Below are 57,498 nucleotides of genomic sequence, written 5' to 3'. Positions count from 1 at the left end.
CAAGCGTGAGGGCATCCACACCGTGGGTGAGCTCGTCGCCCGCTCCGAGGCCGACCTGCTCGACATCCGCAACTTCGGTGCGAAGTCGATCGACGAGGTCAAGGCGAAGCTGGCCGGCATGGGCCTGGCCCTCAAGGACAGCCCGCCCGGGTTCGACCCGACCGCTGCCGCCGACGCCTTCGGCGCCGACGACCTGGACGACCAGGGTTACGCGGAGACCGAGCAGTACTAAGAGTTTGTCGTGGGGGCGGCTCCCCGTGAGTCGCCCCTGCTCCATGCAAGTCGTACGGGCACCGTGCCCGTACGCCCGCTGCGGTACCTGGTACGGCCGCAGTCGGAGATTCGAGGAGAAATTCCATGCCGCGTCCCACCAAGGGTGCCCGCCTCGGCGGCGGCCCGCACCACGAGCCGCTGCTGCTCGCCGGTCTGGCCCGTGAGCTGTTCCAGTACGGCCGCATCACCACCACCGAGGCCAAGGCCCGTCGCCTGCGCCCGCTGGCGGAGAAGCTGATCACCAAGGCCAAGAAGGGTGACCTGCACAACCGTCGTCTGGTCCGCAAGACCATCACCGACGTCGCCGTGCTGCACACCCTCTTCACCGAGATCGCGCCGCGCTACGAGAACCGCCCGGGTGGCTACACCCGCATCACCAAGATCGGTCCCCGTCGTGGCGACAACGCCCCGATGGCCGTGATCGAGCTGGTCGAGGCGCTGACCGTCGCGCAGACCGCTGTCGGCGAGGCCGAGGCCGCCACCAAGCGTGCCGTCAAGGAGGCCGACGAGGCTGTGGCCGAGACCACCGAGGTTGCCGAGGGCGAGAACGCCTGACACCTCCCGGTGTTGTGACGGGCCCGCTTTCCCAGGAATGGGGGAGCGGGCCCGTTCCTTTTCTGATGTGGAGAGAGCAGCAGTGCTGAAGGATTGCGAGCAGACGGCGCCGCAGCAGGACGGTCCGGCCGAGGGGCACGTGCGGATCAGGCTCGATCTGGCGTACCAGGGGGCGGAGTTCTCCGGCTGGGCACGGCAGCGGGGGCGCCGTACCGTGCAGGAGGAGATCGAGAGCGCGCTGCAGGTCGTCACCCGGAGCCAGCAGCTGTACCCGCTGACGGTGGCCGGGCGGACCGACGCCGGGGTGCACGCCCGCGGGCAGGTGGCGCACGTCGACCTGCCGGTGGAGCTGTGGGCCGAACACGGGGAGAAGCTGCTCCGCAGGCTGGCCGGGCGGCTGCCCGGGGACATCCGGATCTACCGGGTGAGCGAGGCGCCGCACGGTTTCGACGCCCGGTTCGCCGCGATCTGGCGGCGGTACGCCTACCGGGTCGCCGACCACCCGGGCGGGGTGGATCCGCTGCTGCGCGGCCATGTGCTCTGGCACGACCGGCCGCTCGACATCGAGAAGATGAACGAGGCGGCGCGGCTGCTCCTCGGCGAGCACGACTTCGCGGCGTACTGCAAGAAGCGCGAGGGCGCGACCACGATCCGCACGCTGCTCGAACTGCACTGGGACCGGGTGCCGGTGGACACCTACGCGGCGCAGGAGGGGTCGCTGGCGGTGGCCACGGTGCGGGCGGACGCGTTCTGCCACAACATGGTGCGGTCGCTGGTCGGCGCGATGCTGCTGGTCGGCGACGGGCACCGGCCGGTGGAGTTCCCCGGCGAGGTGCTGGCGGGCCGGGTGCGCAACAGCGCCGTGAACGTGGTCCGGCCGTACGGGCTGACCCTGGAGGAGGTCGGCTATCCCGCCGACGACCAGCTGGCCGAACGCAACCGGGCCGCCCGCCGGATGCGGACCCTGCCGGGGATGCCGTCCGGCGCCTGACCGGCGGCGCACCGGCCCCGGGGTGAGGAGAGCTCCGCCCCCGCGGGCCCCCCACCCCTCGGGGCGCTGCTGTCTCAGCCGGTCGGCGAGGCCGTCGGCGACGGGGAGCCGGCCGCGGGAGCCTGGCCGCCGCCGGCGGCGGCCATCGCGGCCTTGCCGCGGGCGATGAGGACCTTGGACCCGTAGTTGGCCAGGTCACGGGCGGCCACCGGGACGAGCTTGTCGGCGGCGGTGGCCGACTTGCCGTCCGCCCGGCCGGCCACCGTGCTGACGTAGTAGCGGCCGACGGACGTCCGGCTGCTGCGGCAGGCGGTGTCACCCTGGCAGAACTTCGGGGCGTTCCCGCCGTCCACCAGCGCGTTGACCGTCATCGAGGCGGCGGCCTTGGCGGTCTTGTCGGCGCTGTCGCTGTCCGGGAAGTCGGCGATGGCCAGCGTCACGGCGGTCGCGCCGTTGAGGTAGGTGGCCCGGAAGACGTGCAGGCAGCCGAAGACCTTGGCGATCTTGGCGAGGTCGGGGTCGAGTCCGGCGGAGCAGTCGTTGGCCGTGGTGGTGACGTCGGTCGCGACCAGGTTGTACTGGCGGTTGCCCTCGCTGACCTTGGTGTCGGCGAACAGGGTCTGCGGGGTCAGCGGCGCCTTGTCGGTCTTGAGCCGGTTCAGGAAGCCCTCGGGCGAGGTCGGCGCGGGGCCCGGCGCGTCGTCGCCGGGGGCGGCGGTCGCGCTCGTGCTGGCGGTCGGGTTGGCGACCGGCTTGTCGTTCTTGTCCTTGCCGGAGAGCAGCAGGGTGGTGGTCACGATGCCGGCCACCGCGGCGACCGCCAGCACGCCACCACTGATCATCAGCAGCCGCTTGCGGCGGCGGGTGGCCGTCTCGTTCTGCTCGGCCAGCTCCGCCCAGTCCGGCTCGCCCGGTTGCGCGAGCGGCGGGTAGCCGTAGCCGCCCTGCGGGGGGTAGCCGTAACCGCCGCCCTGGGGCGGGTAGCCGTAGCTGGGCTGCCCCGAGGGGTAGCCGTGGCCGGGCGGCTGCTGGGTGGCCTGCGGCGGGAAGCCGCCGGGCTGCTGCGGAGGCATCGGCTGCTGCCCGGCCGGCGGTTGCTGGGGTTGCACATGGGCGGGGAACGGCGAGGCCGGCGGCGTCGCCTGCCCGGGCACGGCAGGGTTCTGCGGCTGCTGTTCGCCCGACTGCCCGCCCGGTCCTGCTGTGATTCCCGCCCCATCGCTCATAAGGGCGAATTTTAGGGCATGGCACCGTCGCTGCTCGGAGGGCGTGCCGAATCGGTACCGAAATCCGTTTGGGTGGGGGCGGGGTGCCATAGCAAAATCCGACCTATGGGACACGTCGAGATTTCGCACCTTGAGTACTACCTGCCGGACGGGCGGGTGCTGTTCGACGACGCGTCCTTCCGGGTGGGGGAGGGCGCCAACGTCGCGCTGGTGGGCGCGAACGGCGCCGGCAAGACCACCCTGCTGCGCATGATCGCCGGGGACATCCAGCCGCACGGTGGTTCGGTCACGGTCAGCGGCGGCCTCGGTGTGATGCGCCAGTTCATCGGGACCACCGGCCGCGAGGACCAGCGGGCGACGCCCGGTGCGCTTCCCCCGGACGCCTCCGTGCGCGACCTGCTGGTCTCCGTCGCCCCCGGGCGGATCGCCACCGCCGCCCGCGCCGTGGACGCCGCCGAGCTGGCGATGATGGCCCAGGACGACGAGAAGACCCAGATGGCCTACGCCCAGGCGCTCTCCGACTGGGCGGACGTCGGCGGTTACGACTACGAGACCGACTGGGACGTCTGCACCATGGCGGCCCTCGGCATGCCCTTCGACAAGGTCCAGTGGCGCGGTCTGAACACCCTCTCGGGCGGCGAGCAGAAGCGGCTGGTCCTGGAGGCACTGCTGCGCGGCCCCGAGGAGGTGCTGCTGCTGGACGAGCCGGACAACTACCTGGACGTGCCCGGCAAGCGCTGGCTGGAGGAGGCGCTCAAGGCCACCCCGAAGACCGTCCTGTTCATCTCGCACGACCGCGAGCTGCTCTCGCGCAGCGCCGACAAGATCGTCAGCGTCGAGGCAGGTGCGGCGGGCAGCAGCGTCTGGGTTCACGGGTCCGGTTTCGACTCCTTCCACGAGGCCCGCAAGGAGCGCTTCGAGCGGATCGAGGAGCTCGGCCGGCGCTGGGACGAGGAGCACGCCAAGCTGAAGAAGCTGGTGGTCACCCTGCGCCAGGCGGCCGCGGTCAGCCATGACATGGCCTCCCGGTACGCCGCCGCGCAGACCAGGCTGAAGAAGTTCGAGGAGGCGGGCCGCCCGGAGGCGCCGCCGCGCGAGCAGAAGATCAGCATGCGGCTCAAGGGCGGTCGGACGGGCGTGCGCGCGGTCACCCTGGAGAAGCTCGAACTCACCGGCCTCATGCGGCCGTTCGACCTGGAGGTCTACTACGGCGAGCGGGTCGCGGTGCTGGGCTCCAACGGCTCCGGCAAGTCGCACTTCCTGCGCCTGCTGGCCGGCGACGAGTCGGTGGCGCACACCGGTAGCTGGAAGCTCGGCGCCCGCGTGGTGCCCGGTCACTTCCGGCAGACCCACGCCCACCCGGAGCTGTTCGGCCGCACCGTCCGCTCGATCATCGAGGAGGAGCACGCGCTGGACCGCAAGGCGGCGATGAGCGCGCTGCGCCGCTACGAACTGGACCGCCAGGAGGAGCAGAAGTTCGAGTCGCTCTCCGGCGGCCAGCAGGCCAGGCTGATGATCCTCAAGCTGGAGCTGTCCGGTGTGACGGCCCTGCTGCTGGACGAGCCGACCGACAACCTCGACCTGGAGAGCGCCGAGGCGCTGCAGGAGGGCCTGGAGGCCTTCGACGGCACGGTGCTCTGCGTCACCCACGACCGCTGGTTCGCCCGCACCTTCGACCGTTTCCTGGTCTTCGGGTCGGACGGCCGGGTGTACGAGTCGCCGGAGCCGGTCTGGGACGAGACCAGGGTGGCGCGCGAGCGCTGATTTTGGCTCGCGGGCCGATAGCGGTATTGTGGGTTCTTGTTGTGCGTATTGGCTCGCTCCATCTCACGTGAGAGGTCGGTACGCCGGAGACAACCAGGCCGACGACCAGCGGCTCCCCTTGATTGCGTCCAAGTGGGACCAGGCTGATCTCTTCGTCCGGGTGCTCCTGTCAGGACCCACTCACTGAAAAGCGAAGGCTACGACCGTGCGTACGTACAGCCCCAAGCCCGGCGACGTCCAGCGTCAGTGGCACGTCATCGACGCGACCGACGTCGTGCTCGGCCGCCTGGCCTCCCAGGCCGCCAACCTCCTCCGGGGCAAGCACAAGGCGATCTACGCGCCGCACGTTGACACTGGTGACTTCGTCATCATCATCAACGCGGACAAGGTGCACCTGTCGGGTAACAAGAAGACCCAGAAGCTGGCCTACCGCCACAGCGGCTTCCCGGGCGGTCTCCGCTCGGTCCGCTACGACGACCTCCTGGACAAGAACCCGGAGAAGGCCGTCGAGAAGGCCATCAAGGGCATGATCCCCAAGAACAGCCTCGGCCGCCAGATGCTCTCGAAGCTCAAGGTCTACTCGGGCCCGATGCACCCGCACGCTGCCCAGCAGCCGGTGCCGTTCGAGATCACCCAGGTCGCGCAGTAATTCCGGCCACCCAACCCCATCACACTGAATAGCAGGAGCTGAGGAACACCGTGGCCGAGACTGCCATCGAGAACACCCTCGAGGTCGACTTCGACGAGAACGTCGAAGAGTACACCTCGGAGACCGAGTACACCTCTGAGTCGCTGGCCGGCCGTTTCGGCGAGGCCACCCCGGGCGCCGGCCTCGGCCGCCGCAAGGAGGCGATCGCCCGCGTGCGCATCGTCCCGGGCACCGGCCAGTGGAAGATCAACGGTCGCACCCTGGAGAACTACTTCCCCAACAAGGTGCACCAGCAGACCGTCAACGAGCCCTTCAAGCTGCTTGAGCTGGATGGCCGTTACGACGTCGTCGCCCGCATCTCGGGTGGTGGCGTCTCCGGTCAGGCCTACGCGCTGCGCCTCGGCGTCGCCCGTGCCCTGAACGAGGCCGACGTGGACAACAACCGTGGTCCGCTGAAGAAGGCCGGCTTCCTGACCCGCGACGCCCGCGCCGTCGAGCGCAAGAAGGCCGGTCTGAAGAAGGCCCGCAAGGCGCCGCAGTACAGCAAGCGCTAAGCACCTCCGCCGGGGGGCGTACCATCTGCGATGGTTCGCACCCTTGGGTGCAGTCGTACGCCCCGGAGCACCCCGTGTGCTCCGGGGCGTCGTGCTTTTCTCCCCTTCACGCCTGTGCGGAGGCTGGGGAGCCGCGAGAAATTGGCCAGTAACTTTGGCGACGGAGGACCAGGAACGTGGGACGACTCTTCGGTACGGATGGTGTGCGCGGTGTGGCCAACGAGGGCCTGACCGCCGAACTGGCGCTCGGCCTGTCGGTGGCCGCGGCGCACGTGCTCGGCGACGCGGGGGCTTTTGAGGGGCATCGGCCGGTCGCGGTGGTGGGCCGCGACCCGCGCGCGTCCGGTGAGTTCCTGGAGGCCGCGGTGATCGCCGGCCTGGCCAGCGCCGGTGTGGACGTGCTGCGGGTCGGCGTGCTGCCGACGCCCGCCGTGGCCTACCTGACCGGTGCGCTCGGCGCCGACTTCGGCGTGATGCTCTCCGCCAGCCACAACGCGATGCCCGACAACGGCATCAAGTTCCTCGCCCGCGGCGGCCACAAGCTGGACGACGCCATCGAGGACGCCATCGAGGCGCACTACGCGCGTTACGGTGTCGGCGACGAGAACTGGACCCGCCCCACCGGCGAGGCCGTCGGCCGGGTCCGCTCGTACAACGAGGGCTTCGACCGGTACGTCGCCCACCTGATCGGCGTGCTGCCCAACCGGCTGGACGGCATCAGGGTCGTCATCGACGGTGCCCATGGCGCGGCTGCCCGGGTCGCCCCCGAGGCCTTCGCCCGTGCGGGCGCCGAGGTCGTGCACACCCTGGGCACCGAGCCGACCGGCCTCAACATCAACGACGGCGTCGGCTCCACCCACCTGGACAAGCTGCGCGCCGCGATGAAGGAGCACCGGGCCGATCTCGGTATCGCCCTGGACGGCGACGCCGACCGTTGCCTGGCCGCCGACTCCGACGGCAACGAGGTGGACGGCGACCAGATCATCGCCATCCTCGCGGTGGCCATGAAGGAGGCCGGCACGCTGCGCCGCAACACCGCCGTCGCCACCGTGATGTCCAACCTGGGCTTCAAACAGGCGATGCAGCGCGAGGGCATCGACCTGGCCGAGACGGCGGTCGGCGACCGGTACGTGCTGGAGGCGATGAAGGCCGAGGGCTACGCGCTGGGCGGAGAGCAGTCCGGCCACGTCATCCTGCTGGACCACGCCACCACCGGTGACGGCACCCTGACCGGCCTGATGCTGGGCGCCCGCCTGGCCGCCACCAAGAAGTCGCTGGCCGACCTGGCCGCCGTGATGACCCGGCTGCCGCAGGTCCTGATCAACGTCAAGGGCGTGGACCGGACCCGGGTGAAGACCTCGGAGGACCTCGCCCAGGCGGTCAAGGAGGCGGAGGCCGAACTCGGCGACAGCGGCCGGGTGCTGCTGCGCCCCTCGGGCACCGAGCCGCTGGTCCGGGTGATGGTCGAGGCGGCCGACCCGGCGCAGGCCAAGGCGGTCGCCGAGCGGCTGGCCGAGGCCGTCCGCACCCACCTCGGCTGATCCGGCGTCAGAACGCACTGATCGGATGTCAGCAGCCCCCCGCCCGCTGGGCGGGGGGCTGCTGGGCGTGCGTCAGAGCTTGCGCAGCAGCGCGCGGCGGACCTTGTGGTCCGGGCCCTTCTGCAACACCAGGGTGGCCCGGCCGCGGGTGGGCAGGACGTTCTCCAGCAGGTTCGGCTTGTTGATGGTGCGCCAGACCTGCCGGCCGTACTCCATCGCCTCCTCCTCCGGCACTTCGGTGAAGCGCCGGAAGTAGGAGTTGGGGTCCTGGAAGGCGGTGTCGCGCAGCTTCTTGAAGCGGTCCAGGTACCAGGTCTCGATGTCGTCGGTGCGGGCGTCCACGTAGATCGAGAAGTCGAAGTAGTCGGCCACCGCCAGGCGGGTGCGGCCGTCGGTGCCCGGCAGGGCGGGCTGGAGCACGTTCAGGCCCTCGACGATCAGGATGTCCGGGCGCTCCACGGTGAGCTTCTCGTCCGGCACGATGTCGTACACCAGGTGCGAGTACACCGGTGCGGAGACCCGTTCCTTGCCCGCCTTCACGTCGGCCACGAAACGCATCAGCGCCCGGCGGTCGTACGACTCGGGGAAGCCCTTGCGGGCCATCAGACCGCGGCGGCGCAGCTCCGCGTTGGGGAGCAGGAAGCCGTCGGTGGTGACCAGTTCGACCCGGGGGTGTTCCGGCCAGCGGGCCAGCAGTGCCTGCAGCAGACGGGCGGTGGTGGACTTGCCGACCGCGACCGAGCCGGCCACCCCGATCACGAAGGGGGTGCGGGTGCGCTCGGTGTCCGGGGTGTCCAGGAAGGTGCCCAGGGTGCCGCGCAGTTCGTGGGTGGCGTGGATGTAGAGGTTGAGCAACCGGGAGAGCGGCAGGTAGACGTCCCTGACCTCGTCCAGGTCGAGTGCTGTGCCGAGCCCCCGGAGCTGTTCGACCTCGTCGGCGGTCAGTGGCAGCGGCGTGCGCTCGCGCAGGGCACTCCACTCGGCCCGGTCCAGATCCACGTACGGGGAAGGGGAGGGCGTGGAGGCGCCCCGGGTACAGAGTTCGGTCAGCACATGCTCCATTGTGGGCCGTCGTGGACCACCTGGGTGGTGTGGTGTCGGTCACGGGCTGTGGCCGGTTGGCTGGAACAAGGCGGGTCCTGGCACGCTTATGCTGGCTCACATGTGCGGAATTGTTGGATATGTGGGCTCTCAGACGGCCCTCGACGTAGTGATCGCAGGCCTGCAGCGGCTGGAGTACCGAGGGTACGACTCCGCCGGTGTGGCCGTGCAGACCCGGGGCGCCGACGGGCAGTGGAGCCTCGCCACCGACAAGCGGGCCGGGAAGCTCGCCAACCTGGAGAAGTCTCTCGCCGAGACGCCGCTGCCCACAGGCACGACCGGTATCGGCCACACCCGCTGGGCCACCCACGGCGGTCCGACCGATGCCAACGCCCACCCTCACCTGGACGACGACCGCAAGGTCGCCGTCGTCCACAACGGCATCATCGAGAACTTCGCCCAGCTGCGTGCGGAGATCGCCGAGCGCGGCCACACCCTGCGCTCGGAGACCGACACCGAGGTGGTCGCCCACCTGCTGGCCGAGGCGTACGACGGTGACCTGGCCGAGGCCATGCGGGCGGTCTGCCGCCAGCTGGACGGCGCGTTCACCCTGGTCGCGGTGCACGCGGACGCCCCGGACGTGGTGGTCGGCGCCCGCCGCAACTCGCCGCTGGTGGTCGGCCGCGGCGAGGGCGAGAACTTCCTCGCCTCCGACGTCGCCGCCTTCATCGCGCACACCCGCGAGGCGATCGAGCTGGGCCAGGACCAGGTCGTCGAGCTGCGCCGCGAGGGTGTCACGATCACCAACTTCGACGGCACCCCGGCCGAGGTGCGCGAGTACCACGTCGACTGGGACGCCTCCGCCGCCGAGAAGGGCGGCTACGACTACTTCATGCTCAAGGAGATCGCCGAGCAGCCGAAGGCCGTCGCCGACACCCTGCTCGGTCGGATCGGCGCCGACGGCCGGCTGACCCTGGACGAGCTGCGCATCTCCGACTCGGTGCTGCGCGAGGTCGACAAGGTCGTGATCGTCGCCTGCGGCACCGCGTACCACGCGGGCATGATCGCCAAGTACGCGATCGAGCACTGGACCCGCATCCCCTGCGAGGTCGAGGTCGCCTCGGAGTTCCGCTACCGCGACCCGATCATGGACGACCGCACCCTGGTGATCGCCATCTCGCAGTCCGGCGAGACCATGGACACCCTGATGGCGCTGCGGCACGCGCGCGAGCAGGGCGCCAAGGTGCTGGCGATCTGCAACACCAACGGCTCGACCATCCCGCGCGAGTCGGACGCGGTGCTGTACACCCACGCCGGCCCGGAGGTCGCGGTCGCGTCCACCAAGGCGTTCCTGACCCAGCTGGTGGCCTGCTACCTGGTCGCGCTGTACCTCGGCCAGGTCCGCGGCACCAAGTGGGGCGACGAGATCTTCGACATCATCCGCGAGCTCGGCGACGCGCCGAAGCAGGTGGAGCAGGTGCTGGAGACCATGGAGCCGGTGCGCGAGCTGGCCCGCTCGCTGGCCGACGCCCGCTCGGTGCTGTTCCTGGGCCGCCACGTCGGCTTCCCGGTGGCCCTGGAGGGTGCGCTCAAGCTCAAGGAGCTGGCGTACATGCACGCCGAGGGCTTCGCCGCGGGCGAGCTCAAGCACGGCCCGATCGCGCTGATCGAGGAGGGCCTGCCGGTCGTCGTGGTCGTGCCGTCCCCGCGCGGCCGCTCGATCCTGCACGACAAGATCGTCTCCAACATCCAGGAGATCCGGGCCCGTGGTGCCCGCACGATCGTGATCGCCGAGGAGGGCGACGAGGCCGTCGTCCCGTACGCCGACCACCTGATCCGCATCCCGGCCACCCCGACCCTGCTGCAGCCGCTGGTGTCGACCGTCCCGCTGCAGGTCTTCGCCTGCGAGCTGGCGACGGCCAAGGGCCACGAGGTGGACCAGCCGCGCAACCTGGCGAAGTCGGTCACGGTCGAGTAACCGGTCCTCGCGCCATGGGCCCGCTCCTCCCGGTTGCTCCGGGAGGGGCGGGCCCGCGCGTTCCAGGGCGCGACCACGTCGACGGTCGACGGGCCCCTGGCGTCGGTGGGGTGACGGAGCCGGACCGTCGTCGAACCACGTGACCGGCCCTGGTCTTCGCCATCGCCGTGTCCCTCCTGGTACGGATGTGACTGCAGTCCTTTCCAGTGGCCCGCGTTCCAGGTGGCAGATCGCACCGGGAGGTGCACAGATGATCATCGGAGTCGGGATCGACGTCGCGGAGATCGAGCGCTTCGAGGCCTCGCTGGCCCGGACACCGGGCCTGGCCGAACGGCTGTTCACTGCAGCTGAGCTGTGGCTGCCGTCCGGGCAGCGGCGCGGGACGGCCTCGCTGGCGGCGCGGTTCGCCGCCAAGGAGGCGCTGGCCAAGGCACTCGGCGCACCGCCGGGACTGCGCTGGACCGACGCCGAGGTGCACACCGAGGACTCCGGCCGGCCGGTGCTGCGGGTGACCGGTACGGTCGCGGCCCGGGCGGCGCAACTGGGCGTGGCGTCGTGGCACGTGTCGCTCAGCCATGACGCGGGCGTAGCGTCGGCGGTAGTGATCGCCGAAGGCTGAGTACGGGGAGGGCGCCGTGCGCCACGCACACACGGTCGGACAAGTACGTGCCGCGGAGGCCGAGCTGATGGCCCGGCTGCCCGGAGGCACCCTGATGCAGCGGGCCGCCGCCGGACTGGCCGCGACCTGCGCCCGGCTGCTCGGGCGGGTGTACGGCAGCCGGGTGCTGGTGCTCGCGGGCAGCGGGGACAACGGCGGTGACGCCCTGTACGCGGCCGCCCGGCTGGCCGGCCGCGGCGCGGCGGTCAGCGCGATCCTGCTCGCGCCCGAGAAGGCGCATGCGGGCGGCCTGGCCGCGCTGCGGGCGGCGGGCGGCCGCCTGACGTCCGACCTGAGCGCCTTCGAGCGGGCGGACCTGGTCCTCGACGGGATCGTCGGCATCGGCGCCCGGGGCGGGCTGCGGCCCGAGGCCCAGCGGTTCGCCCGGGCCGAGCGGCGCGGCGTGGTCGTCGCGGTGGACGTACCGAGCGGGGTCGACCCGGACAGCGGCGAGGTCGCCGGCGTCGCGCTGCGGGCGGACGTGACGGTCTGCTTCGGCACGTACAAGCCCGGGCTGCTGATCGACCCCGGCGCCTCGTACGCCGGCGCGCTCCAGCTGGTGGACATCGGCCTGGAGCCGCCCCGGCCCGCGGTGACGGTGCTGCAGCACCCGGATCTGGCAGCACTGCTCCCGGTGCCGTCGGCGGAGAGCGACAAGTACCGGCGGGGCGTGGTCGGGGTCGCGGCGGGGTCGGCGCGGTACCCGGGGGCGGCTCTGCTGGCGGTGGCGGGCGCGCTGCGGGGCGGGGCCGGGGCGGTGCGGTACGTGGGCACGGCGGCCGAGGAGGTGGTCCGGCGCTTCCCCGAGACCCTGGTCACCGAGGGTTCCCCGGCCGGGGCCGGCCGGGTGCAGGCCTGGGTGGTGGGGCCCGGCTCCGGGGACGGTGCCGCCCGCGCCCTGCAGGAGGCCCTGGCGGGCCAGGTCCCGGTGCTGGTCGACGCCGACGGCCTCACCGAACTGGCCCGCCTCGGCCCGACCGCGCTGGCCGGACGCACCGCGCCCACCGTGCTCACCCCGCACACCGGTGAGGCCGCCCGCCTCCTGGCCGGGCTGGGAGCCGGCGACGGCACCGGCGAGCCGGCCGGGACCGGTGCGGGGCAGCGGGACGGCGGCGGCTCGAGGGAGCCGGCCGAGGCCCGGCTGGCCACCGCGCGGCGGCTGGCCGAGGCGTACGGGGCGACGGTGCTGCTCAAGGGCTCCACGACGGTGATCGCCACGCCCGGGGGAGACGTCCGGGTGAACCCGACCGGCACCTCGTGGCTGGCCACGGCGGGCAGCGGCGACGTCCTCTCCGGTCTGGCCGGCTCGCTCCTCGCCGCCGGGCTCGGCCCGCTCGACGCCGCCTCGGCCGCCGCCTACCTGCACGGCCTGGCCGGTCGTGAGGCTGCCCGGGGCGGCGCCCCGGTCACCGCGCTGGACGTCGCCGCGGCGCTGCCGGCCGCCTGGCGGACCGTACGGTCCGTCCACTGACCGTTCCGGCGGCGCGGGGAGGCGCGAGGCGAGGGGGCGGCGGTGCCGTGCCGGAGGGGACCGCGTAAGGTGCGCCGTCCGGGGGCGCTGCCCCGAAGGACGCCCGTACGGTCCCTGGGAGGGAACCTCCAAGCGTCCCCGAGGCGTCTTGAGTGGTTCCTGCCGCCGCGTCGATCCAGGGGATGGCCGGGGGCGCCGAGCGGGTCTGGGAGACTGTTGCGCGATGACAACTGCGAACACGACCGGTCCGGCCCTTCTCACCGACGGGTTCCGGGCCGAGGCGACCATCGATCTGGCCGCCCTGCGCGGGAACCTGGCCTCGCTGCGGGAGCGCACCGGTGGGCCTGCGCTGATGGCGGTGGTCAAGGCGGATGCCTACGGCCACGGCGCGGTTCAGTGCGCCCGCGAGGCGGTCGCCGCAGGAGTGACCTGGCTGGGCACCGCCACGCCCGAGGAGGCGCTGGCGCTGCGCGCGGCCGGGATCGGCCCGGACCAGGCCCGGGTGCTGTGCTGGCTGTGGACGCCGGGCGGCCCCTGGGAGCAGGCGCTCCGCGCCGAGCTGGACGTCTCGGTGAGCGGCCAGTGGGCGATGGACGAGCTGCTGGCGGCGGTCCGGGCGACCGGCATCAGCGCCAGGGTGCACCTGAAGGCCGACACCGGCCTGGGCCGCAACGGCTGCCAGCCGCACGACTGGCCGGAGCTGGTCGCCCGGGCGCGGCGCGCCGAGACCGAGGGCCTGCTGAAGGTGGTCGGCATCTGGTCGCACTTCGCGGCGGCGGACGAGCCGGGCCACCCGTCCGTCCAGGCACAGCTGGACAGCTTCGCCGCCGCCCTGGCACAGGCGGAGGGCGGCGGGCTGCGCCCGGAGGTACGGCACATCGCCAACTCCCCGGCGACCCTGCTGCTCCCGCAGTCGCACTACGACCTGGTCCGTACGGGCCTGGCCATGTACGGCGTCTCGCCGGTCCCCGAGGTCGGCTCGCCCGCCGATTTCGGGCTGCGTCCGGTGATGGCGCTGACCACCCGGCTGGCGCTGGTGAAGTCGGTGCCCGGCGGCCACGGGGTCAGTTACGGGCACCACTACACGACCCCCGGTGAGACCACCCTGGGCCTGGTCCCGGTCGGGTACGCGGACGGGATCCCGCGCCACGCGAGCAGCGCCGGACCGGTGCTGGTGGGCGGCAAGTGGCGGACCGTCGCCGGCCGGGTCGCGATGGACCAGTTCGTCGTCGACCTGGGCGGTGACACGCCCGAGGCCGGCGAGGAGGTGCTGCTGTTCGGGAACGGCGAGCGCGGCGAGCCGACCGCCGAGGACTGGGCGCTGGCCGCCGGCACCATCGCGTACGAGATCGTCACCCGGATCGGTTCCCGGGTACCCCGCCGCTACCTGGGCGCCTCGTGGGGGCAGCGGCCGTGAGCGAGCCGACCGGCAGCAGCCCGGTGGCCGCCGTGGCGAAGGTCGCGAAGGCTGCCGAGTCGGCCTCGGCCGGGGTGAGCCGGGCCGGGCTGATCGGCATCTCGGTAGGTGTGGTCGCCGCCGGTGCCGCCGCCGGAGTGGCGATAGAGCGGCTGACGGTCGGCCGCACCATGCGCCGCCGGGCGCGCCAGGAGCTGGACGCCGCCGCGCCGTACGGTTCGCTGCGCGGCCGCCCGCGCACGGTGCCCGCCCCGGACGGCACCGAGCTGTACGTGGAGCTGGACGGCACCGGCTGGCCGGCCCCCGTCCAGGTGCACCCCGAGGACGGCCGGACCGGGCGCGGCTGGTTCACCCGCAGGCGCGGCGACGGCCAGGTCGACCGGACGGGCCTGCCCGGCGTGCTGGCGGGGTCGGGCACGCTGGCCGGGGCGGCGGGCCGCCGCAGCTTCGGGGCCACCCATGAGCCCCGGCCGCCGCTGACCGTGGTCTTCTGCCACGGCTACTGCCTCGCCCAGGACAGCTGGCACTTCCAGCGCGCCGCGCTGCGCGAGGGCATGCGGCTGGTCTTCTGGGACCAGCGCAGCCACGGCCGCTCCGAGCGCTCCCGGTCCTACCTGGCCGGGGAGAACGCCTCGATCGACCAGCTGGGCGGCGACCTCAAGGCCGTCATCGACGCGGTCGCCCCGGAGGGCCCGATCGTCCTGGTCGGCCACTCGATGGGCGGCATGACCGTGATGGCCCTCGCCGACCAGCACCCCGAACTGTTCCGCGAGCGGGTGGCCGCGGTCGCCCTGATCGGTACCCTGGCCGGCGACTGGGACTCCGTCACGCTCGGTCTGCCCGCGGCCGGGGCCAAGCTGCTGCGCCGCCTGGCCCCCGGAGTGGTGCGCCTGCTCGGCCGACAGGTCGAACTGGTGGAGGCCACCCGCCGCCTCGGCGCGGACCTGACCAGCGTGGTGTACCGCAGGTTCTCCTTCGGGACCAAGGATGTGGACCCGGCCGTGGTCCGGTTCTCCGAGCAGCTGCTGGACGCCACCCCGATCGACGTGGTCGCCGAGTTCTACCCGGCCTTCAGCGCCCACGAGAAGATTGCCGCGCTGGCCACCCTGCGCGGCATCCCGACCCTGGTGCTGGCCGGCACCAAGGACCTGCTCACGCCGCCCGAGCACAGCGAGGCGATCGCCCGCGAGCTGCCCGAGGCGGAGTTGGTGCTGGTCCAGGACGCCGGTCACCTGGTGATGCTGGAACGGCCCGAGCTGGTCTGCCGGCGGCTCGCCGCGCTGCTCGGGCAGGCCGTCGAGCACGTCGGCGCGGCGGCACTGCCGCAGTCCGTCCACGACCTCGCCGCGCCGGACGGCAGCCCCGAAGCCTGACCGCGGCCGGAGCCGACGGAGCCGGCCGGCCCCTACCCGGCTCGATCCCGTCCGGCCGGCCCCTACCCGGCCGGCCGAACGCGGCCGGCTTGACGCCCCACTCCCCGGAAGGAAACCGTGACCTTGATGGGCCCGCAGACCGCCATCACCGTTGCCTCGCCCGAGCGGATGAACCGGCTCGGCCGGGACCTCGCCGCCCTGCTGAGGGCGGGTGACCTGGTGCTGCTCTCCGGCGAGTTGGGTGCCGGGAAGACCACCCTGACCCGAGGGCTCGGCGAGGGCCTGGGGGTGCGGGGGGCGGTCACCTCGCCGACCTTCGTGATCGCCCGGGTGCACCCCTCGCTGACCGGTGGCCCCGCGCTGGTGCACGTGGACGCCTACCGGCTGGGCGGTGGTCTGGAGGAGATGGAGGACCTCGACCTGGACGTCTCGCTGCCCGCGTCGGTGGTCGTGGTCGAGTGGGGCGAGGGCAAGGTCGAGCAGCTGACGGAGGACCGGCTCGAAGTCCGGATCGAACGGGCGATCGGCGGCGCGGCCGCGGCCGAGGACGACACGGACCCGCGCCAGGTGACGCTCACCGGCATCGGTGCGCGCTGGGCCGAGGTCGACCTCTCGGCGCTGGTGGCCTGAGGGCGCTCGCGGTCCGACCTGCCGGCCGCTGCTCCGGCGGCGGCCGGGCGGTCCGCGTCGAATCGGCCTGGGCCGTTCGGCGTAATCCGCCCGGGTCAACCACCGGAACGAGTGAAGCCCGTCGCACGTCCGGGGGAGCTTTCCGACAAGGTGTCGGCAAACTGTTGCGGCCGGGTGGCCCGGCATGGTGGGATGGTCTCGCGGTTAGGTCTGCCTAACTAGGGAGGCGCCATGCAGAGCACCACCCCCGCCGCCAAGCCCGCCCCGCGCCCGCGGGACGAGGCGCCCCGACCCGCCGAGGGAGAGCGGGCGGTTCCGATGCGTGCCCTGCTCGCCGCCTGCGCGGCCGCCGCCGCCGTGTCGACCCCGCCGGAGCCCGGCGCCCGGCCGCCCGCCGCGCCACCGCGGGCCGCCTGACCTGCGGCTTCTTCACCTGCTTCGCCATGCCGGGGGTGGTGTCACTCCCGGCCCACTGCTGCCGTTGCCCGGAAGACGACCGCGGCCCGGAAGTCCGGGTCCCGCTAACCCGGGGGTTACGGGACGACGACGACCCGGGTGCCGCTCGGGGCGAAGTCCCACAGGGTCTGCCCGTCGGCCCGGGTGGAGCGGATGCCGCCGGTCCTGGGCCTGGCCGGGTCGGCCTCGGAGGGCGTCGGGACCGGGGACGCGCTCGGGGTGTCGACGAGGGCGCTGAAGCCGAAGACCGTCCCGTTCTGCTGGGCGAACCGGACCACGTGCTCGACGCGGCGCCCGTCGGTGCCGGTGGTGGCTACCGTGCGGCTGTAGACGATGTAGTTGCCGATGGTCGGGGCGGCGCTGCCCGGGGTGACGTTGAAGGCGGCCTGTACCGGCGGGGTCTTCTTCGGGTCCACCAGCCAGACCGCGCGGCTGCCGAGCGAGTAGACCACCCGCCGGCCGGTTCCGGAGGCGACGGGCAGCAGGGGCGGGGCCTGGCTCTCGCCGGGGGAGGGGGCGGCCGTGGTGGCGGTGGGGGTGCCGGCGCTCGTCGAGGGCTTCGCCGCGAGCGCCCGGCTCTGGGCGCCGTCCGCCTGGAAGGCCAGCAGTCCGACCACCGCCAGGGCACCGACGGTCAGGCCGGTGACCACCACTCCAGGACGCGTGCTCGCCACGTGCGCTCCGATCGCCGCCTTGTGCTGTCCGGGCCCATCGTGCCAGGTCCGCCGGGCGGGGCAGGCTTGATCCGGACGTGTGTTCCGAACCAGTACGAAATGTCGACCCTGGCGACCCTCTAACCTTGACTCGTGCTGCTGCTCGCGTTCGACACCGCAACCCCCGCCGTCACCGCCGCCGTCCACGACGGCACGGCCGTCCTCGCCGAGACCTTCCAGGTCGATGCCAGACGGCACGGTGAGCTGCTGCTTCCCGCCGTGGACGAGGTGCTGGGCGCCGCAGGCGTCGACAAGCACCAGCTGACCGCCATCGCGGTGGGCGTCGGCCCGGGCCCGTACACCGGCCTGCGGGTCGGCCTGGTCACCGCCGCCGCGCTGGGCCACGCGCTCGGTCTGCCCGTGTACGGCGTCTGCACCCTGGACGCCGTCGCCCACCAGGCCCGTACCGAGGGGCTGACCGGGCCGTTCACGGTCGCCACGGACGCGCGGCGCAAGGAGGTCTACTGGGCCTCCTACGACACCTCCGGCGCCCGGACCCGGGGCCCGGCCGTTGACCGCCCGGCCGAGCTGACCCCCGAGGCCCGTTCGGTCGGCGCCGGTGCGCTGCTCTACCCCGAGGCATTCCCCGGCGCGCACGGACCCGAGCACGTTTCGGCCGGTGCGCTCGCCGACTTCGCCGTCACCGAGCTGGCCGCCGGACGCGAGCTGCTGCCGAACGCCCCGCTCTACCTGCGTCGCCCGGACGCCCAGGTGCCCGCGGGCTACAAGGCGGTGCTCCCCGCGTGACGAGCGAGCGCACCGAGCTCGCGGCGGGACATCGCGGAGCGGTGGCCCTGAGGCCGATGCGCTGGTGGGACATCGGGCCGGTGATGGAGCTCGAACTCCGGCTCTTCCCCGACGACGCCTGGTCGCACGGCATGTTCTGGTCCGAGCTGGCCGAGGCCCGCCCCGGCGGCAGCCGCCACTACACCGTCGCCACCACCCCGGACGGCGCGGTGGTCGGCTACGCGGGGCTGATGACGGTGGCCGGCGAGGGCGACGTCCAGACCATCGCGGTCGAGCCGGGTCACCAGGGCGCGGGCCTCGGCGCCGCTCTGCTGACCGACCTGGTCGCCGAGGCCGCCCGGCGCGGCTGCGCCGAGCTGCTCCTGGAGGTGCGGGTGGACAACCTGCGCGCCCAGCACCTCTACGAGCGCTTCGGTTTCGAACCGGTCGGCGTCCGGCGCGGCTACTACCAGCCCGCCAACGTGGACGCGCTGGTCATGCGGCTCGACCACCCGAGGGAGGACGCCCCGCAGCGGGACGTCCCCCGGTACGACATGAAGCCCAGTACGACGTGAAGCAGTACGACGTGAAGGAACCCGATCATGGCTGACGAACCGCTCGTCCTCGGTATCGAGACCTCCTGCGACGAGACCGGCGTCGGCATCGTCCGGGGCACCACCCTGCTGGCCGACGCGGTCGCCTCCAGCGTCAACGACCACGCCCGGTTCGGCGGTGTGGTGCCCGAGATCGCCAGCCGCGCGCACCTGGAGGCGATGATCCCGACCATCCAGCGCGCCCTGGACACCGCCGGGATCAAGGCGTCCGACCTGGACGGCATCGCCGTCACCGCGGGTCCCGGCCTGGCCGGCGCGCTGCTGGTCGGGGTGAGCGCCGCGAAGGCGTACGCCTGGGCGCTGGACAAGCCGCTGTACGGGGTCAACCACCTCGCCTCGCACATCTGCGTGGACCAGCTGGAGCACGGGCGGCTGCCGCAGCCCACGATGGCGCTGCTGGTCTCCGGCGGGCACTCCTCGCTGCTGCTCAGCGAGGACATCACCACCGATGTCCGCCCGCTCGGCGCGACCATCGACGACGCGGCGGGCGAGGCCTTCGACAAGGTCGCACGGGTGCTGGGCCTGGGCTTCCCCGGCGGCCCGGTGGTGGACCGCAGGGCCCGCGAGGGTGACCCGAAGGCGATCGCCTTCCCGCGCGGCCTCAGCGGCGCCAAGGACCCGGAGTACGACTTCTCCTTCTCCGGCCTGAAGACCGCCGTGGCCCGCTGGGTGGAGGCCAAGCGCCGGGCGGGGGAGGAGGTGCCGGTCGCCGACGTCGCCGCGTCCTTCCAGGAGGCCGTCACGGATGTGCTCACCCGCAAGGCGGTCAAGGCGTGCAAGGCCAACGGCGTCGACCACCTGATGATCGGCGGCGGCGTGGCGGCCAACTCCCGGCTGCGCGAGATGGCCCAGCAGCGCTGCGACAAGGCGGGCATCGTGCTGCGGGTGCCGCGCCCGGGCCTGTGCACCGACAACGGCGCGATGGTCGCCGCGCTCGGCGCCGAGATGGTCTGGCGGAACCGGACGCCGTCCGCCTTCGACCTGTCGGCGGACTCCTCGCTGCCGGTCACCGAGGTCTCCGTACCGGCGGCGGTCGGGCACGGCGACCTGCACTCCGCCGCGCACGAGGCGCTGAAGGGATGACCCTCGCGCAGATGTGGGAGGCCCGTGCGGCCGAGGGCCGGGGCGGCGAACTGCACCGCTGGGTGCACGAGGCCGCCCTGCCCGCGCTGCGCGGCAGCGCCGGGCTCGCCCGTACCGAGGTGTTCACCGCCGCCGGGGACCGGGTGCTGCTGATCACCTGGTGGACGGCCGAACCCGTCCCGGTCCCCGACCCGCCGGCCGAGCTGTTGGCCCGTCCGGCCCACCGCTGGAGTTTCACCAGCAACCACGTGGAATAGCGTGGCGTCCCGTCAAGTGTTCGAAGAACGACGACGGGAAGCGCGGCGCGGTGAAGAACTACAGGATGTACGCGGCCGGGACGGCGGTGCTCATATCGACGCTGACCGCCTGCAGCAGCAGCGGGGGCGGCACGAGCGCCGCGTCCCAGGCCCCGGCGGCCCCCTCGGCGCAGGCCTCCGCCTCCCCGCAGGCCGCGGCCTCCTCGGCGGCGCCGCAGGCGGATGCCGCGGCCTGGGCGAAGTGGAAGCTCAAGCCGCTGCCCGAGGCGCCCGCCGCCCCGGCCGACAAGCCGATCAAGCTGACCGCCAAGGGTCAGGTCCCGGTCTTCAGCGAGGTCCCGACCAAGGACAAGATCGTCTTCGTCACCATCGACGACGGCGCCGAGAAGGACCCCAAGTTCGTCGAGATGCTGACCGACCTCAAGGTCCCGGTCACGATGTTCCTGACCAAGGACATCATCAAGAGCGACTACGGCTACTTCAAGCCGCTGCAGGCCCTCGGCAACCACATCCAGAACCACACCGTGGACCATCCGCAGATGAGCAAGATCTCGCCGGCCAAGCAGAAGTCCGAGGTCTGCGAGGACCAGGCGACGCTCACCGAGCAGTACGGCAAAGCACCGCTGCTCTTCCGCCCGCCGTTCGGGGACGGCGCGCACACCGCGGCGCTGAACACAGCGGTCCAGGAGTGCGGCCCGCGCGCGGTGGTGCTCTGGCAGGAGTCGATGCAGGTCCACGACATGCAGTACCAGACCGGCGACAAGAAGCTGAAGCCCGGCGACATCATCCTGGCGCACTTCCGCGGCCCCTCCGAGCTGCACGGCGAGACCATGACCGAGATGTTCGGCGAGCTGCTCAGTCGGATCCAGGAGCAGGGCTTCGCCGTCGCCCGGCTGGAGGACTACATCCAGGCGCCCGCCGGCTGAGTTCAGGCACCCACCGGCTGGGCCGCCGTCACCGGCCTGGCCAGCATCATCAGCGGACCGTGGTCGGTGCGGCTGAGGATCACCGTCAGCTCGTTCGGGCCACTGGGCTTGAGCTGGCGGCGCAACTCCTCCGGGGTGATGCCGATGCCGCGCTTCTTGATCACCACGGTGCCGACCCCACGCTCGCGCAGCAGTGCCTTGAGCTTCTTCACGTTGAACGGCAACACGTCGCTGATCTCGTAGGCGTGCGCGTAGGGGGTCGGAGCCAGCCGGTCCGAGGTCACGTACGCGATCATCGGGTCGATCAGCCGCCCGTCCACCTGCCCGGCCACCTCGGCGACCAGGTGGGCCCGGATCACCGCGCCGTCCGGCTCGTACAGGTAGCGGCCCACCGGACCCGCCTCGGGGTCGGGCAGGCGGCCGCCGGTCAGGGTGTGGGGGCCGGGCAGCAGGGTCGCGCGGTGCGGCTGGGCGGCCCGGGTGCCGAACCAGAGCGCGGCCTCCTTCACCTCGCCGTGGTCGGAGACCCACTCGGCCTCGGCGTCCTCGGGGACCAGCTCGTGCGGGATGCCCGGCGCGACCTTGAGCGCTCCGAACGGCGTACGGCGGGCGGCCCCGATCGCCCAGGAGAGCGGCGGTGAGTACGCCTCGGGGTCGAACACCCGGCCGCGCGAGGTGCGCCGCGCCGGATCGGTGAAGAGCGCGTCGTACCCGGTCACGTCCACCTCGGTGACGTCCGCGCAGCGCACCTCGATCAGCTCGGCCAGGCCCAGTGCGGCGGCGTTCGCCCCGGCGACCGCGCAGGTCAGCGGGTCGCGGTCGACCGCCAGTACGGAGATCCCCAGCCGGGCCAGTGCGATGGCGTCGCCGCCGATCCCGCAGCACAGGTCGGCCAGCCGGCGCACCCCCAGCTCGGCGAAGCGCCGCGCGCGCCACTCGGCCACGCTGCGGCGGGTCGCCTGCTCGACCCCGTTGGGTGTGAAGTACAGCCGGTCCGCCAGATCGCCGAACTTCGCCCTGGCCCGCTGCCGCAGCTGCGCCTGGGCGAGCGCGGCCGACACCAGCTCGGCCGGGTGCCCGCGGCGCAGCCGGGTGGCCACCGCGAGTTCCTCGCCGGCCTTGAAGTCACGCAGCTCGGCCAGCAGCGTCTGGCCCTCGTCGGTCAGCAGGGCCCGGAACGATTCGATCTCCACGGGGCCATTCTCCCCGTTCGGCACGGACCGGCCGGTCGTCCCGCCGACCCGGGGTGGGGCTGCGCCGCTCCCCGGCGGGGCGGATCGCGTCTGGCGCCGGCGCGCTCACGGTGCTCCGGCGGCCGGTGATTCGAGCACGAGTGCGGTTGATTGGCCGCTTCGAGCGGGTTCCGCGGAACACCGAGCCACGCCGTTGGCACTCTGGTTGACTGAGTGCTAACGGCCCCCTATGGTCGTTCCTGGCACTCTCCACCGGGAGAGTGCTAACGCGATCGAGCGTGTCTGACCCCCGCGACGGCAGGCCCGCAGGCATCGCCACCAACCTGTAGGACTACCCCGTAATCTCCGAAGGGGAGCTCGGACGTGACCACCGTCAGCAGCAAGGTTGCCATCAAGCCGCTCGAGGACCGCATCGTGGTCCAGCCGCTCGAGGCCGAGACCACCACGGCCTCCGGCCTGGTTATCCCGGACACTGCCAAGGAGAAGCCCCAGGAGGGCGTCGTCCTGGCCGTCGGCCCGGGCCGCTTCGAGGACGGCCAGCGTCTCCCGCTCGACGTGAAGGTCGGTGACGTCGTCCTGTACTCGAAGTACGGCGGCACCGAGGTCAAGTACAACAACGAGGAGTACCTCGTCCTGTCGGCCCGCGACGTCCTCGCGATCGTCGAGAAGTAAGTCGTAGCGACCCGCCCCGGATCCGTGTCGGACCAGACACAGGAGCCCGGGGCGCGGTTGTTGGCTCACGTACGCAGAAACCCCGAGGGAACGGAACCATGGCGAAGATCCTGCAGTTCGACGAGGACGCCCGCCGCTCGCTGGAGCGCGGTGTCAACAAGCTGGCCGACACCGTCAAGGTGACCATCGGCCCCAAGGGCCGCAACGTCGTCATCGACAAGAAGTTCGGCGCTCCGACCATCACCAACGACGGTGTGACCATCGCCCGCGAGGTCGAGCTGGACGACCCGTACGAGAACCTCGGCGCCCAGCTGGTCAAGGAGGTCGCCACCAAGACCAACGACGTCGCCGGTGACGGCACCACCACTGCCACCGTGCTGGCCCAGGCCCTGGTCAACGAGGGTCTGCGCAACGTCGCCGCCGGTGCCGGCCCGGCCGCCCTGAAGAAGGGCATCGACAAGGCCGTCGCCGCCGTTTCCGAGCACCTGCTCTCCGTCGCCCGCGAGATCGAGGGCAAGGACGACGTCGCCGCCGTCGCCTCGCTCTCCGCGCAGGACACCCAGGTCGGCGAGCTGATCGCCGAGGCGATCGACAAGGTCGGCAAGGACGGTGTCATCACCGTCGAGGAGTCGAACACCTTCGGCGTGGAGCTGGACTTCACCGAGGGCATGCAGTTCGACAAGGGTTACCTCTCGCCGTACTTCGTCACCGACGCCGAGCGTCAGGAGGCGGTCCTGGAGGACCCGTACATCCTGATCAACCAGAGCAAGATCTCCTCCATCCAGGAGCTGCTCCCGCTGCTCGAGAAGATCCTGCAGAGCGGCGCCTCCAAGCCGCTGCTGATCATCGCCGAGGACGTGGACGGCGAGGCGCTCTCCACCCTCGTGGTGAACAAGATCCGTGGCACCTTCAACGCCGTGGCCGTCAAGGCCCCGGGCTTCGGTGACCGCCGCAAGGCCATCCTCGGCGACCTGGCCGTCCTGACCGGCGCCACCGTCATCTCCGAGGAGGTCGGCCTCAAGCTCGAGCAGGCCGGTCTGGACGTGCTGGGCACCGCCCGCCGCGTGACCATCACCAAGGACGAGACCACCGTCGTCGACGGTGCCGGCGACGCCGAGGCCGTCGCGGGCCGGGTCGCCCAGATCAAGGCCGAGATCGCCGTCACCGACTCGGACTGGGACCGCGAGAAGCTGCAGGAGCGCCTGGCCAAGCTGGCCGGCGGCGTCTGCGTCATCAAGGTCGGTGCCGCCACCGAGGTGGAGCTCAAGGAGCGCAAGCACCGTCTGGAGGACGCCATCTCGGCGACCCGCGCCGCGGTCGAGGAGGGCATCGTCGCCGGTGGTGGCGCCTCCCTGGTCCACGCCGCCAAGGTGCTCGAGGACGGCCTGGGCCTGACCGGCGACGAGGCGACCGGTGTCGCCGTCGTCCGCCGCGCGCTGGTCGAGCCGCTGCGCTGGATCGCCCAGAACGCCGGCCTGGAGGGCTACGTCATCACCTCCAAGGTCTCCGAGCTGGAGGCCGGCCAGGGCTACAACGCCGCCACCGGTGAGTACGGCGACCTGGTCAAGGCCGGCGTCATCGACCCGGTCAAGGTCACCCGCTCCGCCCTGGAGAACGCCGCCTCCATCGCTTCCCTGCTGCTCACCACCGAGACCCTCGTGGTGGAGAAGAAGGTCGAGGAGGAGGCCGCCGGTCACTCGCACGGCGGCCACGGCCACGCCCACTGACACTCGCTGCCGGTGACCGGAGGTCCGGCCCGTACCCTGTGGGGTGCGAGCCGGGCCTCCGGCGTTTTCCCGGCTGTTGGGGGGCGGCCTTCCGGCCTGCGCGAGCGGCGCTTCGCCGGCCGGGCCCGTCGTACCGCGGATGCCGGTGCACTACGCCGGCCGGGGTGCGCCGCGCATGCCCGCACGCTGAGGGCCTGAGCGCGCCGAAACCCGCTGGATATCAGCAAAATTTTGAAATAGCCAAAGTCTGCCTTATAACTGAGGCATGATCGAGGCCCGCCATCTGCGTGTCCTGCGCGCTGTCGCCAAGACCGGCTCCTTCTCCGCAGCCGCCCGTGAGCTCGGCTGCACCCAGCCCGCCGTGAGCCAGCAGATGAAGGCGCTGGAGAAGTCCGTCGCCACCCCGCTGGTGGTCCGCTCGGGCCGGGGCATGCAGCTGAGCGAGGCGGGTCAGGTGCTGCTCAAGCACGCCGCCGGCATCCTGGCCGGCCTCTGCGCGGCCGAGGAGGAAGTGGCGGCGATCGCCGGCCTGCGGGCCGGCCGGGTGCGGCTGGTCTCCTTCCCGACGGCCTCCTCCGCCCTGGTCCCGCCGGCGGTGGCCCGGCTGCGGGGCGCGCACCCGGGGGTGCGGGTGTCCCTGGTCGAGGCCGAGCCGCCGGAGTCGCTGGCGATGCTTCGCGGCGGCGAGTGCGAGATCGCGCTGGCCTTCCGCTACCCGGAGTCCCAGGGCGGGATCTTCCCGGCCGGTGCGCACGCCACGCCGCGCGAGGCCCGCGCCGAGGCGACCCTGGAGGCGGCCGCCGCGCTGGCCGCCAACGACTGGTCCGACCTGGTGGTCCGGCAACTGCTGGACGATCCGCTGGTCGGGCTGCTTCCGGCGGGGCACCCACTGGCCGGACGGGACGAGGACAACCCGGTGGACCTGGTCGAACTGGCGGCCGAGCAGTGGATCGCGGGCTGCCCGCAGTGCCGGGGGCATCTGGTGGAGCTCTGCGCCGCCGCAGGTTTTGAGCCCCGGATCGACTTCGCCACCGACGACTACCCGGCGGTGGTCGGCCTGGTCGCGGCCGGTCTCGGGGTGGCGGTACTGCCGGGCCTCGCGCTGCGCTCGGTGCGGCAGGCGGGCGTCGCGGCGGTGCCGGTACGGGCGGCGGGCGGCGAGGCGGCGGCCCGTCAGGTGGTGGCGCTGACCCTGCCGGACCTCGCCGAGGTGCCGGCCGTCGCGCTGATGCTGGACCAGCTCTCGGCCTCCCTGGACCAGCTCTCGGGTGCCGGGCTCGCCGGCTGACCATTACTCCGTACGGGTGAGTAGGGCGGGCCCGTGGCACACGGAAGCCTCGTGAAGAAACGTTTCTTCACGAGGTATCGGAATGTCAGTGACCTGCCGCCGTGGGCATGCTGAGCGGCACCTGGACCTCGGTCAACCGGTTGCGGGAGCGGCCCATCAGCTCCTCGCGCTCGTCTTCGGTCAGGCCGCCCCAGACGCCGTAGGGCTCGCGCACGGCCAGTGCGTGTGCCGCGCACTCTGCCCTCACCGGGCACCGCATGCAGACCTCCTTGGCGCTGGCCTCGCGTGAGCTTCGCGCGGCCCCGCGCTCACCCTCCGGGTGGAAGAAGAGCGAACTGTCCACGCCGCGGCAGGCGGCGGAGAGTTGCCAGTCCCAGAGGTCTGCGTTGGGGCCGGGGAGGCGGGAGAAATCTGCCATGGCTCATTCCCTTCGAGGGTTCGACGCCGGGAGACTCGTCGGCTCGGCGAGGTCGCGACAGGACCGGTATGGACACCTGGAAATATGACTTACGGCAGCTACTGGGACAAGTCACCCACAGAGTTACGCAACAGTCAATGACCGTACGGAAGCTATAAAAACGGACAAATTCGGGCATGGTGTTTGGCGGTGCCGCTGTGGCAACCGGGTGGCACCTGGGGGCGTGGGCGGGCCGCACGGTGCGCGCATGGCGCACGGACCGCGCGCGAGCAGCACAAAAGTGCGGCGTGTGCACCGCGAGGTGGCCGATCCGTAATGGGTTGGCCACGTACAGTGGTGGAGAAGGCTCCGAAGGCCGTAACTCATTCGAGTGACGGTCGTTGGTTGTGCGGAGGCGGTTAGCGGGCGCCGGGCGTCGGGAACGGTCGCGGGACATCCACGATCCAGACGAAGTCCGTCGCCGATCGGCCGTGTCGGAGAGAGTTCGAACCAGCCAGGAGGCTCAACGTGACGCGGATCAGCTGCGGAGGACGGTCATGACATCCGTACTCGTCTGCGACGATTCCCCCCTCGCCCGGGAGGCGCTTCGCCGCGCGGTGGCGACGGTGCCCGGCGTCGACCGGGTGACCACTGCGACCAACGGTGAGGAGGTACTCCGCCGCTGGGTGGCCGATCGCTCCGATCTCGTTCTGATGGACGTCCGGATGCCGGGCCTGGGCGGTGTGGAGACCGTCCGGCGGCTGCTGTCGGCGGACCCGGGCGCCCGCATCATCATGCTCACCGTCGCCGAGGACCTGGACGGGGTCGCCCTCGCGGTGGCTGCCGGCGCCCGGGGCTATCTGCACAAGGACGCCTCGCGCGCCGAACTGCGGGCCACCGTCACCCAGGCGCTGGCCGACCCGACCTGGCGGCTCGCCCCGCGCCGGCTGCGCAGTCCCGACATGGGTGCGGCGCCCACGCTGACGGCGCGTGAGATCCAGGTGCTCGAAGGCATGAGCCACGGGCGCAGCAACGCGGAGATCGGCCGGGAGCTGTTCCTGTCCGAGGACACCGTCAAAACCCATGCCAGGCGCCTGTTCAAGAAACTGGGCGCGTCGGACCGCGCGCACGCGGTGGCCCTCGGTTTCCGCTGGGGTCTGGTCCGCTGAGAGAGGCCGCCCGGCCGTTTCGATCGCTCAGACGTATGACGTTGTGGTCCCGAGGCTGCACCATGGAGTTGTGGAGCACCTCGGGGACCGGCGGACAGAAACTGCGGCGAAGAGTGCGGCCGCAGGAGGCTCGGCGATCGGAACGGAACAAGGCATCTCCGGGCCGGCAGTGGCTTCGGAGGGCGGGGCGGGAGGCGGCGCGGTGCGCACGGCGGCGACGCACGGTGGTGCGGTGCATAACGTTCCGATGCACAACTCCGGACGCGGTGCCGCGTTTTCCGGTTCGACCAGGCACCATGGACCGATGTACGACGACGAGGCTCGGTCCGACGAGCACCCGCCCGGTGCTCCCATCGCGGATCAGGCGGATCGGTCGTACCCGGAGGAGGACGAGGTGCGTCCCCCGGTGCTCGGTGCCGGCGGCTCGGCACAGCTCGCCGGGCTGGTCGCGGCCGCCGTGCGCGGCGAGGGTCCCGCGATCGACGCGCTGCTCGCCTACGTCCATCCGCTCGCCCTGCGTTACTGCCGGGGCCGGCTGGTCCGGCTGCCCGGCGGTGCCCGGCACCACGTGGACGACGTGGCCCAGGAGGTCTGCGTCGCGGTGCTCTGCGCGCTGCCGCGCTACAAGGACGAGGGCCGTCCCTTCGAGGCGTTCGTGTACGGGATCGCCGCGCACAAGATCGCGGACCTGCAGCGGGCCGCGATGCGCGGCCCCGGCTCCACCGTGATCCCGCCCGACGACCTGCCCGAGCTGCCGGACGAGGCGCTCGGCCCGGAGGAACGGGCGCTGCTCAGCAGCGACGCCGCCTGGGCCAAGGAACTGCTCTCCAACCTGCCCGCCAGGCAGCGCGAACTCGTGCTGCTGCGGGTGGCCGCCGGGTTGTCGGCGGAGGAGACCGGCGAGGTGCTCGGGATGTCCCCGGGGGCCGTCCGGGTCGCTCAGCACCGGGCGTTGAGCCGGCTGCGGGCGCTGGCGGAAGAGTCCTCGTAGTTCGGGTGTTGTCAAGGAGCGCGTTCCATTACCCCGGACACCAGTACCATGGGGTATCGGCGCCTGGTCGGGTTGCCCAAAGTTTCGTGGGTGTGCGCGGGGTCCTCCCGGAGGATCCTCCAAACGCCGAAGCGTTCTGGTGGCCTGGGCCCTGCGCTGGTGCGCGCGCGGGTGGATGGGGCCGGTTGTCCCGGCCGCTCCTCCGCCCTGCTGAGAGCGACGCGCCCGGAACCCCTCACCGGACGTGATTCAGATCGACGGCCCCGCCACGGAAGGTCCCCCTCACATGTCTTACAACGCCGCAGGCGTACCCGAGAAGTTCGCCATGCTCGGGCTCACGTACGACGACGTCCTGCTGCTGCCCGGGGCCTCCGAGGTGCTGCCGAACCAGGTCGACACCTCCTCGCGGGTCTCCCGCAACGTCAGGCTGAACATCCCGCTGCTCTCGGCGGCCATGGACAAGGTCACCGAGTCCCGGATGGCCATCGCGATGGCCCGCCAGGGTGGCGTCGGTGTGCTGCACCGCAACCTGTCCATCGAGGACCAGGTCAACCAGGTCGACCTGGTGAAGCGTTCCGAGTCCGGCATGGTCGCCGACCCGATCACGGTCGGCCCGGAGGCCACCCTGGCCGAGGCGGACGCGCTCTGCGCCAAGTTCCGGATCAGCGGTGTGCCGGTCGCCGACCCCGAGGGCAAGCTGCTCGGCATCGTCACCAACCGCGACATGGCCTTCGAGACGGACCGCAGCCGGCAGGTCCGCGAGATCATGACCCCGATGCCGCTGATCACCGGCAAGGTCGGCATCTCCGGCGAGGAGGCCATCGGCCTGCTCCGCCGCCACAAGATCGAGAAGCTGCCGCTGGTCGACGACGAGGGCCGGATCAAGGGCCTGATCACCGTCAAGGACTTCGTCAAGGCCGAGCAGTACCCCAACGCCGCCAAGGACGCCGAGGGCCGGCTGCTGGTCGGTGCCGCCGTCGGCGCCTCCGCAGAGGCGTTCGACCGCGCCCAGGCCCTGGTCGGCGCCGGTGTCGACTTCCTGGTCGTGGACACCTCGCACGGCCACAGCCACAACGCGCTGGCCTGGATCGCCAAGATCAAGGCGGCCGTGAACGTGGACGTCATCGGCGGCAACGTCGCCACCCGGGACGGCGCCCAGGCGCTGATCGACGCCGGCGTGGACGGTGTGAAGGTCGGTGTGGGCCCGGGCTCGATCTGCACCACCCGGGTGGTGGCCGGCGTCGGCGTGCCGCAGGTGACCGCGATCTACGAGGCCGCGCTGGCCTGCCATGACGCCGGCGTGCCGATCATCGGCGACGGTGGCCTGCAGTACTCCGGTGACATCGGCAAGGCGCTCTGCGCCGGTGCCGACACCGTGATGCTCGGCTCCCTGCTGGCCGGCTGCGAGGAGTCGCCGGGTGAGCTGATGTTCATCAACGGCAAGCAGTTCAAGTCGTACCGAGGCATGGGCTCGCTGGGCGCGATGCAGACCCGCGGCCAGGCGAAGTCCTTCTCCAAGGACCGCTACTTCCAGGCCGAGGTCAGCTCCGACGAGAAGCTGATCGCCGAGGGCATCGAGGGCCAGGTGCCCTACCGCGGTCCGCTCGCCGCGGTGCTGTTCCAGCTGGTCGGCGGTCTGCGCCAGACCATGGGCTACGTGGGTGCGGCCACCATCCAGGAGATGCAGACCAAGGGACGCTTCGTCCGGATCACCTCGGCGGGCCTCAAGGAGAGCCACCCGCACGACATCCAGATGACCGTCGAGGCGCCGAACTACACCAGCCGCTGAGCGGTCGCCGAGCGCTGAGCTGACGCCGAGGCCCGCTGCCGTCCATCGGGGACGGTGGCGGGCCTTCGGTTTGGGTGCGGGCGGTCGGGAAGTCGGGTCGGGAGACGGGCCCCTGCCCGGCCGTGCGTGAGAAGGCGGAAGGCCGTGGTCGGCCGGTCGCACCCCGAGTGCCCCGGAGCGGCGGTGCGCCTCCCGCCTGCGGGTCCCCGCAGGCCCGGCCTTCCGCCGCGCACAGTTGATCAAGCGGAGCCTCGCACCCCTGACCGGCGGCCCCCGTCCGCGGGCCGGCGCCGAGCGCTCAGGGGCGCCGGTGCGGGATACTGGGGTGCGGTCGGGGTGACCCGGCGCGAGTTAAGCAAGCAGCAGAAGGGCTCGAAGTGACTGAGATCGAGATCGGGCGAGGCAAGCGCGGCCGCCGGGCGTACTCCTTCGACGACATCGCCGTCGTCCCCAGCCGTCGCACCCGGGACCCGAAGGAGGTCTCGATCGCCTGGCAGATCGACGCCTACCGCTTCGAGCTGCCGTTCCTGGCGGCCCCGATGGACAGCGTGGTCTCGCCCGCGCAGGCCATCGCGATCGGCCAGCTCGGCGGCCTCGGGGTGCTGAACCTCGAGGGCCTGTGGACCCGGTACGAGGACCCGCAGCCGCTGCTGGACGAGATCGCCGCTATCGAGGACGAGGCCGCCGCGACCCGGCGCCTGCAGGAGGTCTACGCGGCCCCGATCCAGGCCGACCTGATCGGCAAGCGGATCAAGGAGGTGCGCGAGTCCGGTGTGGTCACCGCCGCCGCGCTCTCGCCGCAGCGCACCGCCGAGTTCTCCAAGGCCGTCGTGGACGCCGGTGTGGACGTCTTCGTGATCCGCGGCACCACGGTCTCCGCCGAGCACGTCTCGGGTGCCGCCGAGCCGCTGAACCTGAAGCAGTTCATCTACGAGCTGGACGTCCCGGTGATCGTCGGCGGCTGCGCCACCTACACCGCCGCGCTGCACCTGATGCGGACCGGCGCGGCCGGTGTGCTGGTCGGCTTCGGCGGCGGTGCCGCGCACACCACCCGGGGCGTCCTGGGCATCCAGGTCCCGATGGCGACCGCCGTGGCCGACGTGGCCGCCGCCCGCCGCGACTACATGGACGAGTCCGGCGGCCGCTACGTGCACGTCATCGCGGACGGCGGCGTCGGCTACAGCGGCGACATCGCCAAGGCCGTCGCCTGCGGCGCGGACGCGGTGATGATCGGTGCCGCGCTGGCCCGCGCCACCGACGCCCCGGGCAAGGGATTCCACTGGGGCATGGAGGCCGTCCACGCCGAGCTGCCGCGCGGCAAGCGGGTGGACCTGGGCACGGTCGGCACCACCCAGGAGATCCTCACCGGCCCGTCGCACACCTCCGACGGCACCATGAACCTCTTCGGCGCGCTGCGCCGTGCGATGGCCACCACCGGCTACTCGGAGCTCAAGGAGTTCCAGCGGGTCGAGGTCACCGTCAACCCGGCGCTCAACCACCGGTAGGCGCCGGCGCCGCGGCGCTGACGGACCGTAGGAACGCGGCAGGGCCCCCGCTTCGGCGGGGGCCCTGCCGCGTTCCGGTGTGGTGATCTCGGTGTACTCGCCGGGAGATTCGGTGAACGGCTGCGGCCGGCGGCGAAAGCAATGGGCGGGTCCGCGGCCATTTCTGATGGCCGGTCGGGCACGTAGCATCGTCCTACCGGCCGGAACCCGACGATCAGACCCGGGGCGGGTGGTGGGGCGCGCCCGGGACAGGGGATGATGGAGGCTTGGCGTTCGGAGCCCCACCGCCGGGCGCAGTCCACGGCCCCGGCCGGTCTGCTCACGGCTCCTGCCGACGCGCCGTCATCCCGAACGCCGCCGCACAAGGGGGAAGAGGCACCAATGACCCAGCCGCAGGGTTCCACCGGGCGTCTCCTCGCCGGCCGCTACCGGCTGAACGAGGTGCTCGGCCGGGGCGGGATGGGCACCGTGTGGCGGGCCGAGGACGAACTGCTCGGCCGGATCGTCGCCGTCAAGGAACTGCGCATGCAGGGCGGTACGGACGAGGAGGAGAAGCACCGTCTGATCGTCCGTACGCTGCGCGAGGCCAAGGCGACCGCGCGGATCAGGCACACCGCCGCAGTCACCGTCTTCGACGTGGTCGAGGAGGACGAGCGGCCGTGGATCGTGATGGAACTGGTCGAGTCGCGCTCGCTGGCCGAGGTCATCAAGGAGGACGGCACGCTGAGCCCGGCCCGCGCAGCCGAGATCGCGCTCGAGGTGCTGGGCGTGCTCGGTGCGGCGCACAGCCAGGGCATCCTGCACCGTGACGTCAAGCCGTCGAACGTCCTGATCGGCGAGGACGGCCGGGTCGTGCTCACCGACTTCGGCATAGCCAGCGTCGAGGGCGACGCCTCGATCACCTCCACCGGCATGCTGGTGGGTGCGCCCTCGTACATCTCGCCCGAGCGGGCGCGCGGGCAGAAGCCCGGACCGCCCGCCGACCTCTGGTCGCTCGGCGGCACGCTGTACGCGATGATCGAGGGCAAGCCGCCGTACGACCGGGGGGCGGCACTGGCCACCCTCACCGCGGTGATGACCGAGTCCCTGCCGAAGTCGGAGAAGGCCGGGCCGCTGCAGCCCGTCATCGAGGGCCTGCTGGAGAAGGATCCGGCCAAGCGGCTGGACGCCTCCACCACCCGCTCGATGCTCAAGCGGATCGTCGCCGACGCGACCGCCGAGGCGGAGTCCACCACCCAACAGGCCGTGCCCGCCCCCGCCGCCGACGTGCCGGCGGCCGCGCCGAGGAAGTCGGCCAAGGCCGCCGCGAAGGCGGAGCAGGCCGCGGCCAGGGCGGAGCAGGCCGTCTCGAAGTCCGAGCAGGCCGCCAAGGCGGAGCAGCCGGAGGAGCCCGAGGCCCCCAGGCGCGGCGTGAGCGGGCTGCTGGGGACGGTCCGGGTCGGCAGCCGGGCGGCGGAGCAGCCCGCGGCGGCGCCCATACCCGCGCCCGCGCCCGCGCCGGTCAGCGGATTCGAGACCACGATGGTGCCCTCGGGGACGAGGCCGACGGCCGGGGTGCCCGGGCTGCTCCGCCGCCCGGCGGTGCTCGCGGGGGCCGCGCTGGTGGTCATCCTGGTGGTGGTCGCGGTGCTGTTCGTGGTGCTGCGGGAGAAGGGCCACGGCAGCGCGAGCGCGAGCTCCGGGAACGCCGGTATCCAGCGCGCGTCCGCGTCCGCCGTGCCGACCGCCACCGGGGCCGCCGCCCCGGCACCCGCCGCCAGCCCCAGCGGCTCCGCCACTGCCTCCGCCAGTGCCTCGGACTCGCCCGGCAGCGCACCCGCGTCGTCCTCGCCCGGCCCGTCCACCGGCGGCTCCCAGGTGCCGGAGGGGTTCTACCGGTACCAGGACGGCTCGGGCTTCTCGATCGTCCTGCCGGACTGGCTGAAGGACCAGGGGCCCGACTACCACGACACCAGCCGCAAGTTCACCGGCAACGGCGTGAAGCTGGTGGTGGACTGGAAGACCCCGCCCGGCAAGAGCGCGCTCGCGGACTGGCAGGACGGCGACAAGACCAGCACCATGAGCAACTACCACCGCATCCGGGTCGAGCAGATCACCTACCGGCAGTGGACCAACGCCGCGGACTGGGAGTGGACCAGCAGCAGCAACCCCGTGCTGCACTCGCTCAACCGGGGTCTCGTCACCGGCAAGTACGGCTACGCGCTCTACTGGATCACCCCGGACGCCGACTGGAACTCGAGCGCCAACGCGCAGGCCAGGCAGGTCGGTTTCGACACGTTCCAGCCCGCGTCCTGAGGCGTTCTGCAACCGGTGGCGGCGGCCGGCCGTCCTTGACGGCGACGGGAGACGAGCGGCCCGACCTGATTCCCAGTCCAGCGAGGAAGGCCCATGCGAGCGGCTCCAGGCCAAGTGGTGGCCGGACGGTACCGGTTGACGGACCATCCGGACGGCCGCGGCATGCTCGCGCAGGACCAGCAGACCGGTGACCAGGTGCTGCTGTACGCGCTCGACCTGCCCGGGCTGCTGGTGCCCGGGCGGGCGGCAGCCGGTCCGGACCCCGCGCACGGCGAGTGGATCGCCCGGCGGGCGGCGGCCGCGGCCGAGTGCGCGCCGGAGCACCCGAGGCTGCTGCGGCCCGTCGAGGCCGTGGCGGAGGAGGACCTGCTCTGGGTGGCCGAGGAGCGTCCGCCGGGTTGCTCGCTGGCCGCTCTCGCCGGTGCGGGGCCGCTCCCGCCGTACCGGGCCGCGGAGATCGCCGCCGACCTGGCGGCCGGGCTGCATGAGCTGCACCGGGCCGGGCTGGCACACGGAAACGTTGCGCCGGAGAGCGTGGTGGTCTGCGAGGACGGTGCCGCGCTGCTCGGCGGCCTGCTGCTCGGGGCGGCCGAGGAGGAGCTGTGCGCGGCCCTGGGAGGCCCTGGTGACGCCGCGCCGACCCCGCTGCAGGCCAGACGGATCCTCGACGCCAGATCCCTACTGCTGGGCCCCAGGGCCGAGCGCTGGGCGCTGGAGACCGGTCCCGCCGCGGACTGCTGGGCGCTGGGCGTCCTGCTGTACCGGCTGCTGACCGGCCGTGCCCCGTACCCGGAGGACGACCTGCCCACCCTGCTGGCCGCGATCCGGGCCGGGCACCCGGGGCCGATGGACGGCTGCGGGCCGCTGGCGCCGCTGGTCGAAAGGCTGCTGCGGTCCGAGGTGGCCGCCCGGCCCGGGATCGCCGAGGTCCGGCGGGAGCTGGCCACGCTGATCGGCGCGGCTCCGGAGCCGTACGGGCCGCGGCCGCAGGGTGTGCAGGAGTTGCCGGTGCGCCGTCCGCGCGGGCCGCTGGTGCGCCACCCGAACGGTCCGGCCATCCGGCGGAGCAGACCGGAGCGGGTGGTGGCACACCGGCCGTCGGCCCTGCCGCCCGCGCTGCTGGGGCCGCTACTGGTGGCCGGGGTGCTGGTGTTGCTGGTGGTGGCACTGGTGCTGGTGGTTTCGCTGGCGGGCTGAGCGGCTCGTGGGCATGCGTACCGCCCGACTGGACGGTCCGAGACGAGGTGAGGTCTAGGTCACACCCGGGTCAGCCGGCCGGGTCGGAATTCCGGGCGTGGAGTCGGGCGCCTAACCTGTGCATGGAAGTTGTCCTATCGGTGAGTCAACGGTGCACCGGAACCACCTCCGTCAAGGTGACGGTGGGCTGATGAGGGGGAACGGTCGCCATGGGCGTGCAGGACCAGTCGGCGCAGGCCAGAGAAGCGCAGCGAGTGCTGGTCGGGCGCTACACGCTGGGCGAGCGGCTGGGCCGCGGCGGCATGGGAACGGTCTGGCGGGCGCGGGACGAGATGCTGGACCGCGAGGTGGCGGTCAAGGAGCTCACCGTCAACCACCTCCCCGAGGAGGAGCTGGAGATCCTCCAGTCCCGGATGAAGCGCGAGGCCAGGGCCGCCGGGCGGATCAAGCACCCGGGTGTGATCACCATCCATGACGTGGTGGAGCAGGACGGCCGGCCGTGGATCGTGATGGAGCTGATCGACGGCCGCTCGCTGGCCGACGTGATCAGCCAGGACGGCACCCTGCAGCCCAGGGAGGCCGCCGAGGTCGGCCTGCAGGTGCTGGCCGCGCTGCACAGGGGCCACCAGCTGGGTGTGCTGCACCGCGACGTGAAGCCCGCCAACGTGCTGCTGGAGCACAACACCGGCCGGGTGGTGCTGCTGGACTTCGGCATCGCCACCTTCGAGGGCTCCACCGAGCTGACCCGGCCCGGCGACCTGGTCGGCTCGCCCGACTACCTCGCGCCCGAGCGGGCCCAGGGTGAGCGCCCTGGCCCGGCCTCCGACCTGTGGGGCCTCGGAGCGACGCTGTACGCCGCAGTGGAGGGCCAGTCGCCGTTCCGCCGCACCTCGCCGATCACCACCCTGGCGGCGGTGGTCGGCGACCCACTGCCGGAGCCGCGCCGGGCCGGGGCGCTCGGTCCGGTGCTGGCCGCGCTGATGGCCAAGGACCCGGCGGACCGGCCGAGCGCGGACGAGGCCACCCGGATGCTCGCCGAGGTGACCGCCGGGCACACCATCGGCATCAGGGCGGTGTCGAAGGGCGAGCCGCGGATGCCGACCCAGGCCGTCCCGGTGGTGGACCGGGCCGAGCCGGCCGTCGAGGAGGCGGACCGGCCGGCCGACCCGGCCGTCCCCGCCGCCGCCCCCGCTGTCGAGTCGGCGCCCACCCAGACGGCGATGCCCGCGTCCGCGGACACCGAGCCGCCCGCCGCGGCCCGGCCCAGGCGCCGCAGGGGCCTGTGGATCGCGGTGGCGTTGGCCGTCGCCGCCGCGCTGGCCGCCGGTGCCGCGTTCGCGGTACCCGAGCTGCTGCGCGACGACCACCCCACGCCCCCGCCCACGCCCACGCCCACGGCGCCGGACCCGGGCCCCACCGTGACCATCTCCGCGGCGCCCGCCACCGGCCCGGCCCCCACCGGCTATACCTGGGTGGACGATCCGGCGGGTTTCCGCTTCCCGGTTCCGAGTGACGGCGCGCCCTGGGTGCGCTCGACGCAGGGTGTCGAACAGATCATCTACAGCCCCGACGGCGGGCTGCACTTCGTGCAGTTCTCGAAGACGGTCGCCCAGTCGCTCGGGCCGCGCGAGCACTTCCTCGAGATGGAGCGCGACCTGATCAAGAAGCTGAAGGACTACCACCGGGGCAGCCTGGTCGACGCCAAGGTGAACGGGCACGAGGCCGCGTCCTGGGACTTCACCTTCGTCGGCAGCAAGGACGGGATCCGGCGCCACGCCAAGGAGGTGGAGTACCTGGACGACAAGGGCACCTCGTACGGCATCTACGTGTGCACCCCGGAGAAGGACTGGCTCACCGGGCAGCGGCGGTTCACCACGGTGCTCAACAACTTCAGCACGCGCTGAAACCGCCCACCGCGACTGGACGTTCGGTCGCGATCGCCTGTTACCGACGGGTACCGCAGTGGCCGCCGAGCGCCTAGGCTGCGCTCATGACGGACATCACGGCAGATGGTCAGGCCCCCGGCCGGGGCGAGCGGCGCAACCCGGCGGCCGGCGGCGGCGCGCGTACGGTCGCCGCGGCCGTACCGGCCTCGCTGGTGGCCCGGCTGGCCCGGAGCATCACCGCGGCCGGTGAACCGGAGCTGGTGCACACCACCACCCCGCTCACCGGGGAGCGGCTCGCCGCGCTGCCGCAGTCCACCCCGGCCGACGTCGAGGTGGCCTACCAGCTGGCGCGGCGGGCGCAGCGCAGCTGGGCCGCGCTGCCCGTCCGCCGCCGTGCCGCGGTGCTGCTGCGCTTCCACGACCTGCTGCTCAAGCGGCAGGACGAGGTGCTCGACCTGATCCAGGCCGAGACCGGCAAGGCCAGGCTGCACGCCTTCGAGGAGGTGCTGGCGGTGGCGATGGCCGCCCGGCACTACGGCCGCCGGGCGGAGGGCTATCTGCGCGACCGGCGCCGCTCCGGGGCGATCCCGGTGCTCACCCACGCCGTGGAGTCCCGCCGCGCCAAGGGGGTGATCGGCCAGATCTCCCCGTGGAACTACCCGCTGGAACTCTCCGTCGGCGACGCCCTGCCCGCCTTCGCGGCCGGCAACGCCGTGGTCAACAAGCCCGACACGCAGACCGCGCTGACCGCCCTGTGGGCCCGCGAGCTGCTGGTGGAGGCCGGACTGCCCGCCGACCTGTGGCAGATCGTGATCGGCGACGGACCGGTGATCGGCCCCGCCGTGATCGAGCACGCCGACTACGTCTCCTTCACCGGCTCCACCCGCACCGGCCGCCAGGTCGCCCAGCAGGCCGCCGCCCGGCTGGTCGGTGCCTCGCTCGAACTCGGCGGCAAGAACGCCATGCTGGTGCTCGCCGACGCCGATCTGGACCGTGCCGCCGAGGGGGCCGTCCGCGCTTGCTTCTCCTCGGCCGGCCAGCTGTGCATCTCGATCGAGCGGCTCTTCGTGCACCGCTCGGTGGCCGACGACTTCCTGGCCCGCTTCGTCGCCCGGACCGCCGCGCTGCGGCTCGGCGGCGGCCTGGCGTACGGGGCGGACATGGGTTCGCTGGTCTCCGAGCGGCAGTTGGAGACCGTCACCCGGCACGTCGAGGAGGCCGTCAAGGCCGGGGCCACCGTGCTCACCGGAGGGCGGGCCCGCCCCGACCTCGGCCCGCTGTTCTACGAGCCGACCGTCCTGGACGGGGTCACCCCCGAGATGGCGGTCTGCGCCGAGGAGACCTTCGGCCCGGTGGTGTCGATCTACCGCTTCGACACCGAGGAGGAGGCCGTCGCCGCCGCCAACGCCACCCCCTACGGCCTCAACTCCAGTGTCTGGACGAGGGATTCGCGCCGCGGCAGGGCCGTTGCCGCCCGGCTGCGCACCGGCACGGTCAATGTCAACGAGGCGTACGCGGCGGCGTACGGCTCGGTCGCCTCGCCGATGGGCGGCATGGGGGACTCCGGGCTCGGCCGCCGGCACGGCGCCGAGGGCATCCTGCGCTACACCGAGGCGCAGACCGTCGCCACCCAGCGGCTGGTGCCGCTCGCGCCGTCCTTCGGACTGGACGACGAGCGCTTCGCCGCGCTCTTCACCACCGGGCTGAAGGCCATGAAGGCCTTCCGGCTGAAGTAGCCGAACCCGGTTCTCCGGTACGTCACTTCGAAGGGAAAGCGGTATGGCGGTCGAGGGTGTGCACGACTACGACGTGGTGGTGATCGGTTCGGGGTTCGGCGGCTCGGTCGCGGCCCTGCGGCTGACCGAGAAGGGTTACAAGGTCGCCGTCCTGGAGGCCGGGCGCAGGTTCGGACCGGACGAACTGCCCAAGAACTCCTGGGACATCAGGAACTACCTGTGGGCACCCTCGCTCGGCCTGTACGGCATCCAGCGGATCCACCTGCTCGCCAACGTCCTGGTGCTCGGCGGCGCGGGCGTCGGCGGCGGTTCGCTGAACTACGCCAACACCCTGTACGTTCCGCCGAAGCAGTTCTTCGATGACCGCCAGTGGCGGCACATCACCGACTGGCAGGAGGAGCTCAGCCCCTTCTACGACCAGGCGCAGCGGATGCTCGGGGTGCGCACCAACCCGACCGTGACCCCGTCCGACGTCCATCTCAAGGACGCCGCGGAGAAGATGGGCGTCGGGCACACCTTCCACCTCGCCCCGGTCGGGGTCTTCTTCGGAGACGGCAAGGACTCGGACGGTCGCGCGAAGGCCGCGCCCGGCGAGGAGGTCGAGGACCCGTACTTCGGGGGCGCGGGCCCGCGCCGGAAGGCGTGCGTCGAGTGCGGCGAGTGCATGACCGGCTGCCGGCACGGCGCCAAGAACACGCTCACCGAGAACTACCTGTTCCTCGCCGAACGGAACGGCGCCGAGATCCACCCGCTCACCACGGTGGAGCGGATCCGACCGCTGGCGGCGGGCGGCTTCGCGGTGGACGTACGGCGCACCAACTCGGGCATGCCCGCTCGTTCCAGGGGGCGGGCCAAGGACCGGGCCAGGGCCGGGGCGCGGACGGTCACCGCCGCGCAGGTGGTGGTCGCCGCCGGGACGTACGGGACGCAGACGCTGCTGCACCGGATGCGCGACCGGGGCCACCTGCCCGCGCTCTCCGCCCGCCTCGGTGAGCTCACCCGCACCAACTCCGAGGCTCTGGTGGGTGCTTCGACCACCGACCGGCGCTACGGCTCGCGCGTCGACTTCACCAAGGGGGTGGCCATCACCTCCTCGATCCACCCGAACGAGAACACCCACATCGAGCCGGTGCGGTACGGCAAGGGGTCGAACGCGATGGGGGCGCTGAGCGTCCAGCAGGTGCCCGGGGCCGGGCGCGGGCCGCGCTGGCTGCGGTTCGCCGTCACGGCGCTCAGGCATCCGGTGATCTTCGCGCAGTCGCGGAACCAGCACCGCTGGTCGGAGAAGACCATCATCGGCCTGGTGATGCAGTCGCTGGACAACTCGCTGACGGTGTCGTTGAAGAAGACCGGCCCGGGGAAGGGCAGGCTCACCTCCCGCCAGGGGCACGGCGCGCCGAACCCGACCTGGATCCCGGCGGCGGAGGAGGGCGCCAAGGCACTGGCCGAATCGATCAACGGTTTCGCCGGCAGCACCGTCGGAGAGATCTTCGACATCCCGATGACCGCCCACTTCATCGGCGGCTGCCCGATCTCCGACCGACCGGAGAAGGGGGTCATCGACCCGTACCACCGCGTTCACGGCTACCCCGGGATCAGCGTGGTGGACGGCTCCGCGATCTCCGCCAACCTCGGGGTCAACCCCTCGCTGACCATCACGGCCCAGGCCGAGCGGGCCATGTCGATGTGGCCGAACCGGGGTGAGGCCGACCCGAGGCCCGTCCAGGGCGAGGAGTACCGGCGGGTGGCACCGGTGGTGCCGGTGCGGCCGGCGGTGCCGGCGGGGGCCTTCGGCGCGCTGCGGCTGCTGCCGCTGGTGCGGCGCGGCTAGGCCGGGTTGCTGGAAGCCGTGCGTCCGGTTGCCGCGCGGCGTGGAGAGCGCAGGGCAAAGGGCCCCGCGGGGGAACGGGGCCCTTTGTCGCTCAGCACACGGTGTCAGGGCAGCACCGGTGCTGGGGTGACGGCGCCGGGGGAGGAGCGCCGTCCGGACGGTTGGTCGTGGGTCGAGCCGGACGCCCGGCAGGGGTGGGCCGAGGCGCGGCACGGGGGAACGGGTCAGCTCATCCCTCACGGAGCGTGAGGTGACAACCGTTTTCGTTCGGCGCTCAGGGCGGCCGCCCGGCGCCGGGAAGGTGTGCGGTACGAGGGCCCGGTCGACCCCCGCTCCAGCATCGTGGTGGACGGAGCCCTTACTGTGCAACCGATTCGACGCAGTTCGGCACAGTCCAATTTTCCGGGCCCGGCCTGCCGTACCCTGCCCGCCGCACGACAGGCCGTGCCGGACGGCAGGCGGAGGCCGACTACGTTCCGTAGTAGCCGGTGGGGCGGCGGCGTACGGGAGTGTGCCGGGGGCGGTCGGCGCGGGCGGTGCCGACCCTGGATGGTGCGGCGGACGGAACCGGGCGTCCCCGGCACCGGCCGCCGCACCTCCCTTGGTCAGTCGTGACCGGAGGCTGTCCCCTGCCACCCGGCCACTGCACCCGTGCACGGTCCCACGGCGGGCCGCGCCCGGTCTGGCCCGAGGACGGCAGCGCCACGCGCACGGGTGGACTGAGGTGAGATCCACGCGTGGTTCGGTGCCCGTACCGGGCGGCCCGAACCTGGGGGGTGCGAGCGCTCGTACGGTCGTGGGGTGCAACGAATCGCCGCACCCCGGGGTCACGGTGCGAAGCCTTGGCAACTGGGTGAAGCCACAGTCTTCCGGCCGCCCGGTAGACTCAAGGGCAGACACCCCCACAGTCGCCCGCCACCCTGCCAGGGGCGTGCCGCGTGCGACACCTCTTGATACCGCTGCCGGAAGGCCGTCTGTGTCCTCTGCTATTCCCGACCAGTCCGCACACGAGCTCGACACCGTCCTGGTCGTCGACTTCGGTGCCCAGTACGCCCAGCTCATCGCCCGTCGGGTGCGTGAGGCCCGGGTCTACAGCGAGATCGTGCCGAGCACCATGCCGGTTGCCGAGATGCTCGCCAAGAACCCCAAGGCGATCATCCTCTCCGGCGGCCCGTCCTCGGTCTACGAGGAGGGCGCGCCGCGCCTGGACCGCGCCATCTTCGAGGCCGGCATCCCGGTCTTCGGCATGTGCTACGGCTTCCAGCTGATGGCCATCACCCTCGGCGGCACCGTGGACAACACCGGTGCGCGCGAGTACGGCCGTACCCCGCTGACCGTCGTCAAGCCCGGCTCCACCCTGTTCGAGGGCACCCCCGAGCAGCAGTCGGTCTGGATGTCGCACGGCGACGCCTGCTCCGCCGCCCCCGAGGGCTTCGCCGTCTCCGCGTCCACCGACCTGGTGCCGGTCGCCGCCTTCGAGAACGACGAGAAGAAGCTCTACGGCGTCCAGTACCACCCCGAGGTGCTGCACTCCGACTACGGCCAGCAGGTGCTGGAGCACTTCCTGTACCGCGGCGCCGGGATCGCCCCGACCTGGACCACGAGCAACGTGGTGGACGAGCAGGTCGCGCTGATCCGCGAGCAGGTCGGCACCAAGCGCGCCATCTGCGGCCTGTCCGGCGGTGTGGACTCCGCCGTCGCGGCCGCGCTGGTGCAGAAGGCCATCGGCGACCAGCTCACCTGCGTCTACGTCGACCACGGTCTGATGCGCAAGGGCGAGACCGAGCAGGTCGAGAAGGACTTCGTCGCCGCGACCGGCGTCCAGCTGAAGGTCGTGGACGCGCAGGAGCGCTTCCTGACCGCGCTCGCCGGGGTCAGCGACCCCGAGGAGAAGCGCAAGATCATCGGCCGGGAGTTCATCCGGGTCTTCGAGCAGGCCCAGGCGGAGATCATCGCCGAGGCCGGCGCCTCGGGCCAGCCGGTCGAGTTCCTGGTGCAGGGCACCCTCTACCCGGACGTGGTGGAGTCCGGCGGCGGTACCGGCACCGCGAACATCAAGTCGCACCACAACGTCGGCGGCCTGCCCGAGGACCTCGAGTTCAAGTTGGTCGAGCCGCTGCGCAAGCTGTTCAAGGACGAAGTCCGGATGGTCGGCCAGGAGCTCGGCCTGCCGGAGGAGATCGTCCACCGCCAGCCGTTCCCGGGCCCGGGCCTGGGCATCCGGATCGTCGGCGAGGTCACCAAGGAGCGCCTGGACCTGCTCCGCGAGGCCGACGCCATCGCCCGCGAGGAACTGACCGCGGCCGGTCTGGACCGCGAGATCTGGCAGTGCCCGGTGGTGCTGCTCGCGGACGTCCGCAGCGTCGGCGTCCAGGGCGACGGCCGCACCTACGGCCACCCGATCGTGCTGCGCCCGGTCTCCTCCGAGGACGCCATGACCGCCGACTGGTCGCGCCTGCCTTACGAGGTGCTGGCCCGCATCTCCACCCGGATCACCAACGAGGTCCGCGACGTGAACCGGGTCGTGCTGGATTGCACCAGCAAGCCGCCGGGCACCATCGAGTGGGAGTGATCTCCCCCGGCTTCGAACGGCCGCGCCGCCGCTCCCGTGGGTTCGGGAGCGGCGGCGCGGCCGTCTGCTGTGCAGACGGTACCCGGGAAAGCCGTGCGAAACAGGGCAGAATCGGACCGGACCTGTCAGCAGTTGACAGGCGGTGAACAAAGGGGTCGGCATGACGGCGGCGAACGACGGAGCAGAAAGGCCGGGCAGAGCCGAGCTGGTGGCCAGGCTGCGAGCAGAGGCCGCCGGGTACGCCCTGCTGCCGTTGCGGATCTTCCTCGGGGCCACCTTCGTCTACGCGTCCATCGACAAGCTCTCCGACCCGCACTACCTGGCGGGCTCCGGCGACCCGGCCTCCTTCTACTCCCAGACCCAGGTGGTGAAGGCGTCCAGCCCGATCGGTTTCCTGCTCGGCCCCGCCCTGCACGCGCCGGCCTTCTTCTCGCTGCTCGTCGCCTTCGGCGAACTGGCGGTCGGGCTCGGCACGCTCTTCGGGCTCTGGGGCCGGCTGGCCGCGCTCGGCGGCGCGGCGATCAGCTTCGTCCTCTGTCTGACCGTCAGCTGGAACGTCACTCCGTACTACCTCGGCAACGACCTCGCCTACCTGGCGGCCTGGACCCCGCTGCTGCTGGCCGGCACGCCGTACCTCTCGATCGACGGCTATCTGCAGCGGCGGGCCGAACGGGACCGGCAGCGCGGGCTGGTCGAGGGGCAGGTCAACCGGCGTTCGCTGATGGACGGCGGGATCGCCGCCGTCGCGCTCGGCGGGGCCGGGCTGCTCGCCGGGTCGCTGACGGCCACCTTCGGGCGACCGAAGAAGGCGGCCACCGGGCCCTCGACGGCGCCGTCCGGGTCCGCCGCCCCGTCCCGGGGGGCCACCGCGGCAGGCGGCCAGAAGCCCTCGGTGGCCGTCTCGGCCGTGCCGGTCGGGGGCTCTGCGCAGGTCGCGGACCCCGCCAGCGGTGACGCCGTCTACATCGTGCAGCCCAAGACCGGGCAGTACTGCGGCCTCTCCGCGATCTGCACCCACTCCGGCTGCACGGTGAACGCCCCGAAGGGCGGGCAGCTGTACTGCCCCTGCCACGGCTCGCGTTTCGACGCGGCGACCGGCGCGGTGGTCAACGGGCCGGCGACCAAGCCACTGCCCAGGTACACCGTCACCAGGAACGGCGACCGGCTCGACCTCGGCCCCCTGCAGAGCTGAGCCGTACGGGCGTCCCGCTCCCCACCGGCCGCCGGGCCGTAGCGAAGCCGATGGAACGGCTCGGCGCGCGGCCGCTTCCAGGCCGGCCCGTCAGCGGTTGCGGCGGGACATCGCGGTGACCGCACTGGCCAGGCCGGCCACACCGAGGACGATGAAGGTCACCGGGATGACGATCCGTCCGTTGACCGAGCGGTCGCCGAGCGAGGCCACCAGGTAGAGCACCGCGATCACGGTGAAGAGTGCGCCCGCGATCAGCGAGAACGGGTCGAGTCGGTGCTTCCTCATGCCTGCTCCACCTGGATGTCGCCGATTCCGAGCTTCACGGTCAGATCCACCGTCCCCCTGGACTTCTGGCCGTTGGTCGGGTGGATCACGAAGTCGCGGTTGTTGCCGATCCCGGAGTCGGCCTCGCTGTTCGGGGTCTGGATGTTGCCGATGCCGTTGCGCACCGTCAGGTGCACCTCCACGTCGGACGGCACGGTCACCTCGAGGTCGCCCCCGCCCATCCGGATCGTGGTGCTGAGCGTGCCGCCCGCCGGGTCGACCCCGCTCAGGTCGAGCTGGGCGTTGCCGGCGGCGAGCGCGTAGCCGCTCTGCAGCTCGGACGCCGAGGCCGGCGCCCAGACCCGGTCGCCGAAGGACGATTCGAGGGTGGCCCTGGAGCCGGAGAGCCCGGTCAGCAGGACGGTGAGCGCCAGCGCCGGGACGAGCAGCCCGCGGGCCCGGCCGAACTTCGCCGCGACCAGCATCGACACCCCGAGGCCCAGCAGCGCCGCCGCCAGCACGGTGGAGACCCGCGCCCGGCTGCCGTCGGCGTACGGGATCGCCCAGACCAGCGCACCCGCGCCGATCGCGAGCAGCAGCCCCAGCGGGCCGGCGAAGGAGCGGTGCCGCCGCGGCCTGGCCACCGCGGCCGCGCCGCCCGCCGGACCGGCCGCCGTGCCGGACTTGCGCAGCGGATCGCCCTCCGGCAGATCGGTGCGCTGCCACCAGGCCTGCGCCGGCGCGCCGAGCGGCCGGGCCGCCCCCGGCGGGAGCGTGTGCGCCAGGTACGGGTTGCGCTCCGGGTGGCGCGGGTCCCACAGGTAGCCGGACGGGCCGTGCGGCGGGGTGTCCGCGGGCTTCGTGTCCGCGGCGCGCGCCTGGGCGGGCTGCTCCTGCGCCGGCCGGCCGCTCTCGTCCGCGGCTGCGTCCTTCGCCCCCGCGGCTGCGTCCTTCGCCTCCCCGGCCGGTCCGCTCTCCTTGGAGAGGTCGACCCGCGCCCGGCCGTCCCAGTCGTCCATGCGCCTGTCGAACTCCGCCTTGCGCGCGTCCCAGGTCGCCCGGTAGCCGTCCCAGGTCGCCCGGTAGGCGTCCCAGTCGCCCTTGTGCTGGTCCCACCCGGCCTTGACGTCCTGGGCGACCCGCTGCCCCCACCGGGACCAGTCGAGCGGCCCGTCCTGGTCCACCAGCCGGTCGTACGGGCCGCCGGGGCGGTCGGCGCCCTGGCCCCTGGCACGCCGGCGGCGCTCCGGGTCGTGGCGGACCGCCAGGAAGATCAGGCCGGCCAGCAGCAGGAACGGGAACATCTGCCCGGAGTCGTCCATGGAGGAGAAGAACACCCCGGTGCCGATCACCGTCAGCAGCACCGCGCCGACCGACTGCCCGTCCACCCGTCCGGTCAGGACCCGCTGCAGCTCGGTCTGGCCCGCCTTGCCGTCGACCGGCTCCTTCGGGACGACCAGCCAGGCCAGCCCGTACAGGAAGAGCCCGAGCCCGCCGGAGAGGCAGAGCACCGCGATGACCACTCGGAAGACCACCGGGTCGATGTCCAGGTGCCGACCGAGACCACCGCACACGCCGGCCACCACGCGGTGGCTGTCGCTGCGGGTCAGCGGAGGCCGCTGATCCGGTCGGGGGGCGGCGGGGTCCTCCGCCGCTGTGGTCTGCTCGTCCGTCATGGACACCATCCTCCCGTCCGAAGCGGCCGGGCCCAACCGCCGGCGGCCCGGGACCGACCCTGATCTCCCCCTGAGAAGCAGCTCAGGGGCGTACCCTGATGCGCTCGGACGTGCAAACGTGTGACCATCGGTGACGTGGCAGCACCCGGCACCGACCCCAAGCCCCTCGTTCCTGACAGCCCGTCGGCGACGGGGCCCGACCCGACCGCGCACGACCCGCGGCGCCCGCCCTTCCGCAAGCTGTACCGCAGCCCGAACGGGCGGATGCTCGGCGGCGTCGCCCACGGGCTCGCGGTGCACCTCGGAGTGCCGGTCACCTGGGTCAGGGCCGCGTTCATCCTGCTCTTCTTCACCGAGGGCATAGGCGGGCTGCTGTACGCGGCGTTCTGGTTCGTGGTGCCGATCGGCATCGGCGAGCCCGCGCGCGGCGGCACCCAGTGGGTCTACCTGGGCGGCACCTTCGTCCCCGCCGACGGCGGCTACGGCGAACTGCGCAAGGGCGGGGAGGGCCGGCTCGGCCGGCTGCGCGAGCTGCTCCAGCGCACCTTCCACGGCGAGCCCGCCGGAGACGACGGCGCACCGCCCGAGGCGGCCACGCTCTCCCCGGGGAGCACCAGGGGCGGCCTCGGGCAGCTGTTCGCCCTGCTGCTGCTGGTGGTCGGCATCATGGCGCTGCTCAGCGCCCTGCACATCCAGACCGCCAAGCCGTACGTCTGGCCGCTGCTCACCGTCGGCGTCGGCGTCGCGCTGGTCTGGCGGCAGGCCGACGACTCGCGCTGGCAGCGCTGGTTCGGCCTGGAGGGCACCAAGCGCCGCGCCGCGTACACCCGGGTCGGCACGGGTGTGCTGCTGGTGGTGGCCGGCATCGTCGGCTTCCTGGTCCTGCAGAACAGCAGCTCCACCCTGGCCGCGGTGATCGAGGCTTCGGTCGCCGTGCTGGCCGGTGTGTTGGTGCTGGTCGGCCCGTACGTGCTGCGGATGTGGCAGGACCTCGGCGCCGAGCGGACCGCGCGCATCCGGGCCCAGGAGCGCGCCGAGATCGCCGCCCACATCCATGACTCCGTGCTGCACGCCCTCACCCTCATCCAGCGCCGCGCGGAGGACCCCAAGGAGGTGCTGCGCCTCGCCCGGGCCCAGGAGCGCGAGCTGCGGCTGTGGCTATACCGCCCGGAGGCCGCCGCCGAGGCCGCGCCCGACACCCTGGCCGAGCGGATCCGCGAGGTGGTCGCCGAGGTCGAGGACCGGCACGGTGTCGCGGTGGAGCTGGTCTGCGTCGGCGACTGCCCGATGGACGAGCGGATCGCGGCGCAGATGCAGGCCGCGAGGGAGGCGATGGTCAACGCGGCCAAGTACGGTGGCGGGGGACCGGTCCAGGTGTACGCAGAGGTGGAGGGGAGGACGGTGTCGGTGTTCGTCCGCGACCACGGCCCCGGCTTCGACCCGGACACCGTGCCCGAGGACCGGATGGGCGTACGGGAGTCGATCATCGGCCGGATGAAGCGCAACGGGGGCACCGCTCGGGTGCGGCCGGCGCCGGACGGCGGTACCGAGGTCGAGCTGGAGATGGAGAGGGTTCATGACTGACGCTGCACCGGAGCGGGTGGCGAGGGTCGTCCTGGTGGACGACCACCGGATGTTCCGCACGGGGGTCCGGGCGGAGATCGGCCGGACCGAGCTGACCGGCATCGACGTGGTCGGCGAGGCCGACGACGTGGAGTCGGCGGTCCAGGTCGTCGCCGAGCAGCGGCCGGACGTGGTGCTGCTGGACGTCCACCTGCCCGGCGGCGGCGGGGTGGAGGTGCTGCGGCGCTCGGCCCCGCTGATGGGGGAGTCGGGTGGAGTGCGCTTCCTGGCGCTGTCGGTCTCGGACGCCGCCGAGGACGTGATCGGCGTGATCCGCGGCGGTGCGCGCGGGTACGTCACCAAGACCATCACCGGCACCGACCTGGTGAACGCGATCTTCCGGATCGCCGACGGCGACGCGGTGTTCTCGCCGCGCCTGGCCGGCTTCGTGCTGGACGCCTTCGCAGCCACCGACACCCCGCCGGTGGACGAGGACCTCGACCGGCTCACCCAGCGCGAGCGCGAGGTGCTGCGGCTGATCGCGCGCGGCTACGCGTACAAGGAGATCGCCAAGCAGCTGTTCATCTCGGTCAAGACGGTGGAGAGCCATGTCTCGGCGGTGCTGCGCAAGCTCCAGCTGAGCAACCGTCACGAGTTGACCCGCTGGGCCACCGCCCGCCGCCTGGTCTGACCACCGCGAGCAGCGGCGGAGCCCGGACGCGCGGGTGCGCGTCCGGGCACCGGCCGGTCCCGGCCCCGGTGGTCAGGTCCCGGACCGGGCCGAGGGGGCGTTCAGGGACTTCAACAGGCGGCGGCCCAGGTTCTGGCCGGGGAGCTCGACCAGGCGGTACGTCAGGTGGCTGAGCGCCAGGACGGCCGCCAGGAAGACCAGCGCGGGGCCGAACCTGCCCGGGCCGTGGTGCGGGAAGGCGTCATCGGGCAACAGCCAGTGGACCGCCTGCAGGACCGGGAGGTGGACCACGTACACCGAGTAGCTGATCGCGCCGAGCCAGGTCAGTACCCGGGGGAAGCTGCGGTTCCGCAGCAGCATGCCGAGGCCGAAGGTGGCCCAGGCGGCGGCGTAGGGGAGCGAGAACCCCACCCAACTGGTGGTCCAGGTCCGGTAGACGGCGTCGCCGTGGTTGTACAGGTAGCCGACCAGGACGCCGCAGAGCAGGACGGAGCCGCAGCACGCCAGACCCCACCGGCGGGATATCCGGCCGCGTTCGATGCGGTGGATCACGGTGCCGGCGAACATCGTCGCCAGGATCGTCATCGACTCGAAGAACGTCGACCTGGCGTTGAGGAACAGCAGCACCGCGCCGAGTGCGCCCAGTACCAGCGACCCGATCCGGACCAGGGTGTCCCGCCCGGTGAGGACGCAGACCAGGCCCGCCACCATGACCACGGCGGTGGCGGCGACCGTGTTCCGGGTCGAGCCGTCGTCGGTCGTGATCATCGCGGGTGAGACCGTGCCGCCCAGCAGCAGGGCGAGCGCGGCGAAGCCCACGGCGATCGGGGCGCTGAGCCGGTGCCGGTTCTGGACGAAGAGCGCGCCGACGAAGAAGTAGAAGACCATCTCGTAGCAGAGCGTCCACATCGCGCCCAGCGCGCTCGGCACGTTCAGCATCTCGTGCAGCAGCAGGCCGTTGGCGACGGCGAAGCGGACCGGGGTCTGGTGGGCGGCGTCGGGCACGGCGGAGTGGGCACGCGGCAGGATCAGCAGTGCGGCCGTGACGACCACGACGAGCAGCGGGTAGATCCGGAAGATCCGGCCGATCCAGAAGCCCCGGACATCGCCCCGCCGTTCCAGAGAAGCGGGAACAATGTATCCGCTGACCAGGAAGAACAACATGACGGCGTATATACCGAGATCGAACTCCCGGTTAATTGTTCCCCCGTACGGGATCAGGTGGATCAGCCCGAAATGGTGGATGGCGACCAGCAGCGCCGCCACTCCTCTGAGCGCATCCAACCAGCCCATGCGCAGGGCGGGTTGGGCCGGAGGGGGCCTGCCGGTGCCGTCAGCCGCGCTGGCATGCTGCTGTTCGATTACAGTCACGACTCGCAGGCTAGTCCATGCATACCGCGTAGGTGCACCATTGCCCGTACCCACACCGCCGGGCATAATCCTGCACCGCCGGGGGGTGAAGGGCTGATTTCTCCCAGGGTCATAATGGGTGCGCGCGGCCGTGTATACGGGCCGATTCGGAGTGCGCCGCGCACCGGCACGACCGCCGCCCGCCCGTATCGGCCCGAACGACGGAGCATGATGTCAGACACCTCGGTCGACGGCGGGACGCGCGCCCCGGCGGCGGTGCCCGCGCCACGTGCGCGGCGCCCGGCGGCGCGGAGCCCCCGCCGCCGTGGACCGCTGAACCGGCTGCTCGCTTCGGCGCGTTACGCGGCACCCGCCCTGCTCGGCTATGCGGCGGTGCGTGCGGTGGGGCTGGTGCTGCTGGCGCTGTGGGACCTCAAGCACGGCACCCACAGCCTGCACCGGCTGAGCACGATGTGGGACGCGTACTGGTACCAGGACATCGCGGTGCACGGCTACGCGGGCTCCAAGCCGGTGCCCGGGCCGAACGGCCCGTACCAGGCGTACGCGTTCTTCCCGGTCTACCCGGCGCTGATCAAGCTGGTCTGGTCGCTGCTGCCGCTGCCGGTCAACTACGCGGCGCTGCTGGTGGCCTGGGTCGGGGCACTGGCCGCGGCCTGGGGGATCTTCGCGGTGGCGGCCCGGTTGTACGGGCGGCGGACGGGCGTGATCGCCGCGGCCCTGTGGGGGGTGACCCCGTACGCCGTGGTGGAGAGCATGGCGTACTCCGAGCTGGTGTTCACCGCCTTCGCCGCCTGGGCCATGTACGCGGCGGTGACGCACCGCTGGATCTGGGCCGGGACGCTGAGCACCCTGGCAGGGCTGTCCAGGCCGACCGGTGTGGCGGTGGCGGTGGCGGTCGGCCTAGGGGCGTTCGGCGCCCTGGTGGTGCGCTGGTGGCGCCGCCGCGACCGGAAGACCAAGGCCCCCGCATGGTGGCGGCCGGTGCTCGGGGCCGCGATCGCACCGCTCGGCTTCGCGGGCTACATCGGCTGGGTCGGTCTGCAGAAGGGCAGCTGGGACGGGTACTTCAAGGTCCAGGAGGCCTGGGAGTCCCAGTTCGACTTCGGCCGCTCCACCTACAAGGTGCTGCGGGCCATGCTGATGAACGCCGAGCCGGTCTGGCTGACGGACGCGATGGTGGCGGGGACGCTGGCGGCGTCGGTGCTGCTCTTCGCGGTCTGCGTGCTGCAGCGCCAGCCGCTGACCCTGCTGGTGTTCAGCGGGATGATGCTGCTGCTGGCGCTCGGTGACGCGGCGTACTTCAACTCCCGCGCCCGCTTTCTGATCCCGGCCTTCGCCCTGCTGCTGCCGCTGGCCGCGGGGCTGGCCAGGCTTCGGACGAAGGGGGCGGCGGCGGCCGTGCTCGCCTTCGCCGCGCTCTGCTCCGCCTCGTACGGCGGTTATGTCGTCTTCGTGTACACCAACTCGCCCTGATGCTGGGCGATTGCCGGTTCTTGAGGTCACGTTGAAGGGGAGTCTGTGATGACCGCGAGCGCTACGGCCGCCGTACCGATAGCCCGGCGGGCGTCCGACCAGACGTCGGACGCCCGCACTGCGTCCATCGGACGCCTCCGGTGGCTCTGGCCGGCCCTGCTGATGCTGGCGATCGGGGGCTACGGCAGCTGGCGCCCGGTGCTGTGGCGCGACGAACTGGTCAGCTGGAACGCCGCCCATCGGACCGGCGGCGAGCTGTTCGACCTGCTCAGACACGTCGACGCGGTCACCGGCCTCTACTACCTGATGATGCACTACTGGGTGGCCCTGTTCGGCGACTCGCTGGTGGTGCTGCGGCTGCCCACGGTGCTGGCGATGTCCGGCGCGGCGGCGTTCGTCACGTTGACCGGCGAGCGGCTGTTCGGACGACGGGCCGGGCTGGCGGCCGGGTGCCTGTTCGCGCTGGTGCCGTCCATCTCCCGGTACGCCCAGGAGATGCGCGGCTACGCCTTCGTGGTGCTCGCGGTGGCGGCAGCGACCTGGCTGCTGCTGCGCGCGCTGGAGCAGTCCCGGCCGCTGCGCTGGGCGGCGTACGGCTGTGCGGTGACGGCCGCCGGGTTCTTCCACATGATCTCGCTGGTCTTCCTGGCCGCGCACGGGATCGTGGTGCTCGGCCGCTGGTGGCAGCAGCGGCGCCACCCCTTGCTGGTCGGCTTCGCGCTCTCGGCGGGGGTCGCGCTGCTGCCGGTGGTCCCGCTCGCGCTGCTCGGCCACCGGCAGGTGGGACGCCAGCTGAACTGGCTGACCGCGCCGACCCTCCAGTACGTCTTCGACACCTTCTGGCACATGCTGTTCGGCTCGGCCGCGGTGAGCCTGGTGGTGCTGGTGCTCGCGGTGCTGCCGCTGGCCTGGCCCGCCGGGCGGCGGTTCGCCGTCGAGATCGGGCTGATGGCGGCGCTGCCGATCGTGTTGGTCTGGTTGATGTCGCAGGGACCGACCGCGTACTTCCTGGACCGCTACCTGCTCTTCACCGTGCCCGCCTGGTGCGTCCTGGCCGGGGCCGGGCTGACCGCGCTGCGGCCGCGCTGGCTGCCGCCGCTGGGGCTGGTGCTGGTGCTGCTCCTCGGAGCGTACGACCAGCGCGCCATCCGCCGGGAGTTCGCGCATGACGGCCTGGACACCAAGGCGGCCGCCGCCGTGATCGCCAAGGGCTACCGGCCCGGGGACGGCATCGTGGCGCTGCGCGGCAGCCAGGCCGCGTACCTCAACCTGGACAGCGCGATGAGCTACTACCTGCCGCACTCGGTGCAGTTGAAGGACGTGCTGGTGGAGCGCAGCGCGCAGGCCATCGGCGACATCTACCCGCAGCTGTGCGCGGATCCCGTCGCCTGCATCGGCGACACGCGCCGGGTGTGGGTGCTGACCCCCGGCTCCTCGGTGGACAAGCCGCTGGACCAGTACGAGAAGCCGCAGGCCACGGCGCTGGACCGGCTGTTCCCGAAGCGGACCTCGACGCAGGTGCGGGGACTGGTCGTCACGCTCTTCGAGCGGTGAACCCCCGGGCCGGTGGCTCTCCAGGCGTAGGGCTTGCCGAGCTGGGTCCGGGCGAAGGCGATCGCGGCGGCGGCCCGCCCGGAGGCAGGCAGCGGCGCGCCGCCGGGCCCCGGGCCGTCGCCGGCCCGTTCCGCGGGTGAATGCCGAACGGAGCGGGCGTGGCAACCGTCGCGAACCGGCCGGGCGGTGGAGCTATGGGATCGCCCCCGGGGTTGTCGGCGCCGGGCCATAGACTCGAAGGGCCATGACTAGCCTCTTTGACGACCTCCCGCTCCCCGGTTTCGAGGCTCCTGCCGCCGGGTCGAAGCCGACCGCCGCCGATGAGCCGCCGTACGGCACCGACGAGCCGTACGAGCCCTACGAGCCGTCCGACGGGGCTCCGTACGAGGAGGTCCCCTACGAGGAGGCCCCCTACGAGGAGGAGCTTCCGGACGGGCTGTTCCAGACCGACTACGCCGCCGCCACCGAGCGCGACGCCTGGCACCGCAACGGCGCCGCCCGCACCGTGGTCGACCCGGCGCAGCTGCTGGAGGGCATGAACGACCCGCAGCGCGAGGCCGTGCTGCACGCCGGTTCCCCGCTGCTGATCGTGGCCGGTGCGGGCTCGGGCAAGACCCGGGTGCTGACCCACCGGATCGCGCACCTGCTGGCCGCGCGCGGGGCGCAGCCGGGCGAGATCCTGGCGATCACCTTCACCAACAAGGCGGCCGGCGAGATGCGCGAGCGCGTCGAGGCACTGGTCGGCCCGCGCGCCCGGGCGATGTGGGTCTCCACCTTCCACAGCGCCTGTGTACGGATCCTGCGCCGTGAGTCCAAGCTGCTCGGCTTCACCTCCAGCTTCTCCATCTACGACTCGGCGGACTCGCAGCGGCTGATGTCGCTGGTCTGCCGCGACCTGGACCTGGACCCGAAGCAGTTCCCGCCGAAGTCCTTCACCGCGAAGATCAGCAATCTCAAGAACGAGCTGATCGACGAGGAGGCCTACGCCGGGCAGGCCGCCAACCCGATGGAGCGGAAGCTGGCCGAGGCATACACCCTCTACCAGCGGCGCCTGCGCGAGGCCAATGCGCTGGACTTCGACGACATCATCATGACCACGGTGAACCTGCTCCAGGCGTTCCCCGACGTCGCCGAGCACTACCGGCGCCGGTTCCGACACATCCTGGTCGACGAGTACCAGGACACCAACCACGCCCAGTACATGCTGGTGCGCGAGCTCAGCGGCGGCTCGGTGGCGGCCGCCCCCAAGCGCACCGTGGACGGCGACTGGGTCAACGAGGCCGCCGGACGCCTCGCCGAGGTGCCGCCCGCCGAGCTCTGCGTGGTCGGTGACGCGGACCAGTCGATCTACGCCTTCCGCGGCGCGACGATCCGCAACATCCTCCAGTTCGAGGAGGACTACCCCAACGCCACCACCATCCTGCTGGAGCAGAACTACCGCTCCACCCAGACCATCCTCACCGCCGCCAACGCCGTCATCGAGCGCAACACCAACCGCCGCAAGAAGAACCTGTGGACGGCCGGCGAGAACGGCGAGAAGGTGGTCGGCTACGTCGCCGACGACGAGCACGGCGAGGCCCAGTTCATCGCCGACGAGATCGACCGGCTCACCGACGCCGGGGACGCCAGGCCGGGCGACGTGGCGATCTTCTACCGCACCAACGCGCAGTCCCGTGTCTTCGAAGAGGTGTTCATCCGGGTCGGCCTGCCGTACAAGGTGGTCGGCGGCGTGCGCTTCTACGAGCGCAAGGAGGTCCGGGACGTCCTTGCCTACCTGCGGGTGCTGGCCAACCCCGAGGACACCGTGCCGCTGCGCCGGATCCTCAACGTGCCCAAGCGCGGCATCGGCGAGCGCGCCGAGGCCATGATCGACGCGCTTGCCGCACGCGAGCGGATCAGCTTCGCCCAGGCGCTGCTGCGGGTGGACGAGGCGTACGGGATGGCCGCGCGCTCGGCCAACGCGGTGAAGAAGTTCAACGCGCTGATGGCCGGGCTGCGCCAGGTCGTCGAGTCGGGCGCCGGTCCGGCCGCCGTGCTGGAGGCGGTCCTGGAGGAGACGGGCTACCTGGCCGAACTCCAGTCCTCCACCGACCCGCAGGACGAAACCCGGGTGGAGAACCTCCAGGAGCTCGCCTCGGTCGCGCTGGAGTACGAGCAGGACCCGGGCGAGCGGCCCGACGCCGAGGAGGAGGGCACACCGCCGGTCGGCTCGCTCGCCGACTTCCTGGAGCGGGTGGCACTGGTCGCCGACTCCGATCAGATCCCGGACGAGGACGTGGAGGGCACGGGCGTCATCACGATGATGACCCTGCACACCGCCAAGGGCCTGGAGTTCCCGGTGGTCTTCCTGACCGGCATGGAGGACGGGATCTTCCCGCACATGCGTGCGCTCAACCAGGTCAAGGAGCTGGAGGAGGAGCGCCGCCTGGCGTACGTCGGACTGACCCGCGCCCGCCAGCGCCTCTACCTCACACGGTCGGTGCTGCGCAGTGCCTGGGGCCAGCCCTCGTACAACCCGGCCTCCCGCTTCCTGGAGGAGATCCCGGAGACGCTGGTGGAGTGGAAGCGTACGGGTGCGGCGTCGGCCTCGCGCGGCTTCTCGTCCTCCTCCGCGCGCTCGTCCTCCTCCTCGCGCCCGGCCTCCTCCTCGCGGTCCTCGTACGGTTCCTCGTCGTACGGGTCCTCCTCTTCGTCGTCGTCCTCGGCCCCGCGTACGGCGGCCGGACCGAAGGCGGGCTGGGGGCAGTCGGCCCGGCGGGTGGTCGAGCGCGAGGTGGTCTCGCTGGCGGTCGGCGACCGGGTCACCCACGACAGCTTCGGCCTGGGCACCGTGGTGGCCACCCAGGGCGTGGGCGACAAGGCGCAGGCGACGATCGACTTCGGTGCCTCCGGGCGGAAGCAACTGCTGCTCCGGTACGCGCCGGTGGACAAGCTCTGACTGCCGCCCCGGGAGCAGCGGTGATCCGTTGGCCGGCGGCCTGCTGTCGGCCGTCGGCTTGGTGTGGTGGGACGTGCGGCCGGGCGGCGTGAGTAGTCGGGCGGAGCGCGCGGTTCACGAGGCGCGCCGCTCGGCCCTCGGCTCCGCCGCTTCCGCCCGCCTTCGCTCCGCCGCCTCCAGCGCGCGCCGCACCGACTCGACCGTGCGGGGGTGCGAGGGCAGGCCGATGTGCCCGGCGCCTGCGACGAGTTGGTTGTCGGCGGTCAGGTCCGGGTGGTGCAGCCAGGCGTGCGGGCCGGGCAGGACCAGTTCGTCGAACTCGCCCCGGACGGCGGTGAAGTGGGTACGGCACCCGGGCGCGGGCAGCCGCAGCTCGGCCATCAGGGGGCTGTTCGGGCGCAGTTGGCGGGTGATCGGGAACGGGGTCGGGAGGAGCGCGGCGGTGGTTCCCTCGTGCGGGGTGGCCAGGGTGACCAGGGTGTCCACCAGCTCGTCCCCGCCCAAGCGTTGGACGTAGTAGCGGGCGATCACCCCGCCCAGGCTGTGCCCGATCAGCGCGACCGGAGCGCCACCGTGCGCCTGGCTGGCCCACTCCACGTGACGGGCCAGGAGGATGGCGGCAGCCCGTACGTCCCTGGTCAGCGGGCTGTGGTTGAGGGCGTGCAGATGCGTCCAGCCGTGACCGCCCAGCGTGCGGCGGAGCGGGGCGAAGACCGCGCGGTTGTCGATGAAGCCGTGCAGCAGCAGGACCGGACCGTGGTGCGCGGGAGCCGCCGCGTACCGGGCCGGGCACGGGCGCGGCTGGTGCTCGGGCGGGACGCCGGTCGGATAGCGCAGCAGGTGGCCGGCGAGGGCGGCGGCCTCCGCGCCCGCGCCACGGACGGTGACGGCGGTCCGCTGGAACGGAATGCTCATTCGGCCCTCCCCGGCAGGGCGGCGCGGGTTTCCCCGGGCCGGTCGGCGCCGGGGCAGGCGGTGCTCACATGCTGCTCGCCCGCAGGGGCGCTGCCCGCACACTCGGTGCTAGGCAGTGTCCTGGCGATCAGTTGAGTCGTTGATACGACTATGGGGTGTAGGAGTGATCTGACGGATGCCCAGTGGGAGCGCCTGGCGCCGCTTCTACCGGTGAGCAATGGGCGTTGTGGCAGGTGGCGGGATCATCGCCAGGTCGTGAACGGGGTGCTGTACCGGATACGCACGGGCGTGCAGTGGCGTGATCTGCCGGAGCGGTACGGGCCGTGGAAGACCGTGCATGAACGGCATCGTCGCTGGTCGGCGGACGGGACGTGGGAGATGCTCCTGCGGCGGATCCAGGCCGAGGCGGACGCGGCCGGCGAGATCGACTGGGACGTCTCGGTCGACTCGACGTCCGTGCGCGCGCACCACCACGCCGCCGGCGCCCGGCAGGCTCCGCCGCCCGCCTTTAAAGGGGGCTCTGCCCAGGCGGTCAAAGTCGCTCGGGTTCGGGCGGAACTGATCGACCGGCTGGCGGAGGTGGTGCGGGAGGTGAGGCGCTCGGCCGCTCGCGGGGCGGGTTCACTACCAAGATCCATCTGAGTGCGGACGGCCGCTGCCGGGTGCTCTCGCTGGTCATCACGCCCGGGCAGTGCGCCGACTGCACCCAGTTCGAGC

Annotated in this window: 47 protein-coding genes and 2 pseudogenes (1 of these 49 only partly in view); 40 read left to right on the top strand and 9 right to left on the bottom strand. The window is 72.3% G+C overall.

Annotation, left to right across the window (positions count from 1 at the left end):
* The 3 genes from ABD369_RS04050 to truA all read left to right on the top strand — a co-directional run.
* Positions 1-232: the end of a DNA-directed RNA polymerase subunit alpha gene (locus ABD369_RS04050; RefSeq protein ID WP_030263446.1), read on the top strand. The gene continues 791 nt to the left of window position 1, outside the view; the window shows 232 of its 1,023 coding nt (coding positions 792-1,023); its start codon lies beyond the left edge, outside the window; its stop codon occupies positions 230-232.
* 125 nt (positions 233-357) lie between these two features.
* Entirely contained in the window at positions 358-828 is a 471-nt protein-coding gene (gene rplQ / locus ABD369_RS04045) for a 50S ribosomal protein L17 (protein ID WP_344634801.1), read from the top strand.
* A gap of 85 nt (positions 829-913) precedes the next feature.
* Complete coding sequence (truA, locus tag ABD369_RS04040) at positions 914-1,819, top strand: tRNA pseudouridine(38-40) synthase TruA (protein ID WP_425557540.1); 906 nt, start codon at positions 914-916, stop codon at positions 1,817-1,819.
* A gap of 74 nt (positions 1,820-1,893) precedes the next feature.
* Here the strand turns inward: truA and ABD369_RS04035 are convergent, their stop codons facing one another.
* On the bottom strand, positions 1,894-3,045 hold the full coding sequence (locus ABD369_RS04035) for a flagellar basal body-associated FliL family protein (RefSeq protein ID WP_344634799.1): 1,152 nt from the start codon (positions 3,043-3,045) through the stop codon (positions 1,894-1,896).
* 105 nt (positions 3,046-3,150) lie between these two features.
* Here ABD369_RS04035 and ABD369_RS04030 point away from each other — a divergent pair, with 105 nt between their 5' ends.
* The 4 genes from ABD369_RS04030 (at position 3,151) to glmM (ending at position 7,553) form a co-directional block, all read left to right on the top strand.
* Complete coding sequence (locus tag ABD369_RS04030) at positions 3,151-4,809, top strand: ABC-F family ATP-binding cassette domain-containing protein (RefSeq protein WP_344634798.1); 1,659 nt, start codon at positions 3,151-3,153, stop codon at positions 4,807-4,809.
* Positions 4,810-5,014: 205 nt separating this feature from the next.
* Entirely contained in the window at positions 5,015-5,458 is a 444-nt protein-coding gene (gene rplM / locus ABD369_RS04025; RefSeq protein ID WP_344634797.1) for a 50S ribosomal protein L13, read from the top strand.
* Between the two features lie 50 nt (positions 5,459-5,508).
* Positions 5,509-6,012, top strand: a complete 504-nt coding sequence (rpsI, locus tag ABD369_RS04020; protein WP_344634796.1) for a 30S ribosomal protein S9 — start codon at positions 5,509-5,511, stop codon at positions 6,010-6,012.
* A 176-nt stretch (positions 6,013-6,188) separates the two neighbouring features.
* Complete coding sequence (gene glmM / locus ABD369_RS04015; RefSeq protein ID WP_344634795.1) at positions 6,189-7,553, top strand: phosphoglucosamine mutase; 1,365 nt, start codon at positions 6,189-6,191, stop codon at positions 7,551-7,553.
* A gap of 72 nt (positions 7,554-7,625) precedes the next feature.
* Here the strand turns inward: glmM and coaA are convergent, their stop codons facing one another.
* Positions 7,626-8,615 carry a type I pantothenate kinase gene (coaA, locus tag ABD369_RS04010; protein ID WP_344634794.1) on the bottom strand — a complete coding sequence of 330 codons (990 nt, stop codon included), beginning with the start codon at positions 8,613-8,615 and terminating at the stop codon, positions 7,626-7,628.
* Between the two features lie 100 nt (positions 8,616-8,715).
* On the opposite strand from coaA, the gene glmS reads away from it, so the two are divergent.
* From glmS to ABD369_RS03975, 7 genes are all read left to right on the top strand, one after another.
* The gene (glmS, locus tag ABD369_RS04005) at positions 8,716-10,572 is read left to right on the top strand and encodes a glutamine--fructose-6-phosphate transaminase (isomerizing) (RefSeq protein WP_344634793.1); all 1,857 of its coding nucleotides are present in this window, start codon (positions 8,716-8,718) and stop codon (positions 10,570-10,572) included.
* Between the two features lie 250 nt (positions 10,573-10,822).
* The gene (locus ABD369_RS04000) at positions 10,823-11,191 is read left to right on the top strand and encodes a holo-ACP synthase (protein WP_344634792.1); all 369 of its coding nucleotides are present in this window, start codon (positions 10,823-10,825) and stop codon (positions 11,189-11,191) included.
* A 16-nt stretch (positions 11,192-11,207) separates the two neighbouring features.
* Positions 11,208-12,701, top strand: coding sequence for an NAD(P)H-hydrate dehydratase (locus ABD369_RS03995; RefSeq protein ID WP_344634791.1), 1,494 nt, complete (start codon positions 11,208-11,210; stop codon positions 12,699-12,701).
* Positions 12,702-12,924: 223 nt separating this feature from the next.
* A complete protein-coding gene (gene alr / locus ABD369_RS03990; protein ID WP_344634790.1) occupies positions 12,925-14,118 on the top strand; it encodes an alanine racemase in 1,194 nt (397 codons plus the stop codon).
* A complete protein-coding gene (locus ABD369_RS03985) occupies positions 14,115-15,491 on the top strand; it encodes an alpha/beta fold hydrolase (protein ID WP_344634789.1) in 1,377 nt (458 codons plus the stop codon). Before alr ends, ABD369_RS03985 begins: the two co-directional genes overlap by 4 nt.
* Positions 15,492-15,617: 126 nt before the next feature.
* On the top strand, positions 15,618-16,121 hold the full coding sequence (gene tsaE, locus ABD369_RS03980; protein ID WP_344635088.1) for a tRNA (adenosine(37)-N6)-threonylcarbamoyltransferase complex ATPase subunit type 1 TsaE: 504 nt from the start codon (positions 15,618-15,620) through the stop codon (positions 16,119-16,121).
* Positions 16,122-16,352: 231 nt separating this feature from the next.
* Positions 16,353-16,538: a hypothetical protein gene (locus tag ABD369_RS03975; protein WP_344634788.1), complete on the top strand. Its 186-nt coding sequence runs from the start codon at positions 16,353-16,355 to the stop codon at positions 16,536-16,538.
* Positions 16,539-16,654: 116 nt separating this feature from the next.
* Here ABD369_RS03975 and ABD369_RS03970 read toward each other — a convergent pair whose 3' ends face one another.
* Positions 16,655-17,251, bottom strand: a complete 597-nt coding sequence (locus ABD369_RS03970; RefSeq protein WP_344634787.1) for a hypothetical protein — start codon at positions 17,249-17,251, stop codon at positions 16,655-16,657.
* Between the two features lie 132 nt (positions 17,252-17,383).
* On the opposite strand from ABD369_RS03970, the gene tsaB reads away from it, so the two are divergent.
* Genes tsaB through ABD369_RS03945 form a run of 5 tightly spaced genes read left to right on the top strand, consistent with a single transcriptional unit; the run spans position 17,384 to position 20,896 of the window.
* Positions 17,384-18,037 carry a tRNA (adenosine(37)-N6)-threonylcarbamoyltransferase complex dimerization subunit type 1 TsaB gene (gene tsaB / locus ABD369_RS03965; RefSeq protein WP_344634786.1) on the top strand — a complete coding sequence of 218 codons (654 nt, stop codon included), beginning with the start codon at positions 17,384-17,386 and terminating at the stop codon, positions 18,035-18,037.
* A 56-nt stretch (positions 18,038-18,093) separates the two neighbouring features.
* Positions 18,094-18,591 (top strand): ribosomal protein S18-alanine N-acetyltransferase, encoded by a 498-nt coding sequence (rimI, locus tag ABD369_RS03960; protein WP_344635087.1) that lies wholly within the window; start codon positions 18,094-18,096, stop codon positions 18,589-18,591.
* Positions 18,592-18,618: 27 nt separating this feature from the next.
* Positions 18,619-19,713, top strand: a complete 1,095-nt coding sequence (tsaD, locus tag ABD369_RS03955) for a tRNA (adenosine(37)-N6)-threonylcarbamoyltransferase complex transferase subunit TsaD (RefSeq protein ID WP_344634785.1) — start codon at positions 18,619-18,621, stop codon at positions 19,711-19,713.
* The gene (locus ABD369_RS03950; RefSeq protein ID WP_344634784.1) at positions 19,710-19,970 is read left to right on the top strand and encodes a hypothetical protein; all 261 of its coding nucleotides are present in this window, start codon (positions 19,710-19,712) and stop codon (positions 19,968-19,970) included. The genes tsaD and ABD369_RS03950 overlap by 4 nt, the downstream gene beginning before the upstream one ends.
* Before the next feature lie 50 nt (positions 19,971-20,020).
* The gene (locus ABD369_RS03945) at positions 20,021-20,896 is read left to right on the top strand and encodes a polysaccharide deacetylase family protein (protein ID WP_344634783.1); all 876 of its coding nucleotides are present in this window, start codon (positions 20,021-20,023) and stop codon (positions 20,894-20,896) included.
* 2 nt (positions 20,897-20,898) lie between these two features.
* Here ABD369_RS03945 and ABD369_RS03940 read toward each other — a convergent pair whose 3' ends face one another.
* The gene (locus ABD369_RS03940) at positions 20,899-22,089 is read right to left on the bottom strand and encodes a class I SAM-dependent methyltransferase (protein ID WP_344634782.1); all 1,191 of its coding nucleotides are present in this window, start codon (positions 22,087-22,089) and stop codon (positions 20,899-20,901) included.
* A gap of 363 nt (positions 22,090-22,452) precedes the next feature.
* On the opposite strand from ABD369_RS03940, the gene groES reads away from it, so the two are divergent.
* From groES to ABD369_RS03925, 3 genes are all read left to right on the top strand, one after another.
* A complete protein-coding gene (groES, locus tag ABD369_RS03935) occupies positions 22,453-22,761 on the top strand; it encodes a co-chaperone GroES (RefSeq protein WP_344634781.1) in 309 nt (102 codons plus the stop codon).
* Positions 22,762-22,859: 98 nt separating this feature from the next.
* On the top strand, positions 22,860-24,488 hold the full coding sequence (groL, locus tag ABD369_RS03930; protein WP_344634780.1) for a chaperonin GroEL: 1,629 nt from the start codon (positions 22,860-22,862) through the stop codon (positions 24,486-24,488).
* 265 nt (positions 24,489-24,753) lie between these two features.
* Complete coding sequence (locus tag ABD369_RS03925; RefSeq protein ID WP_344634779.1) at positions 24,754-25,776, top strand: LysR family transcriptional regulator; 1,023 nt, start codon at positions 24,754-24,756, stop codon at positions 25,774-25,776.
* 85 nt (positions 25,777-25,861) lie between these two features.
* Here ABD369_RS03925 and ABD369_RS03920 read toward each other — a convergent pair whose 3' ends face one another.
* Positions 25,862-26,194 (bottom strand): WhiB family transcriptional regulator, encoded by a 333-nt coding sequence (locus ABD369_RS03920; RefSeq protein WP_344634778.1) that lies wholly within the window; start codon positions 26,192-26,194, stop codon positions 25,862-25,864.
* 536 nt (positions 26,195-26,730) lie between these two features.
* Here ABD369_RS03920 and ABD369_RS03915 point away from each other — a divergent pair.
* The 12 genes and pseudogenes from ABD369_RS03915 to ABD369_RS41060 all read left to right on the top strand — a co-directional run bounded on the left by ABD369_RS03915 (position 26,731) and on the right by ABD369_RS41060 (position 44,336).
* Complete coding sequence (locus ABD369_RS03915; protein WP_014136228.1) at positions 26,731-27,342, top strand: response regulator transcription factor; 612 nt, start codon at positions 26,731-26,733, stop codon at positions 27,340-27,342.
* Positions 27,343-27,646: 304 nt separating this feature from the next.
* Positions 27,647-28,333, top strand: coding sequence for an RNA polymerase sigma factor ShbA (gene shbA, locus ABD369_RS03910; RefSeq protein WP_344634777.1), 687 nt, complete (start codon positions 27,647-27,649; stop codon positions 28,331-28,333).
* A 286-nt stretch (positions 28,334-28,619) separates the two neighbouring features.
* A complete protein-coding gene (gene guaB, locus ABD369_RS03905; protein ID WP_344634776.1) occupies positions 28,620-30,122 on the top strand; it encodes an IMP dehydrogenase in 1,503 nt (500 codons plus the stop codon).
* 377 nt (positions 30,123-30,499) lie between these two features.
* Positions 30,500-31,627: a GuaB3 family IMP dehydrogenase-related protein gene (locus tag ABD369_RS03900; protein WP_344634775.1), complete on the top strand. Its 1,128-nt coding sequence runs from the start codon at positions 30,500-30,502 to the stop codon at positions 31,625-31,627.
* Between the two features lie 381 nt (positions 31,628-32,008).
* Complete coding sequence (locus ABD369_RS03895; protein ID WP_344634774.1) at positions 32,009-33,922, top strand: serine/threonine-protein kinase; 1,914 nt, start codon at positions 32,009-32,011, stop codon at positions 33,920-33,922.
* A gap of 93 nt (positions 33,923-34,015) precedes the next feature.
* Positions 34,016-35,119, top strand: a complete 1,104-nt coding sequence (locus tag ABD369_RS03890; protein WP_344634773.1) for a protein kinase family protein — start codon at positions 34,016-34,018, stop codon at positions 35,117-35,119.
* Positions 35,120-35,328: 209 nt separating this feature from the next.
* Positions 35,329-37,023: a serine/threonine-protein kinase gene (locus ABD369_RS03885; RefSeq protein ID WP_344634772.1), complete on the top strand. Its 1,695-nt coding sequence runs from the start codon at positions 35,329-35,331 to the stop codon at positions 37,021-37,023.
* 86 nt (positions 37,024-37,109) lie between these two features.
* Positions 37,110-38,741 (top strand): succinic semialdehyde dehydrogenase, encoded by a 1,632-nt coding sequence (locus ABD369_RS03880; RefSeq protein WP_344634771.1) that lies wholly within the window; start codon positions 37,110-37,112, stop codon positions 38,739-38,741.
* Positions 38,742-38,784: 43 nt separating this feature from the next.
* Positions 38,785-40,572 carry a GMC oxidoreductase gene (locus ABD369_RS03875; RefSeq protein ID WP_344634770.1) on the top strand — a complete coding sequence of 596 codons (1,788 nt, stop codon included), beginning with the start codon at positions 38,785-38,787 and terminating at the stop codon, positions 40,570-40,572.
* Between the two features lie 976 nt (positions 40,573-41,548).
* Complete coding sequence (gene guaA, locus ABD369_RS03870; RefSeq protein ID WP_344634769.1) at positions 41,549-43,144, top strand: glutamine-hydrolyzing GMP synthase; 1,596 nt, start codon at positions 41,549-41,551, stop codon at positions 43,142-43,144.
* Positions 43,145-43,304: 160 nt separating this feature from the next.
* A pseudogene (locus tag ABD369_RS41065) lies at positions 43,305-43,817 on the top strand (DoxX family protein); the annotation flags it as partial.
* 48 nt (positions 43,818-43,865) lie between these two features.
* Positions 43,866-44,336: a QcrA and Rieske domain-containing protein gene (locus ABD369_RS41060; RefSeq protein ID WP_425557539.1), complete on the top strand. Its 471-nt coding sequence runs from the start codon at positions 43,866-43,868 to the stop codon at positions 44,334-44,336.
* A 90-nt stretch (positions 44,337-44,426) separates the two neighbouring features.
* On the opposite strand, the gene ABD369_RS03860 is transcribed toward ABD369_RS41060, so the two are convergent.
* Both ABD369_RS03860 and ABD369_RS03855 read right to left on the bottom strand, forming a co-directional pair.
* Positions 44,427-44,621 carry a hypothetical protein gene (locus ABD369_RS03860; RefSeq protein WP_344634767.1) on the bottom strand — a complete coding sequence of 65 codons (195 nt, stop codon included), beginning with the start codon at positions 44,619-44,621 and terminating at the stop codon, positions 44,427-44,429.
* The gene (locus ABD369_RS03855) at positions 44,618-46,276 is read right to left on the bottom strand and encodes a PspC domain-containing protein (protein WP_344634766.1); all 1,659 of its coding nucleotides are present in this window, start codon (positions 46,274-46,276) and stop codon (positions 44,618-44,620) included. The genes ABD369_RS03860 and ABD369_RS03855 overlap by 4 nt, the downstream gene beginning before the upstream one ends.
* Positions 46,277-46,411: 135 nt before the next feature.
* Between ABD369_RS03855 and ABD369_RS03850 the strand changes: the two genes are divergently transcribed.
* Together ABD369_RS03850 and ABD369_RS03845 are read left to right on the top strand one after the other, a co-directional pair.
* Entirely contained in the window at positions 46,412-47,860 is a 1,449-nt protein-coding gene (locus tag ABD369_RS03850) for a PspC domain-containing protein (RefSeq protein ID WP_425557530.1), read from the top strand.
* Positions 47,853-48,530 carry a LuxR C-terminal-related transcriptional regulator gene (locus ABD369_RS03845; protein ID WP_344634765.1) on the top strand — a complete coding sequence of 226 codons (678 nt, stop codon included), beginning with the start codon at positions 47,853-47,855 and terminating at the stop codon, positions 48,528-48,530. Before ABD369_RS03850 ends, ABD369_RS03845 begins: the two co-directional genes overlap by 8 nt.
* Positions 48,531-48,602: 72 nt before the next feature.
* On the opposite strand, the gene ABD369_RS03840 is transcribed toward ABD369_RS03845, so the two are convergent.
* A complete protein-coding gene (locus ABD369_RS03840) occupies positions 48,603-49,901 on the bottom strand; it encodes an acyltransferase family protein (protein ID WP_344634764.1) in 1,299 nt (432 codons plus the stop codon).
* A gap of 210 nt (positions 49,902-50,111) precedes the next feature.
* On the opposite strand from ABD369_RS03840, the gene ABD369_RS03835 reads away from it, so the two are divergent.
* The 3 genes from ABD369_RS03835 to pcrA all read left to right on the top strand — a co-directional run bounded on the left by ABD369_RS03835 (position 50,112) and on the right by pcrA (position 55,866).
* On the top strand, positions 50,112-51,374 hold the full coding sequence (locus ABD369_RS03835; protein WP_344634763.1) for a glycosyltransferase family 39 protein: 1,263 nt from the start codon (positions 50,112-50,114) through the stop codon (positions 51,372-51,374).
* Positions 51,375-51,422: 48 nt separating this feature from the next.
* Positions 51,423-52,928, top strand: a complete 1,506-nt coding sequence (locus ABD369_RS03830; protein ID WP_344634762.1) for a glycosyltransferase family 39 protein — start codon at positions 51,423-51,425, stop codon at positions 52,926-52,928.
* 244 nt (positions 52,929-53,172) lie between these two features.
* The gene (pcrA, locus tag ABD369_RS03825) at positions 53,173-55,866 is read left to right on the top strand and encodes a DNA helicase PcrA (protein WP_344634761.1); all 2,694 of its coding nucleotides are present in this window, start codon (positions 53,173-53,175) and stop codon (positions 55,864-55,866) included.
* 114 nt (positions 55,867-55,980) lie between these two features.
* On the opposite strand, the gene ABD369_RS03820 is transcribed toward pcrA, so the two are convergent.
* Entirely contained in the window at positions 55,981-56,781 is an 801-nt protein-coding gene (locus ABD369_RS03820; protein WP_344634760.1) for an esterase/lipase family protein, read from the bottom strand.
* Positions 56,782-56,931: 150 nt separating this feature from the next.
* Between ABD369_RS03820 and ABD369_RS03815 the strand changes: the two are divergent.
* Positions 56,932-57,498: pseudogene (locus ABD369_RS03815) on the top strand (IS5 family transposase); the annotation flags it as partial.

The sequence above is a fragment of the Kitasatospora cystarginea genome (assembly GCF_039533515.1).
Taxonomy (GTDB): Bacteria; Actinomycetota; Actinomycetes; order Streptomycetales; family Streptomycetaceae; genus Kitasatospora; species Kitasatospora cystarginea.
Note: the sequence above shows the minus strand (reverse complement) of the source record. Positions and strands in the feature narration are given on the sequence as shown.

Bases quoted from the DNA above. Each gene is read 5' to 3' on its own strand.
- rplQ (WP_344634801.1), top strand. From the start codon at position 358: ATGCCGCGTCCCACCAAGGGTGCCCGCCTCGGCGGCGGCCCGCACCAC.
- ABD369_RS04035 (WP_344634799.1), bottom strand. From the start codon at position 3,045: ATGAGCGATGGGGCGGGAATCACAGCAGGACCGGGCGGGCAGTCGGGC.
- ABD369_RS04030 (WP_344634798.1), top strand. From the start codon at position 3,151: ATGGGACACGTCGAGATTTCGCACCTTGAGTACTACCTGCCGGACGGG.
- coaA (WP_344634794.1), bottom strand. From the start codon at position 8,615: ATGGAGCATGTGCTGACCGAACTCTGTACCCGGGGCGCCTCCACGCCC.
- glmS (WP_344634793.1), top strand. From the start codon at position 8,716: ATGTGCGGAATTGTTGGATATGTGGGCTCTCAGACGGCCCTCGACGTA.
- ABD369_RS04000 (WP_344634792.1), top strand. From the start codon at position 10,823: ATGATCATCGGAGTCGGGATCGACGTCGCGGAGATCGAGCGCTTCGAG.
- alr (WP_344634790.1), top strand. From the start codon at position 12,925: ATGACAACTGCGAACACGACCGGTCCGGCCCTTCTCACCGACGGGTTC.
- tsaE (WP_344635088.1), top strand. From the start codon at position 15,618: ATGGGCCCGCAGACCGCCATCACCGTTGCCTCGCCCGAGCGGATGAAC.
- ABD369_RS03975 (WP_344634788.1), top strand. From the start codon at position 16,353: ATGCAGAGCACCACCCCCGCCGCCAAGCCCGCCCCGCGCCCGCGGGAC.
- rimI (WP_344635087.1), top strand. From the start codon at position 18,094: ATGCGCTGGTGGGACATCGGGCCGGTGATGGAGCTCGAACTCCGGCTC.
- tsaD (WP_344634785.1), top strand. From the start codon at position 18,619: ATGGCTGACGAACCGCTCGTCCTCGGTATCGAGACCTCCTGCGACGAG.
- ABD369_RS03950 (WP_344634784.1), top strand. From the start codon at position 19,710: ATGACCCTCGCGCAGATGTGGGAGGCCCGTGCGGCCGAGGGCCGGGGC.
- groL (WP_344634780.1), top strand. From the start codon at position 22,860: ATGGCGAAGATCCTGCAGTTCGACGAGGACGCCCGCCGCTCGCTGGAG.
- ABD369_RS03925 (WP_344634779.1), top strand. From the start codon at position 24,754: ATGATCGAGGCCCGCCATCTGCGTGTCCTGCGCGCTGTCGCCAAGACC.
- ABD369_RS03920 (WP_344634778.1), bottom strand. From the start codon at position 26,194: ATGGCAGATTTCTCCCGCCTCCCCGGCCCCAACGCAGACCTCTGGGAC.
- ABD369_RS03915 (WP_014136228.1), top strand. From the start codon at position 26,731: ATGACATCCGTACTCGTCTGCGACGATTCCCCCCTCGCCCGGGAGGCG.
- shbA (WP_344634777.1), top strand. From the start codon at position 27,647: ATGTACGACGACGAGGCTCGGTCCGACGAGCACCCGCCCGGTGCTCCC.
- guaB (WP_344634776.1), top strand. From the start codon at position 28,620: ATGTCTTACAACGCCGCAGGCGTACCCGAGAAGTTCGCCATGCTCGGG.
- ABD369_RS03895 (WP_344634774.1), top strand. From the start codon at position 32,009: ATGACCCAGCCGCAGGGTTCCACCGGGCGTCTCCTCGCCGGCCGCTAC.
- ABD369_RS03890 (WP_344634773.1), top strand. From the start codon at position 34,016: ATGCGAGCGGCTCCAGGCCAAGTGGTGGCCGGACGGTACCGGTTGACG.
- ABD369_RS03885 (WP_344634772.1), top strand. From the start codon at position 35,329: ATGGGCGTGCAGGACCAGTCGGCGCAGGCCAGAGAAGCGCAGCGAGTG.
- ABD369_RS03880 (WP_344634771.1), top strand. From the start codon at position 37,110: ATGACGGACATCACGGCAGATGGTCAGGCCCCCGGCCGGGGCGAGCGG.
- ABD369_RS03875 (WP_344634770.1), top strand. From the start codon at position 38,785: ATGGCGGTCGAGGGTGTGCACGACTACGACGTGGTGGTGATCGGTTCG.
- ABD369_RS41060 (WP_425557539.1), top strand. From the start codon at position 43,866: ATGGACGGCGGGATCGCCGCCGTCGCGCTCGGCGGGGCCGGGCTGCTC.
- ABD369_RS03860 (WP_344634767.1), bottom strand. From the start codon at position 44,621: ATGAGGAAGCACCGACTCGACCCGTTCTCGCTGATCGCGGGCGCACTC.
- ABD369_RS03855 (WP_344634766.1), bottom strand. From the start codon at position 46,276: ATGACGGACGAGCAGACCACAGCGGCGGAGGACCCCGCCGCCCCCCGA.
- ABD369_RS03845 (WP_344634765.1), top strand. From the start codon at position 47,853: ATGACTGACGCTGCACCGGAGCGGGTGGCGAGGGTCGTCCTGGTGGAC.
- ABD369_RS03835 (WP_344634763.1), top strand. From the start codon at position 50,112: ATGTCAGACACCTCGGTCGACGGCGGGACGCGCGCCCCGGCGGCGGTG.
- ABD369_RS03830 (WP_344634762.1), top strand. From the start codon at position 51,423: ATGACCGCGAGCGCTACGGCCGCCGTACCGATAGCCCGGCGGGCGTCC.
- pcrA (WP_344634761.1), top strand. From the start codon at position 53,173: ATGACTAGCCTCTTTGACGACCTCCCGCTCCCCGGTTTCGAGGCTCCT.
- ABD369_RS03820 (WP_344634760.1), bottom strand. From the start codon at position 56,781: ATGAGCATTCCGTTCCAGCGGACCGCCGTCACCGTCCGTGGCGCGGGC.